This is a genomic window from Microvirga yunnanensis, assembly GCF_025460875.1.
The window spans coordinates 1-52,954 of sequence record NZ_JAMXFI010000054.1; the positions used below are offsets into that span (position 1 = coordinate 1).

51 protein-coding genes and 5 pseudogenes are annotated in these 52,954 nt (G+C 60.9%); 27 read left to right on the forward strand and 29 right to left on the reverse strand.

The features are described 5' to 3' along the window. Nucleotides 1-25: 25 nt before the first annotated feature. The 7 genes and pseudogenes from NF876_RS23650 to NF876_RS43920 all read right to left on the reverse strand — a co-directional run. Nucleotides 26-712, reverse strand: coding sequence for an argininosuccinate synthase domain-containing protein (locus NF876_RS23650; protein WP_262270950.1), 687 nt, complete (start codon nt 710-712; stop codon nt 26-28). 86 nt (nt 713-798) lie between these two features. Next, complete coding sequence (locus NF876_RS23655) at nt 799-918, reverse strand: hypothetical protein (RefSeq protein WP_262270960.1); 120 nt, start codon at nt 916-918, stop codon at nt 799-801. Between the two features lie 60 nt (nt 919-978). Beyond that, nucleotides 979-1,329 carry a DMT family transporter gene (locus NF876_RS23660; RefSeq protein WP_262266510.1) on the reverse strand — a complete coding sequence of 117 codons (351 nt, stop codon included), beginning with the start codon at nt 1,327-1,329 and terminating at the stop codon, nt 979-981. 14 nt (nt 1,330-1,343) lie between these two features. Beyond that, the gene (locus NF876_RS23665) at nt 1,344-1,625 is read right to left on the reverse strand and encodes a hypothetical protein (protein ID WP_247654113.1); all 282 of its coding nucleotides are present in this window, start codon (nt 1,623-1,625) and stop codon (nt 1,344-1,346) included. 179 nt (nt 1,626-1,804) lie between these two features. Then, entirely contained in the window at nt 1,805-3,082 is a 1,278-nt protein-coding gene (locus NF876_RS23670) for an IS3 family transposase (protein ID WP_315975066.1), read from the reverse strand. Between the two features lie 85 nt (nt 3,083-3,167). Beyond that, complete coding sequence (locus tag NF876_RS23675) at nt 3,168-4,286, reverse strand: IS110 family RNA-guided transposase (RefSeq protein ID WP_262270952.1); 1,119 nt, start codon at nt 4,284-4,286, stop codon at nt 3,168-3,170. A 103-nt stretch (nt 4,287-4,389) separates the two neighbouring features. Then, nucleotides 4,390-4,491, reverse strand: a pseudogene (locus tag NF876_RS43920) (transposase); the annotation flags it as partial. 560 nt (nt 4,492-5,051) lie between these two features. Between NF876_RS43920 and NF876_RS23680 the strand changes: the two are divergent. From NF876_RS23680 to NF876_RS23695, 4 genes are all read left to right on the forward strand, one after another. Next, nucleotides 5,052-5,414, forward strand: a complete 363-nt coding sequence (locus NF876_RS23680) for an HU family DNA-binding protein (RefSeq protein WP_114949005.1) — start codon at nt 5,052-5,054, stop codon at nt 5,412-5,414. Then, nucleotides 5,398-5,634: a hypothetical protein gene (locus NF876_RS23685; protein WP_262270953.1), complete on the forward strand. Its 237-nt coding sequence runs from the start codon at nt 5,398-5,400 to the stop codon at nt 5,632-5,634. The genes NF876_RS23680 and NF876_RS23685 overlap by 17 nt, the downstream gene beginning before the upstream one ends. A 9-nt stretch (nt 5,635-5,643) precedes the next feature. After that, nucleotides 5,644-6,177 carry a pantoate--beta-alanine ligase gene (locus NF876_RS23690; protein ID WP_114949004.1) on the forward strand — a complete coding sequence of 178 codons (534 nt, stop codon included), beginning with the start codon at nt 5,644-5,646 and terminating at the stop codon, nt 6,175-6,177. A gap of 905 nt (nt 6,178-7,082) precedes the next feature. Beyond that, nucleotides 7,083-8,411 (forward strand): IS5 family transposase, encoded by a 1,329-nt coding sequence (locus NF876_RS23695; RefSeq protein ID WP_262270954.1) that lies wholly within the window; start codon nt 7,083-7,085, stop codon nt 8,409-8,411. A gap of 410 nt (nt 8,412-8,821) precedes the next feature. On the opposite strand, the gene NF876_RS23700 is transcribed toward NF876_RS23695, so the two are convergent. After that, on the reverse strand, nt 8,822-9,922 hold the full coding sequence (locus tag NF876_RS23700; RefSeq protein WP_262270955.1) for an acyltransferase family protein: 1,101 nt from the start codon (nt 9,920-9,922) through the stop codon (nt 8,822-8,824). Nucleotides 9,923-10,444: 522 nt separating this feature from the next. Here NF876_RS23700 and NF876_RS23705 point away from each other — a divergent pair. Further along, nucleotides 10,445-11,673 (forward strand): annotated as a pseudogene (locus NF876_RS23705) (IS3 family transposase). 208 nt (nt 11,674-11,881) lie between these two features. After that, nucleotides 11,882-12,742 (forward strand): annotated as a pseudogene (locus NF876_RS23715) (IS3 family transposase); the annotation flags it as partial. 120 nt (nt 12,743-12,862) lie between these two features. Here the strand turns inward: NF876_RS23715 and NF876_RS23720 are convergent. The 4 genes from NF876_RS23720 to NF876_RS23735 all read right to left on the reverse strand — a co-directional run bounded on the left by NF876_RS23720 (nt 12,863) and on the right by NF876_RS23735 (nt 16,320). Then, the gene (locus tag NF876_RS23720; protein WP_210806422.1) at nt 12,863-13,045 is read right to left on the reverse strand and encodes a hypothetical protein; all 183 of its coding nucleotides are present in this window, start codon (nt 13,043-13,045) and stop codon (nt 12,863-12,865) included. 898 nt (nt 13,046-13,943) lie between these two features. Continuing rightward, nucleotides 13,944-14,087 carry a hypothetical protein gene (locus tag NF876_RS23725; RefSeq protein WP_210806420.1) on the reverse strand — a complete coding sequence of 48 codons (144 nt, stop codon included), beginning with the start codon at nt 14,085-14,087 and terminating at the stop codon, nt 13,944-13,946. A 511-nt stretch (nt 14,088-14,598) separates the two neighbouring features. Further along, complete coding sequence (locus tag NF876_RS23730) at nt 14,599-14,808, reverse strand: sunset domain-containing protein (RefSeq protein WP_262266473.1); 210 nt, start codon at nt 14,806-14,808, stop codon at nt 14,599-14,601. Nucleotides 14,809-15,282: 474 nt separating this feature from the next. Further along, nucleotides 15,283-16,320 (reverse strand): IS110 family RNA-guided transposase, encoded by a 1,038-nt coding sequence (locus NF876_RS23735; RefSeq protein ID WP_262270956.1) that lies wholly within the window; start codon nt 16,318-16,320, stop codon nt 15,283-15,285. A gap of 270 nt (nt 16,321-16,590) precedes the next feature. Between NF876_RS23735 and tnpA the strand changes: the two genes are divergently transcribed. From tnpA to NF876_RS23775, 8 genes are all read left to right on the forward strand, one after another. Continuing rightward, the gene (tnpA, locus tag NF876_RS23740) at nt 16,591-17,067 is read left to right on the forward strand and encodes an IS66-like element accessory protein TnpA (protein WP_247654251.1); all 477 of its coding nucleotides are present in this window, start codon (nt 16,591-16,593) and stop codon (nt 17,065-17,067) included. Next, nucleotides 17,064-17,417: an IS66 family insertion sequence element accessory protein TnpB gene (gene tnpB / locus NF876_RS23745; protein ID WP_210806412.1), complete on the forward strand. Its 354-nt coding sequence runs from the start codon at nt 17,064-17,066 to the stop codon at nt 17,415-17,417. Before tnpA ends, tnpB begins: the two co-directional genes overlap by 4 nt. A gap of 62 nt (nt 17,418-17,479) precedes the next feature. Beyond that, a complete protein-coding gene (gene tnpC, locus NF876_RS23750; RefSeq protein WP_210806410.1) occupies nt 17,480-19,042 on the forward strand; it encodes an IS66 family transposase in 1,563 nt (520 codons plus the stop codon). 152 nt (nt 19,043-19,194) lie between these two features. After that, on the forward strand, nt 19,195-19,860 hold the full coding sequence (locus NF876_RS23755; RefSeq protein WP_210806407.1) for an FABP family protein: 666 nt from the start codon (nt 19,195-19,197) through the stop codon (nt 19,858-19,860). A 175-nt stretch (nt 19,861-20,035) separates the two neighbouring features. Further along, nucleotides 20,036-20,647, forward strand: a complete 612-nt coding sequence (locus NF876_RS23760) for a hypothetical protein (RefSeq protein ID WP_210806405.1) — start codon at nt 20,036-20,038, stop codon at nt 20,645-20,647. A gap of 233 nt (nt 20,648-20,880) precedes the next feature. Then, nucleotides 20,881-23,571 (forward strand): DEAD/DEAH box helicase, encoded by a 2,691-nt coding sequence (locus NF876_RS23765; RefSeq protein ID WP_262270957.1) that lies wholly within the window; start codon nt 20,881-20,883, stop codon nt 23,569-23,571. Between the two features lie 5 nt (nt 23,572-23,576). Further along, complete coding sequence (locus tag NF876_RS23770; protein ID WP_210806401.1) at nt 23,577-24,671, forward strand: SWIM zinc finger family protein; 1,095 nt, start codon at nt 23,577-23,579, stop codon at nt 24,669-24,671. 104 nt (nt 24,672-24,775) lie between these two features. Next, complete coding sequence (locus NF876_RS23775) at nt 24,776-25,213, forward strand: hypothetical protein (RefSeq protein ID WP_210806399.1); 438 nt, start codon at nt 24,776-24,778, stop codon at nt 25,211-25,213. 722 nt (nt 25,214-25,935) lie between these two features. Here the strand turns inward: NF876_RS23775 and NF876_RS23780 are convergent. Then, on the reverse strand, nt 25,936-26,820 hold the full coding sequence (locus NF876_RS23780) for a LysR family transcriptional regulator ArgP (protein ID WP_210806397.1): 885 nt from the start codon (nt 26,818-26,820) through the stop codon (nt 25,936-25,938). A gap of 155 nt (nt 26,821-26,975) precedes the next feature. Between NF876_RS23780 and NF876_RS23785 the strand changes: the two genes are divergently transcribed. The 4 genes from NF876_RS23785 to NF876_RS23800 all read left to right on the forward strand — a co-directional run bounded on the left by NF876_RS23785 (nt 26,976) and on the right by NF876_RS23800 (nt 30,759). Then, the gene (locus NF876_RS23785) at nt 26,976-27,626 is read left to right on the forward strand and encodes a LysE family translocator (RefSeq protein ID WP_210806395.1); all 651 of its coding nucleotides are present in this window, start codon (nt 26,976-26,978) and stop codon (nt 27,624-27,626) included. Nucleotides 27,627-27,671: 45 nt separating this feature from the next. Next, complete coding sequence (locus tag NF876_RS23790; protein WP_210806393.1) at nt 27,672-28,592, forward strand: dihydrodipicolinate synthase family protein; 921 nt, start codon at nt 27,672-27,674, stop codon at nt 28,590-28,592. A 126-nt stretch (nt 28,593-28,718) separates the two neighbouring features. Beyond that, nucleotides 28,719-29,354, forward strand: coding sequence for a recombinase family protein (locus tag NF876_RS23795; protein ID WP_210806391.1), 636 nt, complete (start codon nt 28,719-28,721; stop codon nt 29,352-29,354). 1,090 nt (nt 29,355-30,444) lie between these two features. Next, nucleotides 30,445-30,759, forward strand: a complete 315-nt coding sequence (locus tag NF876_RS23800; RefSeq protein ID WP_210806389.1) for a helix-turn-helix domain-containing protein — start codon at nt 30,445-30,447, stop codon at nt 30,757-30,759. On the opposite strand, the gene NF876_RS23805 is transcribed toward NF876_RS23800, so the two are convergent. From NF876_RS23805 to NF876_RS23815, 3 genes are all read right to left on the reverse strand, one after another. Continuing rightward, entirely contained in the window at nt 30,756-31,052 is a 297-nt protein-coding gene (locus tag NF876_RS23805; protein ID WP_210806387.1) for a hypothetical protein, read from the reverse strand. The two genes, NF876_RS23800 and NF876_RS23805, sit on opposite strands and share 4 nt — an antisense overlap. Continuing rightward, nucleotides 31,052-31,462 (reverse strand): cyclin family protein, encoded by a 411-nt coding sequence (locus NF876_RS23810; RefSeq protein ID WP_210806385.1) that lies wholly within the window; start codon nt 31,460-31,462, stop codon nt 31,052-31,054. The genes NF876_RS23805 and NF876_RS23810 overlap by 1 nt, the downstream gene beginning before the upstream one ends. A gap of 481 nt (nt 31,463-31,943) precedes the next feature. Next, a complete protein-coding gene (locus NF876_RS23815) occupies nt 31,944-32,222 on the reverse strand; it encodes a LexA family protein (RefSeq protein WP_210804876.1) in 279 nt (92 codons plus the stop codon). 58 nt (nt 32,223-32,280) lie between these two features. On the opposite strand from NF876_RS23815, the gene NF876_RS23820 reads away from it, so the two are divergent. From NF876_RS23820 to NF876_RS23835, 4 genes and pseudogenes are all read left to right on the forward strand, one after another. Beyond that, entirely contained in the window at nt 32,281-33,420 is a 1,140-nt protein-coding gene (locus NF876_RS23820) for an IS630 family transposase (protein WP_262270958.1), read from the forward strand. A 358-nt stretch (nt 33,421-33,778) separates the two neighbouring features. Then, nucleotides 33,779-34,806, forward strand: a pseudogene (locus NF876_RS23825) (IS110 family RNA-guided transposase). 828 nt (nt 34,807-35,634) lie between these two features. Further along, nucleotides 35,635-37,875, forward strand: coding sequence for a T3SS effector XopP-like protein (locus tag NF876_RS23830; protein ID WP_210805189.1), 2,241 nt, complete (start codon nt 35,635-35,637; stop codon nt 37,873-37,875). A gap of 330 nt (nt 37,876-38,205) precedes the next feature. Continuing rightward, nucleotides 38,206-38,661: a hypothetical protein gene (locus NF876_RS23835; protein WP_262270959.1), complete on the forward strand. Its 456-nt coding sequence runs from the start codon at nt 38,206-38,208 to the stop codon at nt 38,659-38,661. A 5-nt stretch (nt 38,662-38,666) separates the two neighbouring features. On the opposite strand, the pseudogene NF876_RS23840 reads toward NF876_RS23835, so the two are convergent. From NF876_RS23840 to NF876_RS23850, 3 genes and pseudogenes are all read right to left on the reverse strand, one after another. After that, nucleotides 38,667-38,941, reverse strand: a pseudogene (locus NF876_RS23840) (IS3 family transposase); the annotation flags it as partial. 2 nt (nt 38,942-38,943) lie between these two features. Further along, nucleotides 38,944-40,320, reverse strand: a complete 1,377-nt coding sequence (locus NF876_RS23845) for an IS110 family RNA-guided transposase (protein ID WP_210805193.1) — start codon at nt 40,318-40,320, stop codon at nt 38,944-38,946. A gap of 236 nt (nt 40,321-40,556) precedes the next feature. Beyond that, nucleotides 40,557-41,603: an IS630 family transposase gene (locus tag NF876_RS23850; protein WP_262266064.1), complete on the reverse strand. Its 1,047-nt coding sequence runs from the start codon at nt 41,601-41,603 to the stop codon at nt 40,557-40,559. Between the two features lie 154 nt (nt 41,604-41,757). Between NF876_RS23850 and NF876_RS23855 the strand changes: the two genes are divergently transcribed. Both NF876_RS23855 and NF876_RS23860 read left to right on the forward strand, forming a co-directional pair. Next, nucleotides 41,758-42,213, forward strand: coding sequence for a hypothetical protein (locus NF876_RS23855; protein ID WP_262266036.1), 456 nt, complete (start codon nt 41,758-41,760; stop codon nt 42,211-42,213). A gap of 160 nt (nt 42,214-42,373) precedes the next feature. Continuing rightward, nucleotides 42,374-42,601 (forward strand): hypothetical protein, encoded by a 228-nt coding sequence (locus NF876_RS23860; RefSeq protein WP_262266037.1) that lies wholly within the window; start codon nt 42,374-42,376, stop codon nt 42,599-42,601. Between the two features lie 60 nt (nt 42,602-42,661). Here the strand turns inward: NF876_RS23860 and NF876_RS23865 are convergent, their stop codons facing one another. The 6 genes from NF876_RS23865 to NF876_RS23890 form a co-directional block, all read right to left on the reverse strand. Beyond that, nucleotides 42,662-43,126: a cupin domain-containing protein gene (locus tag NF876_RS23865; protein WP_262266038.1), complete on the reverse strand. Its 465-nt coding sequence runs from the start codon at nt 43,124-43,126 to the stop codon at nt 42,662-42,664. A 76-nt stretch (nt 43,127-43,202) separates the two neighbouring features. Further along, nucleotides 43,203-43,580 (reverse strand): nuclear transport factor 2 family protein, encoded by a 378-nt coding sequence (locus NF876_RS23870; protein WP_262266039.1) that lies wholly within the window; start codon nt 43,578-43,580, stop codon nt 43,203-43,205. A gap of 33 nt (nt 43,581-43,613) precedes the next feature. After that, on the reverse strand, nt 43,614-43,976 hold the full coding sequence (locus NF876_RS23875) for a DsrE family protein (RefSeq protein ID WP_262266040.1): 363 nt from the start codon (nt 43,974-43,976) through the stop codon (nt 43,614-43,616). Nucleotides 43,977-44,100: 124 nt separating this feature from the next. Further along, nucleotides 44,101-44,808 carry an NAD-dependent deacylase gene (locus NF876_RS23880; RefSeq protein WP_262266041.1) on the reverse strand — a complete coding sequence of 236 codons (708 nt, stop codon included), beginning with the start codon at nt 44,806-44,808 and terminating at the stop codon, nt 44,101-44,103. A 69-nt stretch (nt 44,809-44,877) separates the two neighbouring features. Next, entirely contained in the window at nt 44,878-45,252 is a 375-nt protein-coding gene (locus NF876_RS43200; RefSeq protein WP_315974884.1) for a GlsB/YeaQ/YmgE family stress response membrane protein, read from the reverse strand. A 70-nt stretch (nt 45,253-45,322) separates the two neighbouring features. Next, complete coding sequence (locus NF876_RS23890) at nt 45,323-45,715, reverse strand: hypothetical protein (RefSeq protein ID WP_262266042.1); 393 nt, start codon at nt 45,713-45,715, stop codon at nt 45,323-45,325. Between the two features lie 230 nt (nt 45,716-45,945). On the opposite strand from NF876_RS23890, the gene recD2 reads away from it, so the two are divergent. Further along, nucleotides 45,946-48,144, forward strand: coding sequence for an SF1B family DNA helicase RecD2 (recD2, locus tag NF876_RS23895; protein ID WP_262266043.1), 2,199 nt, complete (start codon nt 45,946-45,948; stop codon nt 48,142-48,144). Nucleotides 48,145-48,215: 71 nt separating this feature from the next. On the opposite strand, the gene NF876_RS23900 is transcribed toward recD2, so the two are convergent. Continuing rightward, nucleotides 48,216-48,689: a GNAT family N-acetyltransferase gene (locus NF876_RS23900; protein ID WP_262266044.1), complete on the reverse strand. Its 474-nt coding sequence runs from the start codon at nt 48,687-48,689 to the stop codon at nt 48,216-48,218. 304 nt (nt 48,690-48,993) lie between these two features. Further along, the gene (locus NF876_RS23905; protein WP_262266046.1) at nt 48,994-49,722 is read right to left on the reverse strand and encodes a Crp/Fnr family transcriptional regulator; all 729 of its coding nucleotides are present in this window, start codon (nt 49,720-49,722) and stop codon (nt 48,994-48,996) included. Between the two features lie 332 nt (nt 49,723-50,054). Here NF876_RS23905 and NF876_RS23910 point away from each other — a divergent pair, with 332 nt between their 5' ends. Both NF876_RS23910 and NF876_RS23915 read left to right on the forward strand, forming a co-directional pair. After that, entirely contained in the window at nt 50,055-50,822 is a 768-nt protein-coding gene (locus tag NF876_RS23910) for a LuxR C-terminal-related transcriptional regulator (RefSeq protein WP_262266047.1), read from the forward strand. A gap of 125 nt (nt 50,823-50,947) precedes the next feature. Then, nucleotides 50,948-51,175, forward strand: coding sequence for a hypothetical protein (locus NF876_RS23915; protein ID WP_262266048.1), 228 nt, complete (start codon nt 50,948-50,950; stop codon nt 51,173-51,175). 512 nt (nt 51,176-51,687) lie between these two features. Here the strand turns inward: NF876_RS23915 and NF876_RS23920 are convergent. Together NF876_RS23920 and NF876_RS23925 are read right to left on the reverse strand one after the other, a co-directional pair. Next, nucleotides 51,688-51,891 (reverse strand): hypothetical protein, encoded by a 204-nt coding sequence (locus NF876_RS23920; protein ID WP_262266049.1) that lies wholly within the window; start codon nt 51,889-51,891, stop codon nt 51,688-51,690. A gap of 956 nt (nt 51,892-52,847) precedes the next feature. Continuing rightward, nucleotides 52,848-52,954, reverse strand: a 107-nt coding sequence (locus tag NF876_RS23925; RefSeq protein WP_262270961.1) for an SWIB/MDM2 domain-containing protein, incomplete at its 5' end; no start/stop codon positions are given.

Here is a 52,954-nt window from a genome sequence, read left to right on the forward strand (position 1 = left end):
CGCGGCTGCGGCTCGATGCGGCTCTCTACGAGCCGGCCCCATGGCGCCGGCCGGGGACGGCGGGCCGGCCGCGCACCAAAGGCGCTCGCATGCCGACCCTGTCTGAGGTGCTGAAGCGGACGAGCACATTGCGATCCGTCAGGAAAGTGAGCCCGATACTGGCAAGGGCCGCAGCCTTTTGTTGCCTCGAGACAACGGACTGAACATAGGGGCTGCCGAAAAGACCGGAAAAGCCGTGTCGCTTGATACTGTTGTTGAGGCGCGGCAGGCTATTTTGCGACAGGTTTGCCGTATGAAGGAGCAGCTCCGATCCAATGGTCGCCGCATGATCGGCAACTATACTCGCGATTACCGGCCTGCTCAACGAACTGCTCAGCGGGTAATTGCCGAGATACTTGGCATGGGCCCGAATGGCCGGCTTGACGCCCCTTTCGATGAAAGCCCCCCGGCCATCAAGGCAGATAAAACGGGCGCCGAACCTTGCGGCGGTCTGCTCCAGCAGTGGCTGGTCGATGGGCTCGCCCGCGCCGACCGCAACGGCATCGATATTCTGAAAGCCGAGTTCCTGAAGTCTGAAAAGCAGGTAAGTGCTATCCAAGCCGCCACTGAACATTGTCACGACCGGTTTAGAGTGATCGCTAAAGGTCACGATATCTTCAAAGCTTTCAATGCGACCAATCAGCCGATTTATGGGTGACGCTGGAGTGTTCATGATCCCATCTTCCTCTCAAAGATAGTACCGGCGGTGGTTACGACGATTATGAGGGCGGCCCCGCAGAGGCTGGGAAGTGTCAGCGGTTAAGACACAATAACGGCAGCGAATAGGAGGCCAAAGAGCGGCTCGGTACCCATCAGCAGGCCAACGCGGGTCGGCGTGCTGCCCCGAATGGCAGCGTTCTGAACATAGAAGGCCGCAATTGTGCAAAGGAGTGAGAGGAAGGCGACGGATGCCCAGAACTGACCACCGCCTTTGACCGCCTATTCGGAAGCGCCACTCTGCAGCAGGAAGAGCGTAACCGTAAGGATGGCGACAGTGGAGGCTTGAAGGGTCGTCAAGGCGGCTGACGATACAGGGCGACCGGCCATCAGCCGCTTCGTCGTGACCACCAAAATAGCCCGCAATACGGCGGCGCTCAGAACAAGAAGATCCCCGAAGGTGAAAGCGGTCGTTCCTCCCATCAAGGTGGCGACACCTAAGCAAGAGCATCCGGCGCCGGCCAGAACGCCAATCGGCGGCAACTTTCTTGAGAGTCCATAGTCAAAGATGGGCGTGAAAACAACGCACAATGAGATGATCAGCGCGGTATTTGAGGCGTTCGTTGAGGACACGCGATAGGTCTCTGCTAAGAGAATCGCAAACAGGATAGCCCCCAGTACAACGCCGCGCGCACAATCCCCACGAAGGTTGCGGCAATTTCCTTGTGTGCGACAAAGGACATGGCGACTGCAGTGATCAGGAACCGGTAAAAGATGAGGACGAGAACAGGTGCAAAAACGAGCGCACCTTTCGCCACTGGATAGCTTGCACCCCAAACCAATGCGATCCCGAGGACGGACAGATCCGCCGAGAAACCACTTATCGGCTGGTGCCACGCCAACGTTCCGCCACTGCTGCCGCTATCCACGTTTTGTGTCCTCTTGCATCTTGAACCTTTAGGACCTGGCGGTATTCAGCAGGCCGAGTCGCTTACTCAACAAGAGAGGCAAATCGCGGGCCAGCGGCGCTCAAGCGCCTTAGAAGACTGAGGTGGCTTGGTTTGTTTGAACAGCGTTTTCGGCTGGATAAGTGGAGCGTCTGCCGGGGTCAGGCCGCCGCAAGCTGCGGCAGCGGGTCGAAGTAAGCCTGATCGGGTGTCTTGCGGTCAAGGGATGAATGAGGCCTCCGGCTGTTGTAAAAAGTCAGATAGCGGCCGATTGAGGCGCGGGCCTCGGACACGCTGTCATAGGCCCTCAGATACACCTCCTCGTATTTGACGCTGCGCCAGAGCCGCTCGACAAAGACGTTGTCGCGCCAGGCGCCCTTACCGTCCATGCTGATTGCGATCTCGTTCTTGAGCAGGACATCCGTGAAGGCCATCGACGTAAACTGGCGCCCCTGATCGGTGTTGAAGATCTCCGGCCGCCCATACCGGGCAAGCGCCTCCTCCACGGCTTCGATGCAGAAGGCGGCCTCCAGAGTGATCGACAGCCGCCAGGCCAGAACCCGCCGGCTGAACCAGTCGACCATTGCCGCGAGATAGACAAACCCGCGAGCCATGGGGATGTAGGTGATGTCCATGGCCCAGACTTGGTTGGCCCCCGTCACCGACAGCTTGCGCAGGAGATAGGGATAGACCGTGTGCCCTGGTGCCGGCTTGGAGGTGTTTGGCTTGCGATAGAGCGCCTCAATGCCCATCCGCTTCATCAACGTGGAAACATGCGGGCGTCCGACTGTGAAGCCCTCCGCCAGCAGCAGGTCGCGCAGCATCCGGCTGACCGCAAAGGGATACTCCAGGTGCAACTCGCCCATCCGCCGCATGAGGGCCAGATCGGCCGCCGAGGCAGGCTGCGGTCGATAATAGAGGCAGCCCCGGCTGATCCCGAGCGCCGCAGCCTGCCGACTAAGCGGCAGGGCATGCGCGCGGTCGATCATCGCTTTGCGCTCGGCCACACTCCGGCTTTGCCGAGCGCGCTTTCCAAAAAATCGTTGGCCAGGGTCAGCTCGCCGATCTTGGCGTGCAAGGTTTTTACATCCAGCGGCGGCGTGCCCGTTCCGGCCTTGGGCTCGGGCCCGAACACGCCGGCGGCTCCCTCGAGCAACTGCGCCTTCCACTGGGTGATCTGGTTGGGATGAACATCGAACTCTGATGTTCGTTGTCAATGAGCTTGGACGTGGGAGTACGATCCCAAGACGGGAGCCGGACGTGGCAGGATGGAGTAATTGCGCAGGGCCGGAGACAGAGCCGTCAAGACGACGGTCGAGCAGACTCTGATGCGCGGGTTGGTCACCGCATTTCCGTGTGTTCGTCCGGGGCTGCCTCGATCTGCTGGCGGGCGTCAATGATGTCCCATCGGCCACACAATTCGTACGAGGATTCCCCACCGAGGCTCTGCCTCCGGTGCTGCGCAATCACAGATGTCAGTCGAACGTGATCCGGTTCTTCGTGAGATCTTGTCCTTGTGCGCCTTCAGGCGGCCGAACGGGGTTGGATCTCGCGGCCGATCGCCCACAGGAACGCCGCCATCTCCCGCGCGATGGCGGTGACTACCACAGTCTGGCGCTTGCCGGCCGCCATCAGCCGGCGATAGCGCGCGCACAGCCGCAGCTGCGCCTTCCAGGCAATCGCCCGCACGATTGCCGGCAAGCCCTCCTGGCGTTCCTGCAGCACGCGGCTCATCCGGGCCGGAAAGCGATAGGTCCAGGCGCCCTCGATCAGAACCCGACGGACCCTTGTATTGCCAGCCTTGGTGATGCTGCCCCGTCGGACCCGCTCGCCGGTCGAGCTTTCGCATGGCACCAGACCCAGAAAGGCCATGAGCTGGCGCGGGCTCTCGAAGCGGCGCACATCGCCGATCTCGGCCACGAAGGTCACTGCGGTGAGCAGCGCCACCCCGCGCAGGGCCTGATAAGCCTCGACCACGGGTGCCATCGACCATGTCGAGACCACCTCAGCGACTTGCTGGGTCAGTCGTTCCAAGCGGGCCTCGGCATCCGCAATCGCCTGCCGGTATTCGCCCAAGACCAAGTACTGAGCCGGATGCTCAAAGATGAGTTCGGCCAGCCAGCGCGCATGCGCCCGGGTCCACGGCTTGCGGCCGGAGAAGATCCGCCCATGGCGCAAGAGGAAGGATTGCAGGTACTGGCGCTTCTCGCGCAGATCCTCCATGGCCGCCTCGCGCGCCCGCACCAGCTCGCGCACCGCCTCATGGCCTGGATCCGGCACCCAGATGGCGGTCAGCTCCCCGGCCCGATGCAGCCGGGCCAGGCTCAGGGCATCGCGGCGATTGGTCTTCACGCGCTCGCCCGGGCGCTTGGGGATCAGTGAGGTGGCGATGACCGCGCAGTCATGGCCGAGCGCGGAGATCTGGCGCTGCAGGCCATAGCCGGTTGGACCGGCCTCATAACAGAACAGTAACTCGCTGTGCCGGCTCGCCAGCTTGTTCACCAGACGCCGCACGGCCTCCGGGGTGTTGTCGATCTCACCGAGAAAACGGATCTCGCCCTGGCGGCCGTCCTCGGCCACGGCGACGGAGATCTTCAGTTTCGAGGTATCCAGACCGACAAACACCTTGCTCTTCTGCTGCATGGCTCGTCCCCTGCGCGGGAGGCTCGACGCCGGCCCATCCGGCGCAACCCTCGCTCATCGCATAGTGTGGACGAGCCACCTCCGCCGGCAACGAACATACGGTCTGCTGGGCCAGCTCGGCCAGGGTCTTCTCACCCTTCACGGCGGCAAGGGCCACCTTCGCTTTGAAAGCCGGAGAGTGGTTCCGGCGGGGTCGCTTGCTCATGGTCTCTCCTGTCTGGCAGCCATTTTGGCTACAGTCAGGCAGAAACTCCACTTATCCCGCTGTTCAAATTTCCCGAGCCAGCTCTTCTTTCCATGAAATCTTCCTATGTCGCCCTTGAACTAATGACACCACGGTCGCTCTACATCGTCTTCTTCAATTTCAGCATTACTAGCTTCCGAGGCGCGATACTGTATATCCGGCGCCGGTTTTCTAGCTGCAACAGCCCACTGAAGCTCAACGTTAGCGAGGTTCGCAACAGTCGCCAAGAATTCCGAGTGGTCAAGAAAGGTACCTCGGGTAACGTGTGGGGGCAAGATGAGAACAATGCGCTTTGTGTGACCTAAACTGTTGCCTTCTGGCACGGATCTTGCGCTTGATAGGTAAAAAGCCGAAATCAGCTACCTTCACATGACGAGTGTTCAAATGCTGACATAAAATGGTAAGAGATTTGCGCGATTCCCGTTTACTCTGTGATTGCGCTCCTCGGAGGATGTCGCTCCTCCTAAAGTTGGGCTCTGGTAACGGACGCCCCCCCTTCCAACCCCAGTAGGAGAGTGCTGATGATAGGCAAGCGCGTAACCCACGCCCATTTAACAGCAGCCATGTACCAGCAGGGCAACGTCACAAAGGACGACGCCGCAGATCTGGTTGAGCAGGTCTTCAAGACAATTTCCGCGGCGCTGGAGGACGGTGAGAGCGTGAAGCTCTCTTCATTCGGCATCGTTACTATGCACGACAAGGCTCAGCGCTTGCAGCACAATCCAAAGACTGCTGTGGAGGTGTCGATCGAGCCTCACTGGGTCATCCAATTTACTGCGTCGCCGGTTCTCACGTCGCGGCACAGTCGAGTGAGGCCCCGACTGTTAGTGTCAGACGCACAGGAGGCCGATCGGACGGCTGCCGCCCATGGTAAAGCCTCTTAGGCCGACGCTGACGTCGAGCATTTCAGCCAGCTTGCGCTATGGCGGGCTGACCGGTTTTGCACTGAGCGTTGTCCATCAGATCTATTCCTCTTTCTCGATGCAGATCCCGGAGAATGTCTACACGCATGTTGTTGGAGCATCACTGTTCGGAGCGATCAGTGGCGCTGTTCTGTTTTCGGCAATCGCATCACTGAGAAATCGGATCATGTTGCGCGGATAGGGACCAACCATGGGTGCAGCAAGACTCTTCAGCGCTAGCTTCCTCGGCCAGAGGGACCTCCAGCAATGCGCCGTGATCCGGCAGATGGTGCGGGATCTCAATCTTCCCATCGAGGTTGTCACGGTTCCGACGGTGCGCGAGTCCGACTGTTTGGCACTCATCAGGTGCAACAGCAACCTCGGCCCGACCGATCGTACGAGAGCGCTCTGCCTCGACCGCAGCCTGCTCGCCGCGGAAACTGCGTACGGGGAGGGCGAGTGCGTCAGCGACAGGCTGATCGCAGTTGCCCGATCGCAGATGACCGAGGTCGACCAGCTGCAGTATCTCGAGCTGCAGGATGCCAGGACCGTGTGCGCTATCCAGGGCTTGGCCGAGAAACCGACCGCTCTTTGCGTGGCCGCCTATGGCGGGCCTACGCGCCTGATCAACAATGTTCTCCTGATTCCGCCGCCGAAAGCTCTGGACGATCGCGAGCTCGAGTTGGACCCGCATGTGATCGGCCACCAGGCGAGGATGAGTGCGGAAGCGCCGCAACCGTCATGACACTCCACCCCATGCCCCATGCCCTGATTCATGACCTCAGCAGCCGGCTGACCGGTGCAGCAGCGGCGGAAACGCTCCAGGCCTGGTGTGAGGAGCATGGTCTGTCACAAGGGCCGATCACCGCAGAGGTTCGTCATCTCTGGTGACTACGGTGGTGTTCTCCTCGTCATGGCTCTATCCTGTCAGGATTTAGAGCCTCCGCAAATCCCGCTACAGTCCATTCACGAAGACTCTCGAGGAGTACTGCGCGATGGCAGCGCCCTTATGCACAATGTACCGGGCATAGAAAATCAATAACTCTCAAACGCTGGCTTTAGGGGAGAGGCCCCATGATGTCTGCTCACCACGTGACTCCTGCCGCACCAGTAACACGGGACTACACCTACAATCTATTCAGAAACCGGCACCTCCCCAAAATCATCTGCGCTGTGCCTGAGCATTGTCCTGTACCTAGCTTCATTAACTCGAACGATTGGGCGTTTGATCAGGTGCTTCGCCCTGCCGACGCGACACCGCTCGGTTTCTTCAGCCGGGCGGCACAGGCAGGGGTGCGATTTACCAGTTACTATCTCTTCCAAACCACGGGCCTTACTCAGCGCGAGTGATTTCAGAAGCTGAGTGATGACGGTGTTGGAAGGGCGGTGTATTGAGACGGGTGACGAGTCTGCTAGAACCTCGTCGAGAGAGCGATGCGCCACGAACGACACTGCCAACGTTTTGCGCCTGTGTCAGCCAGATGCAGTTGACGACCCCTCGCAGGATATTCTCCGAGCCGGTGTTTTATCACTAAGTCGTCGGCCCTGAATAACCCACAACTGATTGAGGCAGAAGGATTCTTCGTTGTCACGAAGCATTGTAGAATGCCAGCATCTGGGGACGGACCCGCTCAAACCTGGTGTTTTGCCATGGGACCCAAGCCGACAATGCCGAGCTCCGGCGATCTCTACCGCAGCCGCCTCGACCAGATCCTCGATCCCCGCCACGCGTTGTTCCGCCTGGCTGCTTTGATCGACTGGGACAGATTTGATGAGGAGTTCGGCCGCTTCTATCGGCCCCTGGGGCGGCCCGCCAAACCCACGCGCCTGATGGTCGGGCTGTCGTATCTCCAGCACACCTTCAACCTGTCCGATGAGGCGGTGGTGCAGCGCTGGATCGAGAACCCGTATTACCAGTGGTTCTGTGGCTGTGAGTACTTCCAGCATCAGCTGCCGTGCGATCCCAGTTCGCTGACGCGCTGGCGCAAGCGGCTCGGCCCCGACGGACTCGAGAGCCTGCTGGCGGCCACCATCCAGGCCGGGCTGGACAGCGGCGCGGTGCGGCCCTCGAGCCTGGAGCGGATCAGCGTCGACACCACCGTGCAGCCCAAAGCCATCACTTATCCCACCGACGCCAAGCTCTATCTCAAGGCGCTGCAGGCTCTGGTGCGGCAGGCCAAGCGGCATGGCCTCGAGCTGCGCCAGGCCCACACCCGTCTGGCCAAACGCGCGGCCGTGCAGGTCGGCCGCTACGCCCATGCCCGTCAGATGCGGCGCATGCGCCGCGAACTGAAGCGGCTGAAGATCTATCTCGGACGCGTGTACCGCGATGTCACCCGCAAAGTCGCCGGTGATGAGGTTCTCTCACGCCGGTTTGCTCCTCTGCTCGGCCTCGTGGAGCGCCTGCTGGTGCAGGAGCGCACGAGCAAGAACAAGCTCTATAGCCTGCATGCGCCCGAGGTGGTGTGCATCGCCAAGGGCAAGGCGCATCGCCCGTACGAGTTTGGCTCCAAGGTCGCACTGGCGGTGACCAACCGGGAAGGCTTCGTGCTCGCCTCCAAGGCGCCGGAGGGCAATCCTTATGACGGCCATACGTTGGACGCCACCATCGGCCAGGTCATCGCGCTGACAGGCGTCGAGCCGGAGCGGGCTTATGTCGACCAGGGCTATCGCGGGCATGACTACGCCAAGACGGATCGGGTGTTCATCACGCGACAGCGGCGGGGACTCACACCGACGATCCGACGGGAACTCAGGCGACGATCGGCGATCGAGCCGATGATTGGGCACATGAAGGCGGACGGGCGACTGGGACGCAATCACCTGCTCGGAGCCGCCGGCGACGCCATCAATGCGCTGCTGGTGGCCGCCGGGCACAATCTGCGGCTGATCCTGAACTGGCTCAGGCTTTTTGTGGCCTGGCTCATGGCAGCTCTGATCATCTCATCCGCGCAACCGGATACTTCTCAAGCCGCCTGAAACCAACGCCAGCTTCGTGCCGACGCATTATTCGGGGCCGACTACTTAGCATTCGCGATCCGAAGTTCCCGGATGGGCATGAGCGCCTGGTCCGGCACGAGCATAGTCCCGAGCGCACCATTCAAACGGATTTTTTACGGTAACTGGTATAGCACACAATGCATCGATCGGAAGGCACTCGTCAGGCGGCAAGACCAAAGTCCTAACCTTTGATGCGCTCTGGCACGTCCTCTGCGATATCTGCGATTTGTCTGAGCCGCAAGAATGTTGGAATTTCTTTGGGGCATCTGGATGTGTGTCCGTTTGAGCGTCCGATGCTCTAACTTCGAGGATGAACCAATCATGGGCCTAACACTACTCCTGTCTCTTAGCGAGGTGGGAGATTGTGTCCGGTCAATTCGGGGGCTACTTTATTCGGTTTGACGTTGTGCCTCTGAGAGCTTCTTGACGAGACGTTTGCCGTACTCCACGGACGGGCGCTCGATCCCGTGATAGCTGACGTGGGCGATGATGGTAGCTAAGCCAAGCACGATTGCTGAGACGGCAGCGAAACGGAGCCATTGAGGACCATCGCTGGCATACACGCGCTGCAGTACTGGGCCACTCAGTACAATCAGCGGGATGTGCCAAAGGTACACAGAATAACTGATCCGCCCATAGTACGACAGAATACGGGATGCCAGAACGCGAGGCTGGCACAAAGCGGCGCTCAGTAAGATCAAGGCGTAGGCGATGGTGTCGACATGGACTCGATGAAAGATGCCCCATCCCAGGCTCCTGGATACTTGCCATAAGAACAGGAGCAGGCCTGCAGCAAGAGCTGCTGAGCCGAAAAGTTTGGCCCGCGGGTTCACCTTGAGTGCGACATAGGCTTCGAAGGCAAGCAAGCCCAACGTGAATGAGGGGAAGAAGCGCACTATCGAGCCAGCATCAAATTGCGCCCACAAACGCGGGTTAGAAACCAACCATGAAAAGTGATTGGCAAAGATGTAGTAGATAACGAGCCCCACAAAGAAGATTATGAGGCGTGCCTTGATGCCCTTGGCGAAGAAGTACAGCAGGGGAAAGATGGCATAGAATATCATCTCCACGCCAACCGCCCACCCTCCTGCAACGGCGCTCCGGCTCCATTTCGGAACGAGATTGAAGAGAAACGAAACGGACCCAGCGATTAGCCCCCAGTCGGGCGCACTCCACCTTGTTATGCAATAGTGTAAAGTGGAGTAGATGATTACTGTATAGAAAAGGGGCGCAATCCGGAAGAAGCGGCTGGTTGCGAAGCTCACCAAAGGCATGCCAGTTGCGATATGACGCGGCATCGTCAGGCTCAAGGAAAATGCGCTGATTACAAAGAACAGCCACACTCCTGAATACCCGAACTCAATCAAGGGCGCGAACGCCGGAGGGGGCGCTAGGTTCGGCGTCGACACCCGATAGACGTGGAAAAGAAGCACGTAGAGAGCCGCAATCCCGCGCAGATTGTCGAGAAATTCGAGCCGGTCATTTTGCATTTGCTGCCCCAAACCAGCATGCTGAATCACACGAATGCTTGCGGAGCCGCGATACTATCTCAAGATGATGCCTCGGGGAAGCTCACGTCTCTGAAGTGTAACCCCTGAGAGTGGCGCGAAGATGGAAGCCTGAAGGCGGTCAAAGCAGCTTGCAGGAGAGGGGCTGCTAATTCTTAGCAATCAGAACAAGGGTTACTTGATCAGCCTACCGAGGCGGGCCTTCAGCTCCAATTTCATCCGGTTGACCATTGTCAGAGATCGCTCAGCGTGGGGTTGTGCGCTGATCGCTTGGCGTATGACCCGAAAGGCCCTGAATTCGTTGCCAATAGTTTGCAGCTCGTTCCGGTGCTCTAAGGCTGTTTGGGCTTCCGTCCTTCGCATCTGTGCCAAACTAGGCGGCTATAGGGCCTCCCGCGCTGCCTTCTCCGCCTCGGCAGACCAATCCGTTACCGGAGCGTCGACTTCCTCCGCCTCACAGTTTCCTGAGACACCCTATAAGCGGACGGGATCCGCAGAAGGGTGATGATGATGACAGAGACGATGAAGGATGCGGCCGGTCCGGGCCGCGGTGGGCGCATGTCGCGCCATCGCAAACGCGAGGCGGTTCTGCGGCTGCTGCGCGGTGAGGATCTGGACACGGTCTCCCGCTCCCTGGGCGTGACGGCCGCCACGCGGAGCGGCTGGCGCGATGCTTTCCTGGCTGCCGGCGAGGCCAGTCTCGCCACCCGGCCGGCCACCGGCGAGGCGCTGGAGACTGAGCGGCTCAAGGCCCGGCTCGGCGAGATGCTGCTGGAGCGTGAGCTGCTGGAGGCCAAGATTGCCCTTCTGGAGGGCGGCCGCCCTTTAGCTCAGAGGAGGTCGAGGCGATGAGCCGGGCCCTCTCGCCGAGCAGCGGCCAGCCCTATGGCTTGGCCCGTGTCTGCCGGATCTGGCGCGTGGCCCGGGCGAGCGTCTACCGCCATCGCAACCCGCAGACGGACCGGCGGCGCCGCGGCCCGGTCGGACCGCTGTCCGATCCAGTGCTCACCACTGAGATCCGTGCCGTCCTGGCCGCCAGTCCGTTCCATGGCGAAGGCCATCGGAAAGTTTGGGCCCGCCTGCGCCTGAAGGGCATCCGCACCTCGCTCCGCCGGGTGTTGCGGCTGATGCGCGAGCACGACCTGCTGGCGCCGTCCCGGATGGGGGCGCCGCGTGGGCCGCGCAACCACGACGGCACGATCATTCCGGAGACCATCGACACCCTGTGGGGCACGGATATGACAACCGGCTGGACGGCCGAAGGGCAAGCTGCCGTGTTCGTGGCGGTGGATCATCACAGTGCCGAGTGCGTGGGCATTCATGCCAGTCGCCAAGCCCCCCGCTTTGAGGCTCTCGAGCCGCTGCGCCAGGGCGTACGCGAGCACTTTGGCGGCTTTAGCAAAGGGATTGCTGCAGGCCTGTCGGTCCGGCGCGACCATGGCAGCCAATACATGTCGCGAGCATTCCAGGACGAGTTGCGGTTCCTTGGGATCGCGAGTTCGCCGGCCTTCGTGCGGGCTCCTGAAGGGAATGGCTGTGCAGAACGGTTCATCCGCACCCTCAAGGAGAACCTGCTGTGGGTGCGTCAATTCGAGACCATCGAGGAGTTGCGCCAGGCGCTGTTGGCTTTCCGGGAGAGCTACAACTCCACCTGGCTGATAGCCCGGCACGGATTTCAGACGCCGAAAGCCGTCCGGCACAACCTGCTTCCATCCGCGGCCCTCGCCGCGTAGGCTTCAATCCGGTGTCTCAAAAACTGCGGGCGGTACAGGGTTATTTAGGGCCGACTAGTTACAATGCGGTCCGCCTGCGCCAACTGGCCCGCCGGAGCCAAGAATGCCCCGCAGACCCGCCGTTTGCTGGCCCTGGCGGTGATCTACGAGGACGGCTCGCGCACCCAAGCGGCTGAGATAGGCGGAGTTAGCTTGAAGATCGTGCGAGCTAAGCCCCGCCCGCCGGCACGCCTGTGTGGATCACGTGACGAGCAAGTTTGGCGTCTCAGAGCGTCTGGCCTGCCGGGTTCTGGGACAGCACCGCTCCACCCAGTGCAAGGGTCCCAATCAGCCCGAGGATGAGGCGGCTTTGAAGGCCGACATCATCGCACTGGCCACCCAGCACGGCCGTTACGGCTGCCGTCGGATCGCGGCTCTGCTGCGGGACGCCGGCTGGCTCGTGAACAAGAAGCGGGTCGAGCGGATCTGGCGGCGGGAGGGGCTCGAAGTGCCGCAAAAGCAACCGAAGAAAGGACGGCTCTGGCTCAACGACGGATCCTGCATCCGCTTGCGGCCCGAGTATCCTAATCATGTCTGGTCGTATGACTTTGTTGAGGATCGCACCCATGACGGGCGCAAGTTCCGCATGCTCAACATCATCGACGAATTCACGCGCGAGTGCCGGACCATCGGGGTGAACCGGAAGCTGAAAGCCGTCGATGTGATCGACGTGCTCTCGGACCTGTTCATCCTGCGCGGTGTTCCAGGCCATATTCGTTCCGACAACGGCAGCGAATTCGTCGCTAAAGCCGTGCGCGAGTGGATCACGGCTGTGGGCGCCAAGACAGCCTACATCGAGCCGGGCAGCCCGTGGGAGAACGGCTATTGCGAGAGCTTCAACTCCAAGCTCCGCGATGAACTGCTGAAAGGAGAGATCTTCTACACCTTGGAGGAGGCAAAGGTGGTGATCGAAAATTGGCGCCGGCATTACAACACGGTGCGCCCGCACTCATCCTCGGGCTACCGGCCGCCCGCACCAGAGATCTTGCTACCGGCTTCCAAGCTGGCGCCCAGACCAACGCTGAATTAACATCACATCCGGATCACCCACATGGGGCAGGCCAGGACCGATACACTCTTATCCTCGCTATAAGGTAAACCTGCGACAAGGGACGAGCCGTGAAAGCGCGACACATGGTGCGGTAGCACGTCATGCGGCTGGCTGGGCGACTGACCGGCGATACTGCACGATCTGCTGGTCCAGTCTGGCAATTGCCGTGCGAGCGAGACCTCTGAAGCGGTTTTGGGTCGCTTCTCCGGCCTCATTCCATGGGAGCGAGAATTCCACCTCGTAGAACGCTCGCGCGACGTGCTCGACTTGCTCTCGGGTCATGCAAGTCTCCTATGTTCACGAGGCAGTATATCCTATTTAGGAATACTCCTCCTTAGCCCCGACGAGCTACTCCGTTCGATAAGAGTTGGATCCATGGTGCCTTGATTATGCATGAACGATGCGGTCGGCCGGCGCTTAGCGAAAAAAAGAATGCGCCCCCCCGAAGGAGAGCGCTGAGTTACCGATACTATGGGGCAAACCTAGATCGGGGTATGGGGAACAGCCAAGCTAGAGGATGGTTCCGATACAAGGTGTCACGCTTTCGGAGGGTCGCATCGGCGACCCTTGCCGCCAAGCTTACCGACTCTATGTCGTGCCCTCCCAGGAGATGCGGCGCATCCCTTGGTTGTCAGATCGCCCTGCTGGCCTCAGGGCTGGCGGGGCTCTTTCATATGAAAAGTCTGATTGTCCTGCGAGCGCCGACGCTTCATAGCGTCCCAGGCGAGCACTAGAAGAGCAACCGCAAGTGTGAGGAGGCTCCCGCCAAACGGAGCTGCGAACAAGGCTAAATCTATCCCATACGGCCAAAGGAGAGCGATGGTAATCGCTCCACCGATGAATGCGCTCGATATAACCAAGATAACCATGTGATACCCCTTAGGGACTAACCCTTATGGGTATAGTTAGGTCACTAAAGCATCGGACCCAAAAGTGGACTTGCACTTTTGGGATCCATCCGATGCATTCTTCTTGAATGAGAGCATCGGTCAGAACGGAAAACCGGATCCACTTTTCCGTCCGATGCTCTAGCGTAGGATAATTAGCCTCAATCTCAATCCGGCATTCCTCGGACCAGGTGCTGACGGGTTGGCCGGTGAGCTCGGAGAGGACCAAGCTATAGGTGAGGGCGTCTTATCCCCGCAGTCCACAGAAACGGAAGCATCGCGGGAGTAGGGCATCAGAAGTTGATGCTGTCGAAAAATGACGAGAGGCTTTCGTAATTGAGGAGCCCCGACTGATGGAGTGCCCGAATAAGGTTTGCTGCACTGTTGATCAGGCGAGCAAGGGCGTTCAGGAAATCAACGTGCTTGGACGGCTTCATTTGTCATCCTGAAATGAAAAAAGCCGCCCCGAGGTGGAGCGGCTTTGCTGAAACGATAGTTTAGGGTCTAGATACTACAAACCCCGCACGTGGCGGGGCGAATCGATGCTCTCAAAACTTCGGCATCTATATATTGCGGTAGCCGATTTCTTAGGTTCCTGTCAAGCTCTACCTTCCTCCTCTGGAAGAGAGGCAGGAGCAGGGGGGCTCAAATCTGACGGGGTATGCCGCGCCGCAGATCGAGCGCCTCAACCGTCTCTTTCCGAATAGCAGTCAGAGTGGCTTCGACGGCCCCCCAGGTGCCCGGCAATATCTCCTCAACGGCTTGGATTGCCGCCGCCTGAGAGTCGACCCGAACCAGAAAGTAGGAAACGGCTGGGTGGCCGAGCTCAGTCGGGATCTCGACCTTGACTGAATAGCAAGGCACTCGGTTGTCTTGCATCGTTCCCCCACTGCTGGCGGGATCAATATCACTCTCGTGCTAGATCAGGAAGAGAAGCGGGGAGGGACGTCAGACCCCTGACTTACGCCACCCCGCCTGACGGGCTGCAATCTCAGAGCAGAACCATCGTTCGCCCTTGAGCCAGTTGATTCTCGTCTGCCAGTAATATTTCTGTCCGGGCACGTGATAGATCTTCTCGCCGGAGTTGAAGCTGATGTTGGCCTTTACGCTGCAACCGACAAGCGGCGGCCCGACCTCAAGGCCGACGAAGCCTGCCACAACGAAACCTCCGACCATCATTGTAACAAAGGAACGCAAACGCTTCCTTCGATTGCGGCGTGGGGGAGCCTTATACTGCGGCTGTTGCTTGTGGGGTGAAACTCTATTGCGGGAGGGTGGAGGCTCTGGCTGACGTCTGCCGAACTGGATTACGGTCACTCTTGAAGCCTCACGGCGGGCACTTCTCTATTCGGCGGTTTGAGGTCAAGCGCTTTTAGGCTGTTTTACCGCTCCGATGTCTGATGTCACTCGCGGGTCTTGCTTCTCTTCGGGATCAGCTCTCGGGCTCTCCCAGTATGGGATCAGAAGAACGAGGCAGCCCAATCTGTTGCGCGTTCTGATCGCGCCAGGCGCGACCGAGACAAGTGCCCACGCGAACTCACCTCATCCATCGTCCCGCGAGGGACGTCTCTCCACCGGCTGGCGGAACTCGTCGATCCTTCTGTTCTCGTGATAGGTTGTTGCGGTGAGTGATCAGGCGGCTGCCAAGACACTCTCCTTCGTCCAGCGGAACTCAGCGCCATCGCTCCAGAGGCGGTGCATGATCACCGCCAAGCGCCGCGCCAGAGCCACGATGGCCTTTTGCAGGCCGCGCCGGCGGGCCACGGTCATGGCCCAGGCCTTCAGCCAGGACCATTTCTGCACCCGGGTCAGCAGCACCTGGGCCGCCTCATAGAGCAGCGCTCGCATCATAGCGTCGCCGCACAGCGAGACACGTCCGATCCGGTTGCTCTCGCCGGACTGGTTGAGAACCGGCGTGAGCCCGAGAGCGGGGCCAACCGCCTTGGAATTCTTGAACCGCGCCGGAATGTCGATCGTGGCGCGAAAGGCGAGCGACACCACGGGACCGACACCGGGAATGGTCATCAAGCGCCGGCAGACGTCATCATCCCGGACGGTCGCCAACACTTTGCGGTGAAGAGTGGCAAAGCGCTCCCGCAAGCTCTGACGGGCTTCGAGCAGGCAGGCCATGATTTCAGCCAGTTCCGGCAGGTCGGCCACGAGCTCGCGGATCCGGTCCTCGAACCTGACCTTGCCAATGACCCCGACCTTGAGCCCAAAGTTGCGCAGCAGACCGCGGATGTCGTTCTCAATGGCAATGGCTTTCTCCTGCAACAACTTGCGTGCGGTCAGCAGGGCGCGCCGGTGCTGGCTCGCCAGCGTCTTCACATGGACGGATCGGAACAGGTTGACGCGCATCATCTGAGCAATGCCGCGAGCATCGTTGCGGTCGGTCTTGTTCACCTGCGCCTTCAGGAACGCCTTGGTGTGGCGTGTCTCGATGCAGATGACCGGCAATCCCGCCGCGGCCAGCCCGCTGTAGAGCCACTGCGACAGCGGACCGGCCTCGAGCCCGACCCGCTCGAGCCGCCAGGCTGGATCCCGGAGCACCTGAACCAAGTCGTCTGGATGGCTGGTCACCTTCAGTTCACGGCAGACCTTGCCCGTCTCGTCCAGAATGCACAAAGAAGTCTCTTTGACCGAGACATCGAGGCCGGCATAATGCTTCATGCTGCGCTTCTCCCACTGATGCTTGTGGCTGGTCCTACCCAGACCACGTTGTACCATCAGCCTGAAGCGCAGCACCTCGTGACAGTCCGGCGGGGTGTGGCGCAAAGCCGAATACCCCATCTGTTGCAGCAACTTGAAAGGGCATAACGAACGCCGTTGGGCGGGTCATTCGTAAGCGTGGCGTCATGGCCGCCTACCGAAGCAGCGATCAGGATGAGATAAGTGTCCACGAAGATTGAAGCGGACACTTAGGCGGCATGTATGTCAGAGATGGAGCCTCGCCGTCGACGCAGTTGGACAACGCAGGAGAAGTGGCGGCTTGTCGAGGAGGCCAGGCTCCCCGGAAACGCTGTCGCGGAGGTGGCTCGTCGACGCGGCGTCAACAACAATCAGCTTTTCGGTTGGATCCGGTCTGCCGAAGCAGGCAAGCTGGGTCCCCGTCCAGCTTCTCTGGTGCTGCTCCCGGAAGCTTCATCGCACAATGAGTTCATCCCGATTGGGGTCTTCGGGACGTGCGACGACGAAGGGCCCGCGATCACAATGCCGGCTCTTCGCCCGCCGGACGCCAATCCGGTGGAGAGTTCGGCACAACCAAAAGCCGAGAGGCCGACCCGAACGCCGATGCTGGAGGCGCGGCCTGGCGTGATTGAGATTGACCTGCCAAACGGTGCGCGTGTTCGGGTTGACGCCTTTGTCAACGAGCGGGCGCTGCGGCGGGTTCTTTCGGCCCTCGGGGCGAAGTCATGATCCAGATCGCTGCGGGAACGAAGGTGTATCTGGCCTGCCAGCCGGTCGACATGCGCCGTGGGTTCGACGGTCTGTCGGCGGAGGTCGTCAACAGGATGAACGCCGATCCCTATTCCGGCCATCTGTTCCTCTTCCGCGGGAAGCGAGGCGACTATTTGAAAGCTCTGTACTGGGATGGAACCGGGCTGTGCCTTTTTGCCAAGAGACTGGAACATGGCAAGTTCGTCTGGCCGTCGCTTGTCGATGGCGTGCTGCAAATGTCGGCGGCACAACTTGCTCTTCTCGTTGAAGGCATGGATTGGCGGCGCACGCTGATGCCCGAGCGTCCGCCAAAACCGACGATGGCCTGATAACATACTGTTTCTGCATCTAAAAACGTAGCTGTACCGGGTCACTTGTGCTAGAGAAACATATGTCTCTTGCTGCTCCCGATGTGCTGGCCGAACTGGAGGCGTTGCGCGCCTTGACCGCGCAGTTGCAGGCGGAGCTTTATGCCAAGAACCTCTATATCGAGAAGCTGAAGGCGCAGCTCGCGAGCCTGAAGCGCGCCCGCTTCGGCCGCTCCTCGGAGAAACTCGACCATCTCATCGAGCAATTGGAACTGGCGATTGCCGATCTAGAAGAGTGCGAGGCTCATGCTGACATCGAGAGGACGGCAGCGCGGCCCATTGCATCCTCACCATCGGCTGGCGCGACGGCAAAGTCGTCTCTGGGCCGCAAGCCCCTACCGGCTCATCTGCCGTGTGAGACAATCGTGCACAAGCCGGATTGCACCTGCCCGAATTGCGGCGGAAGCGTCTTCAGCACGATCGGCACGGATGAACGTGAGGTGCTGGAATATGTGCCGTCGCACTTCAAGCGGGTCGTCCACCTTCGTCCGAAGTTGAGCTGCCGCACCTGCGAGACGATTGTTCAGGCGCCGATGCCATCGCTGCCGATCGAGCGCGGTCGACCTGGTCCCAGCCTTCTCGCCCATGTCCTGGTCTCCAAGTATTGCGATCATCTTCCCCTGCATCGTCAGAGTGACATCTATGCGCGCGAAGGCGTCGATCTCGATCGCTCGACGCTGGCCGGCTGGGTCGGGGCGATGGCAGCGCTGCTTCAGGTCTTGAGTGACAGGATCGGAACCCATGCCCGTGCCGGCGAAACGGTGCATGCTGACGACACTCCTGTTCCGGTCCTCGATCCTGGCCGCGGCAAGACCAAGATCGGCAGGCTTTGGACGGTTGTGCGCGATGAACGTCCATGGGGATCGGCCGTGCCGCCCGCGGCGTTCTATGCCTATTCTGCGGATCGCAAAGGGGAGCGGGCCCAGCACCTGCTGTCGCCTTGCCGTGGCTTCTTGCATGCCGATGCCTATGCCGGCTTCGACAAGCTCTATGCTGGCCATCCACTCACCGGCGAGACGCGCCTGATCCAGGTAGCCTGTTGGTCCCACGCCCGCCGCGATCTGTACAACGAGTTCCTCCGCAATCGCTCGCCTTCGGCAGAACGGGCATTGGACCTGATCTCCGAGCTGTTTGCGGTTGAAGCTGGGATCAACGGCTTGGATCCAGAAACGCGGCTGGCTGTGCGCCTGACCAGGTCTGTTCCTCTTCTGGAGATCCTGAAGCGCCATCTCGACACGACGCTCGCCCGCATCAGCGGCAAAAGCGAGTTGGCCAAGGCGATCCGCTATATGACATCCCGCTGGAAGGCTCTCACGGTTTACACCACGGACGGGCGACTTGAGATGAGCAACAATGCCGCTGAGCGGGCCATCAGACCTTTGGCCCTGGGCCGGAAGAACTATCTCTTCAGCGGGTCCGATGCCGGAGGCGATCGCGCAGCGGTCATCTACACCATCGTCGAAACCTGCAAAATGAACGGCATCAACCCGCAAGCCTATCTCGCCGACGTCATCGAGCGCATCGCTGATCATCCAGTCAACAGGATCGATGAACTGCTTCCATGGAATTGGACGCCACGGTCTTAGTGTCCACTTGGCCATTGACGGACACTATCCTGTCCCAGCCAGCGGCCATCACACCACGCTTACTAATAAGTGCAAGTTCCTCATTCGTTCTACCTTAGCGTGTCAATGGGAACAGTTCTTGCGCTGGCCGCTGTAAACAGAAAGGTTCCGTCATGACGCCTTCACCTATGACTGCCCTCACAGACGTTTTCACCGAACCCAGCGACGTCGACCCGGAAACGCTCAACAATCTGGGTCCTCTGCGGCGGCTGGCTGGGCGCTGGCGCGCACGCAAGGGGGTCGACCTCAACCCGAAGGCGGACGGTCCGGAGCGGCGCGTGTTCATCGAGACCATCGACTTCCAGGCGATCGATCCGCAGACCAACGGGCCGCAGCTGCTCTACGGCCTGCGCTACCACATCCACATCACGACCGAGGAGGAGGACATCACCTTCCATGATCAGGTCGGCTATTGGCTCTGGGAGCCGGCGACCGGCCTCGTCATGCAGACCATCGCCATTCCCCGCGGGCAAGTCGCCATCGCGGCTGGCCAGACGACACCCGATTCCGACGAGATCGTCGTGACGGCGACCCGCGGGCAGACCGGATACGGCATCTGCTCGACAACCTTTCTGGAGCGGGCGTTCCGCACGGACACCTACAAGATCACGATTACCTTCCATCCGGACGGGAGCTGGAGCTATGTGACCGATACCGAACTGCTGGTGCATGGCCGGGACACACCTTTTGCTCATCAGGACCGAAACACGCTCCATCGGGTCGGTGAGGCGAGGCCCAATCCCCTGGCGTTGATTTTAGCCAAGCGGAAAGCAGGTTGAGCGGAATGGCGCGGGCGGGCGTCGCTCCGTAGCGAACCTTCTCTGCACAACGGTTCAAGCTTGCGCCCCAAATCTGCTCCGCTTACCTTGGTGTGTCCAGAGGACTTCGATCTTTGACCTGGCTGGGATTGATCTCCATTCTCCTTTTTGGCGCTCGCTTGGAACGGGTTTGACGATGAGACGACCCACACGCCGGGAGATCGCCGCACAGGACCGCCAGATGCTGATCCGCCAGGCACAGTTTCGCCTGGCCGCTGATGCCGTGACTGCAGCACTCTCCGGGGTTCCAGAGGTCGCGGCGGTGGCGTTGATCGGCTCGATCGCCCGGCCGCTGTGGCGGGAGGTGCCGCGCTTTCAGCCGTTCCGAGACTGGGACGTTCCAGTCTGGCACGAATGCAAGGATGTCGACTTAGCAGTATGGCTCGATCGCCTGGACCGGCTCCAGACGCTCAACCGGGCCCGCAGCATGGCCCTCCACCAGCTGTTCAAGGAAAAGCAGATCGGGGTGGCTCACCATCAGGTCGAGATCTTCATTCTACAAGGAGAGGCGGACGCCTATCAAGGCCGGCTCTGCCCCTTCTCGCGGTGTCCGAAGGGCAAGCGGGAATGCCTGGTCCCGGGCTGCGGGCGGGAACCGTTCCTGCAGCAGCACGCCGGCTTTACGTTCTGGCCGGACGCGCTGGCACCAGCTAGCATCATGCACCTGTATGATCGGCGGCGCGGCATCCTGCGATGTGCCTCCGAGGTATCGGCCCAGGGACAGGACGACCATGTCGCGACAGCATGACGCCTCGTGTGACGAGTATCGGAATCTGTGCAGCATCCCTGTGAGCTATGGTGCTATGCCCCTTTCATTGGTGCCGATCTGGCGGAATGGCAGCGATCCGGGCCGGATCGGCGCCATTCCGCCCGACAAATTCGCGTGCTCCTCGTGACGGCTCTCAGCCGTGTTCAGTGGGTCTTGCGGCTCTGTAAAACGGATAGTGCGGATTGAAACACTTGGAAGCGCCTTCAGCCACAATGCCCCGGGTGCAGTTGCGTCTCACCCCGCGCGGGCACCTCTGGCTGGAGGAGGCAGTCGACGCGCCCACCCTGGATGACAAAGTCGCGGCACGGCTGGCCGAGGCGTTTGGCCGTGGCACCGGATATGGGCTATTGCAACTCGGAGCGGGAGAAATCGGTCAGTCCTTGCCCCCCGCCTTCATCTGGTGGCGCGATTTCGCCGCACGCTATGTTGAGGCAGTCTGTCTTCATGGCGCGGGTGGGGGCGGAGAGACGCCGTCCGCCGTTGCCCCGCTGGCCGAGAACGAACTCGCCACACTCGTGCTGACCGCCCCGATGATGCCGGGGGCGGAATACCTGACCGTCAACATCCTGCGTGGGCTGTGGGACGATCTGTCCACCGCATTCGCCGGGCTGTTCACAGCATCCGGGACTGAACTGCAAGGTTTTCTCAAAACGCTGAACCCGGCCTGGAATCTGATCGGCCGTGTCCACTTCAATCTGGCGGAGAACCGCCGCGACCCGGAATGGCCCTTTGCCTTCCTGGCCACCTACACCACGCGTCTGTCGTCCCAGGCGAGGGCCCAGCATGTGCCGCTCGGCCAGGCGTTGCACGAATACGCCGGCGCCGCCAATCGAGACAGGCTGCTGTCGCTCTTGATGCCGGTGCAGCGGGCGGCGGAGCGCGTCAGTTGGCTCAAGGCCATGATCGATGCCGGAGAAATCTTTCATCCTCTCCGCTGGAGTCCCGCCGAGGCCGCACGGCTCCTGAACAGCGTGCCCGACCTGGAAAGCGCCGGTGTGATCGTGCGCCTGCCGGCTCAGTGGCGCGCGGGCCGCCCGTCACGCCCGCAGGTCACCGCCACAGTTGGCGCCCGTCCGCCCTCCGGGACAGGGCTTGACGCCCTGCTCGACTTCCACATGGACGTGACCCTGGAGGGTGAGCCGCTCACGGCTAAGGAAATGGCCGCCTTGCTCGCCGGGACCGAGACGCTGGCGCTGCTGCGGGGCCAATGGGTGGAAGTCGATCGTCCGCGTCTGGAACGCGCGATGCGCCGCTTCAAGGAGGTGCAGGATCTCGCCGAGCAGGAGGGGCTCACCTTTGCCGAGGCCATGCGCCTGCTGGCCGGCACTGAGGCCACCGGGGACGACGAGCCCGCCGCGGTTGCCGACTGGTCTCACGTCACGGCCGGAACGTGGCTGACCCAGACGCTGAAGGCGCTGCGCAACCCCGACGGTGCCGGGGTTGATCCTGGCCCGGCCCTGAAGGGACGCTTGCGCCCGTACCAGAAGGCCGGTGTCGAATGGCTTCACCTCCTGAGCGGACTTGGCCTGGGTGCCTGTCTGGCCGATGACATGGGTCTGGGCAAGACCATCCAGGTTTTGGCGCTGCTGCTGATCCAGAAGCGGAAGGGAGCCGCGCGCAAGCCGAGCCTGTTGGTGGCGCCGGCATCGCTGCTGGCCAACTGGGCGGCGGAGATCGAGCGCTTCGCCCCTGGGCTGAACGCGAAGATCGTGCATCCCTCGGCGGTATCGGCCGAAGACCTCAATCAGATGACGGGGGAGGTATTGTCGGGCCTGGATCTGGTGATCACGAGCTATGGCTCGCTGCTGCGCCTGCCGGTGCTGGGCGAAACGTCCTGGCGCTTCGTGGTGCTGGACGAGGCGCAGGCGATCAAGAACCCCAATGCCAAGCAGACCCGGGCGGCCAAGGCCCTGCAGGCGGGAGCCCGCATCGCGCTGACCGGAACGCCGGTGGAAAACCACCTCGGCGACCTGTGGTCGATCTTCGACTTCATCAACCCCGGCCTGTTGGGGAGCGCGAAGGAGTTCGGCCGCACCACCAAGGCCCTGGCCGAGCGGCCGCACAACCCGTACGGCCCGCTGCGTGATCTGGTCCGGCCCTACATCCTGCGCCGGATGAAGACTGACAGAACCATCATTGCCGACCTGCCGGACAAGGCGGAGGTCAAGGCGCTGTGCCCGTTAAGCCGCAAGCAAGCTGCGCTCTATGCCGAGACGGTGACGGATCTGACCAACGCCTTGCAGGATGCCGACGGGATCCGGCGCAAGGGCATCGTGCTGGCGACGCTGATGCGGCTGAAGCAGATCTGCAATCATCCCTCGCAGTGGCTGAACGATGGCAAGTGGGCCGAGGCGGACAGCGGCAAGTGGGCCCGCCTGCGCGAGATTGCCGAGGTGGTCGCTGCCCGCCAGGAGAAGATGCTGGTCTTCACCCAGTTCCGCGAGATGACGGCGCCGCTGGCCGCGTACTTGAGTGGGATCTTCGGCCAGAGTGGGTTGGTTCTGCATGGCGACACCCCGGTCAAGAACCGTCGGGCACTGGTTCAGACCTTCCAGGAGGACGAGACCGTGCCGTTCTTCGTTCTGTCCCTAAAGGCAGGAGGCTCAGGGCTGACGCTGACCGCGGCGTCTCACGTGGTCCACTTCGACCGGTGGTGGAACCCGGCGGTGGAGAACCAGGCCACCGACCGCGCCTTCCGGATCGGCCAGAAGAACAACGTCCTGGTCCACAAATTCGTCTGCCAGGGTACAGTGGAGGAAAAGATCGATGCCCTCATCGAGGCGAAGAAGGGGCTGTCGGACGATCTGTTGGCTGGTGGCGACGAGATCAATCTGACCGAGATGAAGGATGAGGATCTGCTGCGGATGGTGGCTCTTGATCTGAGGTCGGTCATGGCGGAGTAGGGCGGATGGCCCCTTGGTTCGATGGAGCATGGCCCTCCTACGTTCCGGTTGCGGAGCGCCGGAAGCAAGCCGCGCGCGAGGTGGAAAAGCTGCGCAAGAAAGGGCACCCGGTCGCTCCTGTCGTCCTGGAGGGACGCACCATCGCCCGGACCTTCTGGGGCAAGGCGTGGTGCGACAACCTGGAGAGTTATCAGGATTTCGACAATCGCCTGCCGCGCGGCCGCAGCTATGTTCGTAACGGTGCGGTGATCGACCTTCAGATCTCTGCGCTGGAGATCAAGGCGCTGGTCAGTGGATCGTCAATCTACAGGGTTACGGTTAGCATCACGGCGTTGGCGCCGACGCTGTGGCGGTCGATCTGCACGGATTGTGCCGGCGGCATCGACTCCCTGGTCGAGCTGCTGCAAGGCCGGTTCTCCACGGGCGTGATGGAGCGGCTCTGCCGCCAGGACCGAGGCCTGTTCCCCAGGCCGTCGGACATCCGGTTCTCGTGCACCTGCCCGGACGGAGCCTTGATGTGCAAGCACGTCGCCGCGGTGCTGTATGGCGTCGGGGCCCGGCTCGATGAGGCTCCTGAGCTTCTGTTCCAATTGCGTGCAGTCGACGAGAAGGATCTGGTGGCCAACCTTGAGACGGCGCTGCCACTCTCCAATCGGCCGCCCGATCCTGGGAAGATCCTGGAGACGGACGATATCTCGGCCTTGTTTGGCTTAGACCTGGCGGAGGCCGGAGACGCAATCCCAAGTCTTGGTGCTACGCCAGCCGCACCCGAGCCGGGGGCCCGAACTGGCCAGAAGCGGACCGGCACAAAGGCAGTGGGACACATGGCAGTTGTTCGACCCCATCCGGCACCCGCTGCTCCAACAGCCAACACGCATGCCGCACCGCCGTCAGGGCAGAGCCGTAAAACCAGCAAGGCCCGAAAGGCGCCCCATTCTGCTGAGCCGATCGCGCAAACTCGGCCTCTCGACGATTCCCCGATCCGAAAGGCGTCCGGACGAACCCGAGATCCCAAGGCCGGGAAAGGCAAGGGGCCGCGGACAGTCCCGAAGCCCGAGATAGAACTGACCCCGGACGGGTTCGTGAAGTGGTGGAAATGACCTTCCAACCCACGGGAAGCAGGGGGGCTTGGATGCCTCTGAGCACGGTGTGACGAACTCCCTCCAAGCTTGGATCAGAGCGGCGGAATGCCCATATAAAGTCCATGTCGCACAAGGGATCTTCGCCTCGCACCCTCGATCTGTTCGAGGTCACACTCACCGTACCAACACCTCGGTCCGAACCGGCTGCTGCTCCGGCCAAGCCGCTGGCGCTGGCCAGCTTGTCGGATGCTCAGCTGGCCCAGCAACTCGTCCAGCTTCTGGAGGAGGTGCAGCGCCGGATGGAGAAGGGCAGGGGGAGCCGGCCGGAATTGGAGGTGGCGGTCAGAAATGCCAGCGTATTCCTTGAGCGCTACAATTCGCACCCATCAAAACAACGGCGCAAGTCCACGCGCCCTGGCAAGACCTCATCCACATTACAGGAGGGGCAACGCAAGGCAGTGCGGGCTGCCCTTCTGGCAGGGGTGGCGCCGGCACAAGTTGCGAAGCACTTTGGCCTGCCGCGGGCTGCGGTCCGAAAGGTGCTTGAAGAGACTCCGTAGGCTCCTGGGTCGCATTTGAGCATCCGTCCCCCAGCCTCAGCGAGACCCTCGGACTTTTAATCAGAGGGTCCTGGGTTCGGGTCCCAGCGCGCTCACCATATATCCCAGAGGCTTAGATCCCATGTGGCCCGCCGGCAGGTCGCACGCACAGCTTTCAGTAATCACATGGTAAGCACGAACAACAGTTTCGGCGCGCGACGTTCCGACTATAGCTCTCTCGGGCCCTGCTATAGGGAGCTGCGGAGTAACGCTCAGGCTGGTTTTGCGAGCTCCAGATCAATAATTCAGCCTTCCCATAGCGGGAGTAGGTAATCTGGGCAGGCGACTCATAGCTGTGTCAGCCATGGATTCCGCCCCTGGGCACCACTTCTTCTCAATAAATTCGACACTTCAAATAGATAGCAGGTTCGATCCCCACGAAAATCGGAGATCGAGAGTTTATCGTGGGGACTAGCCACTCGCGCTTGTTCAGCTTGGAGATGGGATCGTCCTGTTCAGGGGGCGGGGAGAAAAAGCGTCAATCTCGACATCCTGAGAACGTGAGTTATCGTCTGTGTCGACTGCCCGCTCTGCTCTCCCCTTAGGGGAAAATATCGGCTGGCGCGGCTCGCGGCGGAATATGGGGCTGACATCAGGTTATGTGACCTGATCGACAGGATCGCTGCGGAGGGGTAGGTACGCTGCGCTTTAGATGATCGACGAAGCCTCCCGTCGCGCCTGGATCAGCCCGGCACCAGCATTCTCTTGGCCTCGTGCACGACAGCCTGGGTCACATGGCAGAGCACGGTGCTCACGATGCGGCTCTGCTGCCAGAACAACGGGACATCCAACGGCTGGTCAGGCTGGAGCGCAACCAGCCTACCGGCGCGAAGGTGGTCGATCACAAGCGGCTCCGGGTTCATGCCCCAGCCGATCCCAGCCAAGGCCGCATCCACAAAGGCTTGGGACGAGGGGAGCCAGTGCAGTGGGGGATGAACATCGACTCCAAGCACCTGACGTAACCATTCGGCTTGAAGCCGATCCTTTTGATTGAAGATCAGGCACGGAGCGCGGGCAGCCGCAAGTTCGCTGAAGCCGTCGGCAAACCACCGGGCGCAATACTCTGGGTTTGCAGTCGCAACATAGCGCAGGGCTCCCAGAGGATGGCAGTCGCAGCCCTGGATCGGGGTGCTGTGCCCCGTCACGCCAGCCACGACCTCGCCGCGCCGCAGCCAGTCCGCACTGTGGTCCTCATCATCCAGTACCAAGTCGAACAGGTATCCGTCCGTCTTCGCCATGGCTGAGATGAACCAAGTCGCGAGACTATCGGCATTAACGGCAATCCGCAGGGTCACAGGTCGGCTCTCGGCCTGAAGGCCCGGAAGGCTCCCGCGCAAAGAGCCTTCGAGCAGCGCAACCTGCTCCACGTGCTGGCACAGGCGCTGGCCGACCTCTGTTGCCGTGCAGGGCTGGCCTCGGACCACAAGCACAACCCCAAGCCGCTCCTCCAGCAGCTTGATCCTTTGGGAGATGGCCGAGGGCGTGACGTTGAGGTGCTGCGCCGCCCGCTCAAAGCTGCCGGTTCGGATGACAGCAGCGAGAGTGGCGAGTTGGGCATAATCAAGCATGGATTAGAGAGTCTAATGCTGGCTGACAAAATTTAAGTGTTCTAATCCTGGCGCTTGGACTAGCTCATGTCCACCCTCTATCGGGATTCGGCATGTCCTCCCTGCCGTTACGGGCTTCATGCCGAGCCTGAGCCTCTGACACGCCAGGAAGCCCTATGCCAGACATCACCCAACTCGCCTTGTTCTCCGCCGCAGCCTTTGTACTCGCCATCACGCCCGGTCCAGGCATCTTCTACGTCGCTGCCCGCACTCTCTCCGGTGGTCGTGCGGAAGGGGTGGCCTCCAGCTTCGGCACCGGATTGGGCGGCATGGTCCACGTACTCGCGGGCAGCTTAGGTATATCCGCCATCGTACTAACGAGCGCAGAGTTGTTTACTGCCCTGAAGTTGCTGGGCGCTGCTTACCTAGTTTGGATTGGTCTGCGAACCTTTCACGCCGCCCGCCGGGATGCGTTGGTGGCCTTGGCGGGCGGGACTGCGGCACCGCCCGTTGGCGCACGCCGGGCGTTTCGTGAAGGGGTGCTGGTCGAGGCGTTGAACCCGAAGACAGCGGCCTTCTTCCTGGCCTTCGTGCCACAGTTCGTGGACCCTGCCGCTGGCAGCGTGGCCCTGCAATTTGCTGTCCTCGGCTCTGTCTCCGTTACTCTCAATACCCTCGCTGATGTCGTGGTGGCCTTCGCGGCGAGTGGCATCCGTACAGGTGCGGCGGCACGTCCCGGTTTGATCCGCCGCCTGCGGGAAGGTTCGGGAGCCGCTATGATCGCGCTTGGCGTCGGCCTCGCTCTGGCAGGACGCCCTTCAACCTGATTACTGAATTTTGCAGGACCGCGCCTGCATTTGGGATCGCACGTGATGACCAAACACAAAGCATCGAAGCTGTTCAGCGGCCTGTCGGCTTTTCCTTTGACCCCGACTGATGCAGCGGGGCATCTGCAAGCTGACGTGCTGTGCCGCTTCCTTGAAAACATCCAGGCGGCAGGGGCAGACTCTATAGGCTTGCTCGGCAGCACCGGTGGATATGCCTACCTGAGACGCGAGGAACGCCAGCGTGTCGTGCGAGTGGCGGTGGAATGCGTCGGCGGCAAGACGCCGATTATCGTGGGCGTGGGCGCGCTTCGAACCGACGAGGCCCAAACGCTTGCCCACGATGCCAAAACAGCAGGGGCCGATGGCTTGTTGCTGGCCCCTATGTCCTACACTCCTCTTACCGAGGAGGAGGTCTTTCAACTCTTTGCGGCGGTGGCCGAGGCAGGTGGACTGCCTTTGTGCATCTACAACAATCCGAGCACTACAAAATTCACCTTCAGCGATGACCTGATTGCCCGTTTGGCGAAGCTCCCGAACGTGACAGCGGTGAAAATGCCGCTTCCTGCGAATGGAGATTTTACTGGTGAGATGGAGCGGCTGCGGGCGATGACCCCAGAAAGCTTCGCCATTGGTTATAGCGGCGATTGGGGCGCAGCCGACGCCCTGCTGGCTGGCTGTGATGCGTGGTACAGCGTGGTTGCGGGCCTTCTGCCTTCTCCGGCATTGGCCCTCACACGCGCGGCACAAGCGGGTGATCATTCGGAGGCGATGCGTATCAACGATGCATTTCAGCCGCTTTGGCAGTTGTTCAGGACGTTTGGCAGCATCCGCGTGATGTATGTGATGGCAGACCTTCTTGGTCTGGCCAGGATTGAGCCGCCGCGCCCAATCCTGCCATTATCCCAGGAGGCCCACAGTAGCGTGGAGAAGGCTTTGCAAAAAGCAAAGGGCAGCTTCATTCCATAAATAGGGCCTCCGCGAAATCTGGTTCAAAATGAGCATGCCCTTTCAAAACCATCTCTGAACTGGTTCGCAAAATACCGATTGACTATTTTAAGTGAACCATCCTAAGTGAACTGACGGTGATCCGAGATGTTCGTCCGAGCCTACCTTCGCGCTTCCACCAACGAGCAGGACGCCACTCGCGCCAGGCAACAGCTTGAGGCGTTCGCCGCGGAGCACGACCTGCACATTGCGTCCTACTACGTCGAGAACGAGAGCGGCGCGAAGCTGGCCCGCCCTGAGCTCTTCCGGCTCCTCTCGGATGCACGCCCAGGCGATATCCTGCTGATCGAGCAGGTCGATCGGCTGTCGCGCCTCACTGCGGCCGATTGGGAGAAGCTGAAGGCCGAACTCGCCGCCCATCGTGTCCGGGTCGTGGCATTGGACCTCCCCACCTCGTGGATGATGGCCAACGCCAAGGCCGATGACTTCACCGTCCGTATGTTCGACGCCATCAACGGCATGATGCTCGACATGCTGGCCGCTGTCGCCCGTAAGGACTACGAAGATCGCCGGCGGCGACAAGAGCAAGGCCAGGCACGAGCCAAGGCGGAAGGCCTCTACAAGGGCCGGAAAGAGGATAAGGCCCGCAACGATGGTATTGCCGCGATGCTCAAGGCAGGCTCGTCATGGTCGCAGATCCAGGCGGCCACCGGATGCAGCCGCGCCACCATCCTCAAGATCGTGAACCGTGCCAAGGCTGGCGCGACTGGGATCGCAGGCTAGGAGATACACCGATGCTCTGGCTTATCTCGATCGGCATTGTCGTTGTGCTGTTTGCAATCATCCCTCTGATCGTCGGCCGGTCTGCCGAATGGCTGTATAAGAAGCTGTCTGGGCAGTAGCTCCCTTTCGCAGGAGGACAGTGACGATGGTCGAGAACTTCTCTCCTGTGATCTTTCTCTATGGCATGGCGATCGTGTTGGCCGTGGGCAAGGTCTTCACCATGACGATCTGGAGAATACTCCCGAAGCCACGGCCGCCCCTAAGAGAAGAGGTGCTCGAAGCGTGGACGCGTCGTAGAGCGCAGACTGCGGCTCACGAACAGGTGCACTCAAGCGCAGGCGGATCCTTGAGCGACTCTCACGACGCCGAGGAAGCACCGCACCAGGCCGCATCAGGCCCTGAGCAGACGCCAGTAGCACAACCAGCGTCCAACTCGCCTACTGGCAGATAAAGGGCGCCAGAACGGCGCCCATATGGCCGATCGTCAGGCAGCCCCTCTTTGTCCAGCAGGTAAGGCGGCAGTCTCAGCAAGCCGCGCCGCGGCGACGGTGCGGAGTCGCCCCCACCGAGAGTGCATGGCAATCGCCTGTGCCTCGTCGCGAAACTCTTGCAATTCCTGTTGCGATAAGTCGCCCTGGCGGCGGAGCATATTGAGACGCGAAGACTCCGCCCAAAACAGGCTGAGCTCGCTGCGCATCATGCGCGAGCGTTCTGTGGTCATTGCTGTAGCTTTCATTGCGCCGTGTTTCAGACGGCGGTTTCTGGTCCGGGGCTGAAACACCGGCTACAGCGTCGGCCTTTGCATCTTTAGGCTTTCAGCTTGCGCCTACTGCCTTGGACATGCATGCAAAGACCCCGGACCCGAAGAAAGTCGCAGACGACAGATGCAGCGGAAAGTGTTTCCGTCCCGTTAATAAGAAGTACTCACAAATCACATTTGCCGTCAACGAGCCTGACTTAATCTTTTTTACGCCGCGCTCTGTATGTCTTTACTTACGACAACATCATACATAGCCATACAAATATCAACTTCAGGCCCTTTTGGACCATATCTATTGTTTATTGAACGTGTGCCTGCTTAATGTCAGCCATGAATGGCGCGCCTAAGCTCCTGACTGAACCAGAAGTCGCAGAGATCCTACGCTGCTCGACCCGCACCGTCGCGCGCATGCGCGAGGCTGGAAAGCTGCCCTACATCCCTGGACGGCCGGTCCTGATCGATGAGGCCGATTTGCTGGCCTACATCGCGAGCAGAAAGCGGACGATCAATCCGCAGGGGCCGAAGCCCGAGCCAGGCGCACCTGAGTATGAAGAATGGATCAACCAGAGAGGCAACGAGCTCGCGCGTAAGATGTGGATGAAGAGCAAGCTGAAAGCTGTGGTGAAGAGCCTTAGGTCGGGTTAGTCGAACAGGTCATCTTTGCCGCTGGCGCTGCCCTGAGATCCTCGCAGCAGCTTCGCCACTCTTGCCTCAAGCTCCTGGCCGGAGAGCTCGTGAAGCTCCTTTTCGTCTGCCGTCTCCTGCTTCTCGAAGAACCCGCCTGCCCGGAGCAGCGAGTTCACTGCCGAGGCCTTGGCCGCTGATGTCGCGTGGGGATCGTCACAGATCTTCATCGCGGTTTGGTAGGCCTTGAGGCCGCCTGTAGTCTGAAGCTCTCGGATAAGCTCCTCTCGGATTTGACGCTCGCTCTTTGCCATTAGCCGAATATCCCGTCGGTTAGGTTGGTGGTCGCTGTGTCTTGTGCAGCCTTGAGTTGCTGCGCCTGATGCCGAAGGGTTTCGATGACTGCAGCCAGGGCTTGCGCCTCCGCGGTCTGGGGCGCCGGCCGGTCCATTTCTGCAAGCCGCTCCCGCGCCTCTCTGGCCTGCGCCCGCTTGGCGCGCTCTGTGGCTCGCGGGCCGGGTCTGTGCGTCTTCCGCCAATCCTCGTAGCGCTTGCGCTCGTCGAGCGTCATTGCATCGAGGCGCTTGGCCCGCTTCTTTGCGGCCCGCTCGATGTCCTTCAGCTTCCGCTGGGTCTTCGTCGCTGTGGCCCCGGGCTGCGGCTTATGCCAGTCCTTACCCTTCGGCGTGCGACCGCCGTGAAGATAGCAGCGACCGTTGCCCATCGCGATTTGCTGACAGAGCCCGCCATCGGTTCTCCGGACCGCCTCGCACTTCGGCAACGTATGACGCGTGGCGTTATAAGCACGGATGGCCACGCGGGCCACAGAACGGAACTGCGCGGACTGCGACCAGCCTGCGTGTGGTGTCGGCCGGCGTGCGCTCATTGTGGTCCACGCCTCGGTAAGCGCGCGTGAGGTATCGTCAGTTGGCCGCGGCCAAGTGTGATCTCACGACCCCAAAACCCCAGGGGGAATAGGCCGGGCCCACAGGCGGCGGCACGCCAGGCCTTCCCCCGTAGGGGTGGGACTTTGCGGGTAGGACTTTGCGGACGCTGAAAGCCTTGGAAACCCTGGACTTTGCGGGACTTTGCGGACGAAAATCCCTGCGAGACCTTGCGGATAATGATTTCAATGACTTAGCAGGGGACCTTGCGGATCCTTGCGGGGACTTTGCGGGTTTTACATGTGCCATACGTTGCCGCTCCTAGATCCTCGGCGCAGAGGATTTGACGGGTTGGGGGTGGCGCAGGAGGGGCAGGCCTTCAGGGGCGACCAACACCTCGATGCTTCGCGCCACTCCGGGCTGACGGCGGATCAAGCCGGCCCGCTCCAGGGTGAGCACCATCTGGTGCACGGAAGGCGGCGTGACCTGGAAATGACGCTGCATGTCGGTCTCGGCCGGAGGGCGGCCGTGAACGCGCGTGTAGGCGTCGATGAAGGCCAGGTACTGGCCCTGCCGGTCAGTGAAGCTTTTCTCAGACATCCGCCACACGCTCGATTCATCGGCTGATTCAGCTCGGCCTCTCACACGGGAGGCCGAGATGAACATATGCTACCGGGTTGAGCTGAGCGAGGCCGAGCGCGCCACACTCCAGGCGATGCTCAGCGGCGGCAAGCAGGCCGCCCGCACGCTCAAGCGCGCGCAGATCCTGCTGGCAGCCGATGCTGGGGTGCCAGACGAGACGATTGCCCAGAGTGTCGCGGTGGGTAGCTCGACCGTGTACCGGACCAAGCGTCGCTTCGTGGAGGGCAATCTGGAGCGGGCTCTCAGCGAGGAGCCTCGTCCCGGCGCCGCCCGCAAGCTCTCAGGCCCGGAGGAGGCGCTGCTGGTGGCGACCGCCTGCGCAAAGCCGCCTGCGGGCCGGGCCCGCTGGACGCTGGAACTCCTGGCCGGCGAGATCGTGCGGCTCACCCAACACGAGAGCTTGTCGCGCGAGATGGTGCGCCGGCGCCTCTGCGAGAACGCGCTCAAGCCCTGGCAGCAGAAGATGTGGTGCGTCCCGAAGATCGATGGCGAGTATGTGGCGCGCATGGAGGACGTGCTCGACCTCTATGCTGAGGGCCCTGATCCGATGCGGCCAGTGGTGTGCTTCGATGAGAGCCCGGTCCAGCTCATCGGCGAGAGGCGCCCGCCGCTCCCGGCCGCGCCGGGACAGATTGAGCGGGTTGATTACGAGTACCGCCGCTGTGGCACGGTGAACCTGTTCGTGATGGTGGATGCGCACCAGCCCTGGCGCAAAGTGAGCGTCACGGATCGTCGGACGGCCAAGGACTTTGCCGTGTGTATGCGCGAACTGGTGGATGTGGACTTTCCGCAGGCCGAGCGGATCCGGGTGGTGATGGACAACCTGTCGACGCACACGCCCGGCTCCCTCTACGAGGCTTTCCCACCTGACGAGGCGCATCGCCTCCTGGGGCGGCTGGAGTTCCACTATACCCCCAAGCACGCGAGTTGGTTGAATATGGTCGAGATCGAGATCGGGGTGCTCAAGGGCCAGTGCCTGGACCGGCGGATCGACACGCGCGAGGGGCTCGAGCGGGAAATCGCGGTGTGGGGGCGCGAGCGCAACGCCGCCGGTACACGCATGACCTGGATGTTCACGACAGAGAAGGCCCGCACCAAGATGGGCCGTGCCTATCCCAAAACAGCTCCTCTCGAGCCACTCGCCAAACGGTCATAATCACTGCGCCGAGGATCTAGGAAGCGGCGGTCGTTGCGGCCCTTGCGCCGGGAGCATGAGGCGGTAAACACCCGCAGCACCGTTGCCCAGTCGTCCTCCGTCACTCCCGTCAGCATGGTCGCGCCTCCTGAAGCTGGCCCGCCATGAATCATCACCGGACTGATTTGGGAACCCACTCACCCATAACTCGTCCCAATCCGTCCATGCCAAAGGCGGTTGGGGCCGTCCACATGGGGTAATCGCGGGAGCGGGTCGCCCGAACAAGTCACGTGCATGGAAGCCGGTGGCTGTTCCCCGACAAGACGGAGACCGGGTTCACGACGGGAAGCCGGGCCCAGGCATCGAATGGAGAACAGCCATGGACGATTATATCGGACTCGACGTGTCGATGAAAGTGACGGCGGTGTCGATCCGCAGAGGCGGCAAGCGCGTCTGGCGCGGCAAGTGCCCGTCCGATCCCAAGCTGATTGCTGACTTGATCCGCAAACGTGCCCCGTCTGCGAAGCGGGTGATCTTCGAGACCGGCCCCTTGTCGGTGTGGTTCTATCATGCGCTGCGCGACGAGGGGCTCCCGGCGATCTGCATCGATGCGCGTCATGCCAAGGCCGCCCTCGACATGGCAGCGAACAAAACTGACGCGGATGATGCCGACGGTCTGGCCCATCTGGCGGAGGTGGGCTTCTATCGTGAGGTGCGGGTGAAAGGCTTCGACAGCATGCTGACCCGCACGCTGGTGGCGGCCCGCACCCGGCTGGTCCGGATCTGCACCGAGCTCTCCAACCAGATCCGCGGCCTCATGAAGACCTTCGGCTTGGTCGTACCCGCCGGCAAAGGCAGCACATTCGAGAAGAATGTCCGTAGCCTTCTGGTCCACCATGACGGGCTTTCTGCCATCGTGCTGCCAATGCTGGAGGCGTGGCGCGGCCTGCGCATCCGGGCCGCGGAACTCGGCCGCCAACTCGTGGCCGGCGCGCGCCAGAACCAAGCCTGTCGCATTCTCATGTCGATCCCCGGGGTCGGAGCGATCACCGCGACATCGTTTGCGACCGCTGTCGAGGATCCGAATAACTTCAAGAACTCCCGCTCGGTCGGCGCCTGGCTCGGTCTGACGACGCGGCGCTACCAGTCGGGCGAGGTCGACTACGATGGCCATATCTCTCGCCGGGGGTGACCGCCATGTGCGGGGGGCTCCTCTTCAAGGCCGCAACGGTCATCCTCGCCCGCAGTTCAGCCGAGAGCGGCCTGCGGAGATGGGGCCTCAAGCTCCGAGAGCGGGTCGGCTTTAAGCGTGCGGCGGTTGCGGTCGCCCGAAAGTTGGTGGTCATCATGCACGCGCTGCTCAAGGCCGGCACCTTCTTCGACCGGAGCATCGGCGCAGCAGCTTGACCAGTTGAGGATTACATTCAGGCTCTGAGCGCGCTGAGACGTCCTTGCTGAGACGTGAGCCGAACCATTCCGCGCGATGGAATGCACCGCTGATGCAGCCGAGTGCGTCGTCCACATAGGAAGGCTCCGCCCGCGAAGCGCCATCATGCGGCGACACCTGTCGACCGCGAAACGACCCTGCACCCTGGGCCGGGGACGGGCGGCAGCTTCGGCAAGCTTGTACATTGGAATGGAGCTGCGCGACATCGGATTTGCTTGAATTCGGCCGTGGGGCGAGAAAACGTGGTTTGACCGACGTTCGATCTCTGGTCAGGACTGCTGCATCACCGCCGGATCCGTAAGCTTTTCGGATGCCCATCTCCTTCCCGGAGAACAGGACGTGCGGCTGCCGAAGGTCTGCCAATCGATATTTGGCGGGTGTTTTTGCCTCACCACAATCAACCAGTCCGTTTCAGGAAGCGAGCTCTCGTGGCGGCGCTCCGCAACTCGGGATGGTCTTTGCCAGGTCCCTACAGACAAAGCAGCCGGCATACGGCGGACTCTTCCGGATCGCCGTCACGGCCGCTTCTGTCGCAGCCTGACAGTGCGGATCCTGATGGCGGTTGGGGCGAGGCAGCAGAAGGCCGCAGTCATTCACTGCAGCTGGCTATCCTACATCACGCGGTCATCCCCGATGTCTCCAACAGCACACCGTAACCCATGGAATTGCAATCCACAGTGATCTGAGTTTTCTTGTGCATCCGGAAAAAGCGCCTTCCGTCAGCTACTCGTCAGCCAGCCAGCCTATCCAGGCATGCTGAGCATTCTCGATCTGACTGGAGGTGGAACATGACGGGGATTGGCCGAGCTGGGAAATCGCACGTTGGGAGTGCTGGAGCCGACAGCACGTGGGGATCGAGCAGCTCGCGCTCGGAGACACGTCTTGCCCCTAGTGAAGGCAGCCAATCGTTCGACTCCGTCGTGGAGCGGATGCGCTCTCGGCCCCAAGATAGAACTGCCCCGCTCGTGAGCCAGTCACTAACTTCGGGTGTGGCAGCGCCAAGAGGCGACGAGATCAAGGCAGCGAAACGAAAAATGCGTAGCCTGCTTGACGACCTTGATCTCTGTCGTAGAGCGGCCACGCAAGCCCGGAACCCCTCGGAGGCGCAAGAGCTGATCGATCAAATCGTCAAGGCAGGCTCGGAAGCTCTGGACTACTACGCGAGCCTGCCCCCACATGTGGCGCGTAGCATTCTGTCCGACGATCAGGCTCGTCAACTCCGCGACGAGGTGCTTGATGCAGCAGACGAATGCAACAATCTGGCTACTGCGACTATCTACGAGTTGGAGCCACGGAGGAAGAAAGCAGCAGGTGTACTCGACAAGATGCGAGCTGACAACGCTCCGCCCGACCAGCTGAGCCGGGCGGTGCCCAGTGTGGCGAAGCACTACGTGGCCTGCATGGAGTGGTGGGGAAAGAAGGTGTTGCGCTCGGAACGGATGCAGTCCGTTTGCGCCGCCACCGCCAACTTGCCAAGCGCCACGCCTGAAATGCGGAAGGCCGAAGAGGCGGCGCTACGCCTGCATACGGGCTGGGCACTTAATACGAAGTGCATGTATCTGCACTCGCGGATCGCTCTCGCGCAACTAATGATTGAGCCTCAGGCGAGCACGGTCGAACCAGCCGTGAGGGAAATCCTCATGGCTGGGAACGGCCGGGTGCGTCTGCTGGGAACCTTCATCGAGGACGCTTTTCCGGCATTCCTCTCGACGTCTGACGCTGTTCTGTACAGCAAAGGACGCGCACTCAACGCAGAGCACTGCGCCGTTCTGGAAGGAGTCATGGAGCGGCTTTCGGAATTCGGGTCAGGGGTGCACGGCATTGTTGCCAGCTTAAGGGAGGCGGGAAAGGGTGCCGACCTTCAATTGGAACTGTTGGACCAGATCGTCGAAGGTGCATGGGGGACGGCGCACGAAGTCATGCAACTTCTGGCAGTGCAGCCAAAGACGCCAGCCATGATTGAACCACTGGCCGTGGCTGCGAAACTGGAAAATACTGCTGTAGTGGCTGAGGGCCACGCGGCGCGCAGGAAGGGGAAGGGCAAGCGCACACCGGCCGCAGGGGAGGGGAGTTCGACGGCAGGGGTGCCGGAACCGCAGCTCGCCAGGCGCGACGCTGACACGGTCCCGACAGCCAAGCTTATCGTACTCTCGGATTTGGGTACGAAGAAGCTCGCGAGCCAAGAGGAGGCACTTGCGAGGGAGTCATCGTCGGCAACCGTACATCTGGAGATGTGGCAGGCTCCGCCCTCAAGGAAAGCACTGGCCGGATTACTCGAGCGATTGGACGAGCTGCTGCAGTTCGATCTGCCGGCTCAGCAAAGAGCTGTCTCGCAAGCGCGCCAGATGAAGCCCGAGGACGCCGACCACGTCGTGGATCTCGTCGTCAAGCGCCTGCAGACGCACGCCGCCGAGACTGAGGCCTGTGTAGCCGCGCTCGACGAGCCTCGCCGACGCGGCCTTTTCACGCCTGCGCAAGTGCGCGAAGTGCACGACAAAACAGTCCGGCTTAAGGCGATGTTGTCCGAGGTGCAGGGACAGGCAAACTCATTGAACGCGCGAAAGACAGCGATCATGATCGATTGCATGAAGACCTACGCCTTCCCGTCGCAGAAGTACCTCGAACAGCTCAGGGCGGCCGAGGAACTGGCGCCTGTGGACCGACCGCGCGCCTTGAAGGGCGAGCCAGGGACGCTGTTCGAGATCAGGCTGCAGCCCAAAGCGCTGCGCAATGGTGCGATGCCAAGCCCGATGTGGGTGCACATCCATACGAAGCTGCCGGTACATGAAAGGCAGTTGGCGACGCTGGATGTGGCCGACTTCGCCGCTTGCCACGTGAAGTCCAATGAACAGCGCGGCCACAATCGGCAGTGGCAGACCGCCCGGGCTGCGATGGGCCACGAGGACGTCGTGATTCACCGTGGCAAGCTCACGCCTGCGTTCTGTAAGTCGTTGTTGAGCATCGCCCCATGCTACCCCCTTCCCGAGGCGGAGCACGCGTCGATGCAGTTCGCGCGCCTTGGGATGTAGTAACCTTTGTTTCTCGCGCCAGAGTGACGCTGTGGTGACACCCTCAAGCCGACCGTTATCACCGAGAGGAAATCCTCGAGCAGCTTTAATGTCGCCCAGAAGTTTCGGGAAGAACTCGCGGTCGACGATCCTACCTTTTGCCGATGGCATTCTGATCGTCGTGCCGAACGAGATATGGCTGGCCGCCTACGCCGACCGCGCGTTGGTGATGTCCGCCGAGAACGTCGAGTCACATTCGAACTGGGCAACAGGCAAGGGTCGTGTCAAGGAGGACACGCGGCTCGACTGCTTGGGCATCCTACATGCCACCGGGGTGTTTATCCCAGCTCTTTGGTTGCCATCCCAACCGGCGGACAGGAAAAGCTTGATAGTGACTTCGACTGCGACACCGTCGCCATCGGCGACGGACCGCAGCTCTATGAGCATGTGCTTGAGTTTGATGAAAGGAAGCAAGCTCTCGGGCTTCCCTCGCTGAAGCCGCCAACGTCGCATACCCCGGCCCTTGACAGTAACAACTACCAGTTTGGTCGCGCTAATCAGATCCTGGCTTCGGCGCCAAATCTCCTGGAGACCCATAGCGGCCTGCAGCAAAACTTTCTGGCTCAATCACATGAAGCACGATGCTGGTTTGCCGAGCGTGCCATCTTTGGCACATACGAGGGCTTTTCCCTCGAGCTTCTGGGCGATATCGGTCAGCAGTTGGGCCGGGAAGAGGTGAGTGGACAGGATTTCCGGAACATATTTGCGAGATCAAGGTCGCACAACATCCGGGTGCTAGCGAAATAGTGCCCCCGCTCGACCCGGCCGCGGCTGATCCGGTGCCCTTCGGCCCGCAAGGCTGCGTGCATGCGTGGGCTGCCATAGCGACCCTTATGCCGAGCATGAAGCTGATGCACCTCCTGCAGCAGGCGCCGGTTTGCTATCGCCCGATGGCTCTCCGGCCGGGACCGCCGCCGCTGGCGGACACCCCGAGCACGCGGCACATGAGCCGCACCGGCCAGGTGCGGGCATGTTGCTCGATGAAGCCGAACCTCATTTCGGCACCTCCGCGAAGATGCCGATGGCTTCCTAAGAAACAGCTCCCGCGGGTGCGACGACACCGACCTCCTGGAGCACAAAGCCAAACGCCTTGGCGCGTCGGTGCAGGTTATCGATCACCCGCTTCCGGTACCGCTCCTCATAGTACGACGCTCCCGGATCAACGTAATCCATGCCATGGCGCAGGGCGTTGTAGAACAGCACCGCAATCTTGCGAGCGGTTGCCGTGACGGCCTTAGCCTTGCCAATCCGCGTCGACAGGCGCCGGTAAAAGGCACCCAGTGCCGTCTCCGTCTTGCCGATCGTCACGGCCGCCAGCCGCAGAAGGGCCGCCGCCCGACTGCCTGACCGGCGCGTTCGGGAGGATAGCACCTTGCCACCGGAGATCTTGTTGCCAGGCGCGAGGCAGAGCCACGATGTGAAGTGCTTGCTGCTGGGCCAAGCCGTCAGATCCGTGCCGCACTCCGCGATCAGTTTGAGCGCCAAGGACGGCCCTAGGCCGTGGATCCGGGTCAGGTCCTGGCCCAGAACCGCATAGAGGGCGCCACGAAGATCGAAGCTCGGCTCATTGGGCTGGCGGCTCATGCGTCGGCGCGGAGGCGGCAAGGAAGCGGAATCGGGCTTATGGGGGCTCAGCCCCTTCAGGACAGCCTCGATCCTCCGGTCGCACGCCGCCACTTTGTGCTGATAGGTGTCGTACAGCGCCAGCGCCTGTTCGAGCGCGAACAGATGCTCGGCGCGATAATGACCCGTCAATCCCTTCTCGATCGTCTCGGAGCTGGAGTGACACCGGACGTCTCTTAAGTTCGCCAGGACTGCCGGATCACGTTCGCCGGCCAGAATGGCACGGATGATGCGCAGGCCCGTGGCGCCAGTGATGTCGCTGACCACGTGATGCAGCTGCAGGTTCATCTCGGTCAGCGCCTTCTGCATGTGCTGGATGTGCGAGGCGGCATACTCAAGCAGGCGCTCACGCTGGCGCAGATACGCGCGCAGTTCCGCGATCTCGGCTTTGGGTTGGAAGCTGGCGCGCAACAGGCCATAGGCATGCAGCCGCTGGAGCCATTGCGCATCCTTCACATCCGTCTTGCGTCCGGGCACCCGCTTCGCGTCGCGCGCATTGACCAGAAACACCTCGAAGCCGCGGTCCTGCAGGATCTCGAAGACCGGGATCCAGTAAACGCCGGTCGATTCCATGACGACGGAGGTGACGCCACAAACCTCGAACCAGTCGGCCAACTGGTGCAGGTCGGCGGTAAAGGTCCCGAAGCTGCGCACGGGTTCATCTGTCCGGTCCGGTCCCACGGCGGCCATGTGCATCGTGGCCCCGACATCGATGGCTGCGGCATGGGGGTGAACCACCGGCAGGCTCAGGCGATCTTTGCCGGCTTCTCGTTTGCGTCTCATCGGCTCCTCCTTGGGGTGGGAGGGGCTGGACTGCGCCAAAGGTCAAATTCCTAACCGGGATCACCCTGGGGCGTCACCACTCTCAAGCGCGCAACAGTCCATGGACCACGTTTTTAACGGGGTAATGCGCCACCAATAAGGTAACGGCCGCTCCCCTCCGGGATCAGACTACCAGCAAGCTGTTTCTGACCCCACAGGCGGACCCAGTCCGCGACGGTTTTTTATTGATCCGGTCCTCATTGTCTTGAGCATGCGGCGTAGCGGACGGGTTTGTGGCTGAAGTAGCTTCGCACGCACCCGGGCGATTTCGACAGGCGACGCATATGGCTGACCGTTGCCCGCTTGAGTTGCTGTTTGCTGCGCGCCGGCGCCTGGCGGGTGACAACCTGCTTCAGGTTGGCGTTCAGGCCCTCCTCCGGGTTCAGCTCCGGACTGTAGGCCGGCAGGTAGAAAACCTCGATCTTCGCCCGATGCGCGCTGAGCCAGTCGCGGACCCGGGCGGCTCGATGCACCCGCAGCCGGTCCAGGATCAGGAGCACCTTGCGTTTTGCGTCGCGGATCAGGCGTTGCAGGAAGCGGATCAAGGTTGCGGCGGTCACCGCCCCGTCGACAATCATCCAGCGCAAGGCGCCGCGATTACTCACCGCCGCGATCAGGCTCAGCCCGGCGTGCCGGTAGCAGACCCGGATCACCGGCGTCCGGCCCCGGGGCGCATAGCCGCGGCCGCGCACATCGTCGGAGCGCAGGCCGGTCTCGTCACCCCAGAAGATCGTGCCCCTCTCCTTTCTGGCTTGCGCCACAAGGGCCGGGTAGTCCTGCCGCAGCCAGCGCCGCACGGCCTTCGGTGACTGCTCATAGGCTCGTCGGAGCGGCTTCTGGGCCGTGAAGCCCCAGCGCGCCAGATACGTACCGATGGTGCGCACCGCTAGCCGGACCCCACAGGACTGCTCGATCAGCTCCCGCACTGCTGCCCGGCTCCACAGGGCAAAGGGCAGCCCGAGTTCGTCGGGCGTGTGCTGGCCCATCAGAGCGCGGACCTGCGCTTCCTCCTCGGGCGCGAGAAACCGTCCCCTACCGGCGGCAGGGCCGCGCGGCTGGCTCGCCAATCCCGCCCGACCCTGTTCGGCGACGCGGCGGCAGATGTTGAACACGCCGGTCCGGGTCAGGCCGACCTGCGCGGCAATGGCCTCGTAAGTCAGGCCGCTCTCGCGCAGTCCAATCACCTGCCGCCGACGCTCTTCTTGCGCTGCTGCGGGCAGCTTGCGCATGTCCACGTGCTTCATCCCGCCGACCTGGGTCGACTGGCTGCGAATTTCAAGATCACCCAAGCCGGATCAATAATGTATGGGTGGAACATGCCGATCTGATCACCGCTGCGGGCAGCTTGCGTGCGAGAAATGCGCCCGCCGATATTCGGGGCATGTCGCTCGACGGGTGATGGGAGGGGAAGCCCGCAATCTCTTTGTCGTCGAGATCAAGCTTGCATTGTCGTCGTTCGCCGACTTTTGGTCTTGGCGTGTAGAGGCACGCAACATCGTTGATTATCGCCGCCGTACAGATCGGTGGTGGCGCGATCTTGCCTTGAACGTCTGGCTGAACCAGGACGCCATGATGCGTGGGATCGTTGCCCTGGGACCGGTCACGCCCGATGAATTTCTGGCGGCCTTCACGCGATGGTCAACTGCATTGCGGCCAATCACACCATCTACATTGCGCGACGAAGTCTACGCGATTGTCCAGCTTTCGCGGCTTACTTTTCCAGCATTGCCGCCCAGGCGGTATCAGAATCTGAAACTCACAATCGCAGCCCGACGCAACGCTCCGATAACAGCCACTCCATTGAGAGAGAAGGCCGTTAGCGGCTACTTCGAACCAATGCCCATTCTCCTATGAATAGGGAACGGATACTGAATAGGGAACGGATATTGAATTCATTAAATATCATACCCCGAAACTGGTTATTTACGGACAGACCTTCCATCAAGCCCTCGACATCATTTGTCGCCGCAAGCTCCTCAATTGCGAACCCGGGAGCCGACCTGTCCAGGGGCTCTTGCTTCACGATCAAAACGACCTGATCGCCTGTGCGCTCGTCTTCAACGATGACATCGAAATTGAAGGTAAGCTTGTCATCGTGCCTTCCGCTCTGCGAGGTATGGTCGATGATCTCATTGAGCAGATGAGCATGGAGGACCCCGTTGAGTGGATCGAACTGCTTGGGATGCGGTTCTGGGATAGCGATGATGAGCGTGCATTCAATGAGGAACTGGATACCGTCTGAATACGGTCCTTGACGGCTGTACTATTGAGACTAGAGCCGTAGGCCGAGCCTCATTGCATCTTACGATAAAGGCGGACCGACGAGTTCGATGCCAAACTGACGGCAGGTGCGGGCGAGGGCCTCGGCTTGCTCGGGTGTGGGCGGACCAGACGGATCGGGCAGCCCGTGCCGTTCGGCAGGACGGCCAAAAGAACGGATGAAAGTCTCGAACTCGCCTCGCGTGATGGTGAGCGTCCGGGCCTCAGCCGATTCCACCCTGTAGGTGTGGGGAATCCCCTTCGGCGTCAGCAGCGTCTCCCCGGCACGGGCACGGCGCTCCTGATCTCCAACCCGGTAGCGCACCTCGCCCTCAAGGACGTGGAAGATTTCGTCCTCATCATGATGGATGTGCAGGGGCGGCGAGTCCCCTTGTCGGGCATGGTGCTCAAGAACCGAGATGCCATCCGATCCATCCCGTGCAGAGACCCGAATGGTGACATGGGTGTTGAGGAACCAGAGGCTTCGAAGATCAGCGGCGTCGTCCATGCCTGTGCTCTCCCTAGCAGCACAATCGCCAACAAACGTATCGGTGCTGCGATGCTGGACAAGGGAAATTCCGGGATCAGCCGGTGCGCTGTTTCCGGTACGAGTTCTTCACTGCGATCTTCCCGTCTTGGAACGTGAAGACATCGCAGCCCTGGACTTCTACGCGAGCGCCATCCGGCCCAGTTCCCGTGAAGACCCACTCTGAGATGCCGCGATCCCCAGCAATGAAATGCCTGGGACCATTCCATCGGGCGTCCGGAAAGGTAGCAAAGACCTCCTCAATCCCGTGTCGAACTGCGTCTCGGCCTCTGTAGACCGTTCCGTTCACATCAGGTCCCCGGCTGGCTTCGAAGATGCAGTCCTCGGTCATCATCGAGAGGATCGCATCCGTGTCATGCCGATTCCACGCCGACGCAAAGTCGTCGAGGAATGCTATGGAAACGGCGTATGGCATTGGGGCCTCCATTTGGCTCGTGTGCTCACCGGGTCAGTAGACGATGTTCCGGTCGCACTCCATCACCAGCCGAACCAAGGTCGGCGGGGCTCCCTTCTCATAAGGAACACCTTGGAGGTCCTCATCGGTCACACCCCGTGCAGCGCAGGACCCGCCTGAGAGGTAGAGACGACCGCCTCCCGCGATGATCTTCAAATAGTGTTCATTCAGCGCACCTGTGCCGAGCCCCACCAGGGCGTTCCGCACGGGCTCGCGCAGGAGTTGGACCGCATCCCCTGCCAGGAAGACATGGACTTCATGCCCTGCCTCGACTGCCGCTGCCGCGACGAAAAAGGCGAGGGTTGCCTTAGTCGGGTTTTCAGGCCCGCACGTGACATGGACAAGAAGGCTGGACATGATCACCTCCGCCGAACGTAGAACGAGAGAGCAGGACTATGCCCCTCGTCAGGCCGTGCGCCAACGTGACGGTTCTACTATTTGGGATGAGGTGGGCGAGGAGCGGTAAACCCGGCTTAGTCGCTCAAATTTTTTGCGAGAGTACCTGCTCGACCCAGACCGGGACAACCTCGCTTGCTTCACCATACCGCCGCTCGTCGAACTGTCTGGCGTTGTCTGAGGGTTCCAAGTTGATCTCGCATGTCCGGATGCCGTGCCCTCGCGCCTCGGACACGAAGCCTGCTGCTGGGTAGACCGACCCCGATGTGCCGATGGCGACGAACAGGTTGGCCCCGAGCAGAGCGTCATAGATCGCATCCATTTCCAACGGCATCTCGCCAAACCAGACCACATGAGGTCTCAAGCCTCCAGAATGGCGGCAGGACGGGAAGGGGGCGGCGACACTCAAGTCCTCATGCCATAGCATCGTGTCGCCACAGGCTGTGCAACGGGCTTTGAGCAATTCTCCGTGCATATGGAGCACTCGTTTCGCTCCAGCCCGCTCGTGGAGATCGTCGATGTTCTGCGTACACAGAAACAGGCTGCCACCGCGCTCTGCCAAACCGGCTTCCAGGCGGGCAAGCGCCCGGTGCGCAGCGTTAGGCTCCGCCGATAGAAGGTTCTGGCGGCGCATGTTGTAGAAGGCATGGACCTGATCAGGATCGTGGGCGAATGCCTCTGGAGTGGCGAGCTTCATCGGATCAAAGCGGGACCACAGACCATCCTTGTCCCGAAAGGTGCCCAGGCCGCTCTCGGCGGATACGCCCGCCCCGGTGAGTACAAAGATGTTCATCTGGTTGCTGCCCCCAAGCTCATCATGGCATGAAGTTATGTGGATGAACGTCGTGAGAGTCGATATCCGTCAGCCGATGATGCGGGCGAGGAGGACGACGATCAGCGCCCCTATGGTTGCGGTGACAATCCGGCTGGCGGTCTGGTTGCGAATGCCGAGATCAATTCCAAGACGTTCCAGAACAAATCCGCCAACGAGCGATCCAGCCAGCCCGGTAATCACGTACTGAAGAAGACCGGAGCCGCCCACAAGCCAGCTTGCCAGCCAGCCTGCGACGATCCCGATCCCGGCCTGGGCGGCGATGGCTCGTTTGTCGAGGGCGTGCAGGGCCTCTCGGTCCACGCTGATGCGGATCGGCAGCCGAGTGCTGGTTGGCTCAGGTGCTTTGCGCCTGCCTCGCGATTTGCCTGGATTAGGCTTTGATGCTTTCACCATGCCTTCCATATGGACGCTCGCGGGGCAACGATCCAGGAGCGATGCCGGGAGTACCGTAGACGAGCTTGCCTCTCGATCATCAGAATAGCAAAGGCTTTGGTGATCCCCGGAGGTCTGTCTGGGTGCCCACTCTGCTCGACGACTGGACCTTCGCTTTAGCCTTCAGGCCCGCGTTCTCAGCCCGGAACGCCTCGATTTTCTCCACATGCTCCCAATTGGCGCGGGTCAGTTCCCTGATCTCACCCTTCAGGTCCGCGATCTCAGCTTTGAGTTCCTCACGCTCGGCGGCAAGGCCATCCTCGTGTTTGGCCTGGGCCTGGAACTCACGAATCTGCTGCTTCTGATCGGCGATCTTCTCTTGTAGCTTTCTGATCTGCTGCTCAGCTTTCGCGAGCAGTCGCTTCATGTCCTTTGCCTGTTGCTCGGCCTCGCCGGGTTCGGTGAGCTTTCGGTCTGAGCCGGTGCGAATCATGATCTGGTGGGCCTCTCTTGATCTATGCCTCGAAAAGAACAAACATAGAACATACATCAGGGTCAAGTCACGCTTTGACCTCCTGCATCTTCCTTCGAGTTTGCTGCGAGCCGTCCGAGAGGTCGGTTCTGACAGGCTTGGTGGGGATGGGGGCGGAGAAGCTCCACCTCGTCAGCAGCACCATCCAGCGTTAAAGTCGAAGAGGCTGGGAATCCCTCCCAGCAGGCACCATGAATCAGATGTTCAGACCCGCACAGGGCGATCAAAGACCTGTCTTGGAGACCCTCGCGGGCTCGGTCGAGCGCGTCACCTTCCACAATGCGGACAATGGCTTTGCCGTCCTGAAGGTGCATACGCGCGGTAAGCGTGACTTTGTAACAGTCGTGGGCCATACACCCACTGTATCCGCAGGCGAATGGATCACCGCCAGCGGCCTGTGGATCAGCGACCGAGACCATGGCCTTCAGTTCAAGGCCGAGGTGCTCAAAACCACGCCGCCGACCGGAGCAGAGGGCATTGAGAAGTATCTCGCCTCGGGTCAGATGCGCGGCATCGGACCGGCCATGGCCAAGCGCATCGTCGCGGCCTTTGGGGTGGACACCTTCGAGATCATCGAAGCGAGTCCGGAGCGACTGACTGAGGTGCAGGGTATTGGCCCCTGGCGCGCCTCGAAGATCGTGGCGGGCTGGGCCGAGCAGAAGGCGGTGCGGGAGATTATGATCTTCCTCCACGCCCATGGGGTCGGCACGGCACGGGCGGTGCGCATCTTCAAGACTTACGGCTATGAGTCCGTTCAAGTCATGACCGAGGACCCATACCGATTGGCTAAGGACGTACGCGGGATCGGCTTCCGGACAGCGGATGCCATTGCGGCCAAGCTCGGCATGGAAAAGACCGCGCCTCAGCGCATCCGGGCAGGCGTTTCGTTCGCCCTCCAGACGGCCACCGACGAGGGCCATTGCGCGCTGCCGGTCGAGGCGCTTACGCGGCTGGCGGAACAACTGCTTGAGGTAGAGGCAGTCCTGATCCGCTCGGCAATATCCGAAGAGCTTGCGAAAGGGGAGGTGGTCTCGGACACAATCGGCGACGAGACCTGCCTGTTCCTCAAGGGGCTGCATCTCGCCGAGCAGGCTATCGCCTCCCGTCTCATCGAGCGGTCGTCTGGTCCGCTGCCCTGGCCTGAGATTGACATCGACAAGGCAATTCCTTGGGTGGAGACCCGCACCGGCAAGACCCTAGCGACTTCACAACGCGAGGCTCTGAAGCTGGTGATCGGCTCGAAGGTAGCTGTGGTGACCGGTGGCCCTGGTGTCGGCAAGACGACCCTGCTCGACACGATTTTGCGCCTGCTCGTCGCCAAAGGCGTCCGGGTTGCCTTGGCCGCTCCGACAGGACGCGCGGCGAAGCGCATGGCCGAGCAGACTGGTCTGGAGGCGAAGACCATCCACCGCCTGCTGGAGATCGACCCGAAACACGGCGGCTTCTTGCGCAACGAGGAGAACCCGCTCGACTGCGATCTGCTGGTGGTAGACGAGACCTCCATGGTGGACGTGCCGCTGATGAACGCGCTCACAAAGGCTATTCCGGCACATGCGGGCTTTCTGCTGGTGGGTGACGTAGATCAGTTACCCTCTGTTGGCTCGGGGCAGGTGCTGGCCGATATCATCGCCTCGGAGCGCATTCCGGTGGCGCGTCTGACCGAGGTTTTCCGGCAGGCAGCGGAAAGCCGGATTGTCGTGAATGCTCACCGGATCAACAAAGGTCAGATGCCCGAACCGCCGAAGACTGGCGAGGACAGTGATTTCTACTTCGTGGAGATCACCGAACCCGACGAAGGTGTGCCGAAGATCATCCAAATGATCAAGGAGCGCATGCCGCGCCGGTTCGGGCTTGATCCGATGAAGGACATCCAGGTGCTCTGCCCGATGAACCGGGGTGTGCTCGGAGCCCGCAACCTTAATATCCAGCTTCAGGAGGTGCTCAACCCCAACCCTCCCGCGAAGGTGGAACGGTTTGGCTGGCGTTTCTCACCCGGTGATCGTGTAATGGAGACACAGAACGATTACGACCGGGAGGTGTTCAATGGCGACCTTGGCATGGTGGTCCGGATCGACGACGAGGAGGGGGCTCTGATCGCCTCCTTCGACGGGCGGGAAGTATCCTATCCGTTCGGTGAACTCGATACGCTGGTGCCTGCGTACGCGACGACCATCCACAAGTCGCAGGGCTCGGAGTATCCCGCCGTGATCATTCCAGTCGTGACGCAGCACTTCACGATGCTGGCCCGCAACCTACTCTATACCGGTGTGACCCGAGGCAAGCGTCTGGTCGTGTTGGTGGGACAGAAGAAAGCTGTCGCCATGGCAGTCAGAGGCGGGCAGATGAAGAAGCGTTGGACGAAGTTGCGGGAGTGGTTGTCGGCAGCTTAAGAGAGGGCCGGGGTAACAGCGAACTCGTGCAAGACGACTCTCCGCTGCCCTACCGAACTGAACCAGCGATGCTATAATCGCAGTGTGAGAAAGGTGCTGCCTCGGTCCTTGAACCCAAGGCGTCGATAAAAGACCTCAGCGCGATTCCCTGCCATGACCTCAAGATGAACGGCGGCGAACCCCGCCTCCCGCGCGAAGCCAACCAGCGCATCCATGACGGAGTGCCCGAGACCGTGGCCCCGTTCAGAGGGAATGATGTAAAAGTCGTCCAAGAATACGTCACGCCAGCCGAGTTCAACTGAGTAGCCAAAGCATAGAACGGCATAGCCGATGACACTGGAAGTACCCTCAATCTTGAACACGAGGCCGTGACTCTGGTCAGTCAAAAGGTGCTTGAGAGCACGCTCACCTTGATCGCTTAAGGGATGGCCATCTTCTGCGTGAAAAGTACGTGCCAAGCTGAGGATGGCAGTCTCGTCCGCTCGATCAGCAATGGAGAGGCGACGGCCGGAGGCATCCAGCACTGGTGGAGGTGATGTGCTCATGACGACATCATCTCACTAACGCACTTGCATTGGAATGCTCAGGTTGAACTTGGGATAGAGGACTCAGTATGGGTCTGTCGGTGCAGTTTAGTGGAGTAGGTGTGGGAGTAGCTATACCTCGAGGCCAAACTCCCTCATTCGTTCGACAGCCCGAGGAATGAGTTTCTCGTTCCCGGCTGAGAGGCGAAAACCGCCCACGACAGCGTGGAGTGGCACACCGGAAAAGCAGCCTTGAGCATGCTTGGGGACAGTGACCACTGCGACATGATATGAAGATACGTGATCTTCAGGGATTTCATCTAACCTATCTTGTCGATCTGCTTCCTTCGAACTCCAGGTGCAGATAGTTCGGGTTGAACATGGACAGGTCTGTGAGGCGGTCGAAGTCGAGGATGGTCAGGTGCTTCCCTTTCCAGGCGATCAGCCCCTCGGCGCGAAGCTCCTGGAGCATGCGATTGGTATGAACAAGGGTCAGCCCCACCGTGTCGGCTAAGTCGGTCTGGGTGACCGGGAACTCAAAGCTCAATGCCTCCGCAAGCCCGACAGCCCGCAGCCGCACGAACATCTCACAGAGCAGATGCGCGACCCGCTCGAAGGCTTTGCGCTGGCCGACGTTGACCACCCATTCGCGCGTGATCGCCTCGTCCACCAAAGTGCTCCACCACAGCGCCCGCGCTATGCAAGGATGATGGCTGGTAAGGTCGATCATTGTCTCTGCCGAGATCACCACCACGGTAGCGGGCGTGAGAGTGCTGATGGAATGATCCATTCGCTTCAGGACAAAGATGCGCTGGTCGCACAAATCACCAGGGATGAAGTAGGCCATGATCTGCCGCTTGCCATCGGGCAGCGCCTTGTAGCGGCAGGCCCAGCCACTCAGAATCAGGTAGACCCCGTCTGGGGATGCGTCCTCTCGGATGAGATCAGTGTGCGCCGCAATATGCGTCGGCGTTTGTGACAGTCCTTCCAAGATTCGCTCATCAGCCTCTGATAGCTTGATGTAGTTGCTGAGCTTGCGGATCAGCGGGTTCATCAAGACAGGGCTCGGATCAGGACCTTGCTGAGTGGGCTTCGCGGGCGCATGGCTTTCCTCCCTGGCCGCGAGGAACAAGATCATCATAGCATAAGTGGCAACTGCGCTCACCAAAGTGATGCCGAGAGATGGAGGAAAGACACAGATTTCGTCCGCGGGGCAGTCCTATAGCTAAGACAAAGCCACCTACTGCTAAGACAATTTACCCGTAAATGCTGGAACTTGCAGTTTGAGAGGCTTTATTCTTGAGTTTTGTCGCTTATCCGACAGACAGACGTTCCACTCTCTTTTGATTTTTGTTAAATTTCCATAGAGAAAGAGGGAGGGCGAACATGGCCGCGCAAGTGATCGCATATGTCGCTGCTCAGGTGCCTGGGGCGGCCCATCAGCCAGATCATTCGGAGCCAACCGTCACGACGGTGTTGGTCTGCGACAACGCCCTTCTGCGGATTGGGCTTCAAGACATCCTGCGGGGAACGCCGTTTGCCCCTGCTGAGACAACTTCGTCCGCCATTCCGGCTGTGGTCCATGATATTGTCTCGGAGCTTGCCCTGGTCCTTATCGAAGCTGGTCAGAACACCAGTCACATGCTTGAGGTGATTAGGCAAGTAAGGGGGCTGGCTCCTCAAGCTCGCATTATAGCCTTGGCGGATCAGTTCGACCTCGGCTTCGTGCGGCTGGGACATGAGGCAGGGGTGAACGGCTTCTGTCTGACAGCCACTGCTCCAGAGACACTGATCAAGTCTTTGGAACTGGTCATGGTGGGCGAGAGCATTCTACCCTTTGCGGTTCTCCGCGCAATCATGGATGAGGCTCCCCAGAAGCAAGACCAGCCATTCCAGGACAACAGCGTGGCAGGGGGATGCTTGTCTGACCTGAAGGCTTGCAAGCTCTCAGCGCGGGAGATGCAAATCCTGAGTTGCCTGCGCGAAGGAGCACCCAACAAGCTCATCGCTCGCAAGCTGGAGATCACCGAAGCCACCATCAAAGTCCACGTCAAAGCCATCCTGCGCAAGATCGGGGCAGCCAATCGCACGCAGGCTGCCATGTGGGCCTCGCAGCATCTAACGCAGCGAGGTGGAGCGTCTGTGAATGTCTGAGACATTGCCGATGAAGATTGCGGTTGGGATCAGGTCCGTGTCCATGTCCCATCCACCCGGTCTGATGAGTAATTTGCCGAATTACCTTGCTGTGAACGCGCTGTGTCGATCCGACAGGAGCCCCCATGAAGAAGGCACGAAAGCTCTATGAAAGCTCTAGCGGTGATCGCTGGTATCTGATCCGGGACGCGTCAGGGGCTCTGTTCATCCATCACGAGGCCAACGCTGCGTCTGGTGGACACGTGGAGCATGAGGACATCGCCTCCTTCCTGAAGCGCGGGGAGGGTCCCGAGCAACAGGAATTGCTGCGCCTGATAGGAACCCTGGTCGAGGAACATCCTGCTCATGCGTGACCCGTTTGATGGTCGGGATCAAGTTGGTAATCGTGGGAAGCCCCCGAGAGGCAGGTCCGTCAACAGAAGGGCGTCCACTTAGGTCTCGTCATCTTCAGGTAGTGATTCACTGCGTCCGATGTCCCAAGCACGATGGCCAGCACGTCGCTCCAGGGCCTCGACCTGCCGCAGAAGCTGTGTCGCGAGGGTCACTTCGCGCCGGAAGCCCTCATCACCAGGGTCACCTCCCAAGTGCGTGTGCATGTCCCGCACTCGCGCTTCGAGGGGGCGCCTGAGAACGCCCAATTGCTCTCGATCCAGATCAAGCAGCATAAACGTTTGGCCCCGTGCTCCGTTTGGCGATCAGCCTAGAGCAATACGGCGGCAGCCCACCAGCACAAGCCGATGGCGACCATGACGGCTGTCCAATTCAGAATACGAGCGAACAGTTCACGTGCCGAAGCGATTTCATGACCGCTCGGCGTCGGACACATGTCTACAGGCATGGCACATCCCTCACCAGAGCCGCAACTTCATGAAAGGCTCGGCTCTGTTTTCAGCGCCCTGATCTGCGTCTCGCCGACGATGCACTCAGTTGCGCTGGATAGCGCCCTGATCCGGTATTGGCGCTCGTGCGAGGTCTCGGGTAGCACTTGCATGATCACGTAGGTGCTGGGATTGGCTCCCCTGGGGTGGGCTGGGAGAACCGTCTGGCCAACCTGGAACTTGTGCGCCATGGAACACCTCACCTCGAAAACCGCACCGGTACTCGCGCTTGGACTGCACCTATGATGACAACTGAGGATGATCGGAGCGCTCTGTTGGGCTTAGAGCCGCAGAGATGCTCTAAATGACCAGCACCTAGTTGGCGGCCACGTTCCCACTTTTCTTAACCTATGTAAACTGTTTCGCGGAAACTAGACCTGCTGCGGCGAGTTGTTTCCAACAACCAGATGAACAGTTCCAAGGGTTTGGGGCAGCCGGATGATTGTGATGGCTGCGGACACACCAGACGATGGCGAGCGTGATGCTGAGCAGTCCCGGAGCCTTTTAGGAACGAACAACCCTTTCCGAGACGCGCTGACGCCAGCCGAGCTTGCTGCCGAGGTTGGACGATGGTTGCAAGTTCAGCACCCAGTGGCACTCGAAGAGGCGCTTCCGGACGAGCTTGCCTCCCTCATCCGTCAATTAGGGAAGCGAAAGGATGGAAAAGCTGAGTGAGACATCATTACTCCACGATGCCAGACGCCTTTGCACCACTGCCGATCATTGCGAGTAATCATCGTTCGGTGCAGGGCTGCTCTCGCTGCATCTGCTTTCAGGAGGATAGGAGTCCCATCAGCCCCTGTTCAGATATAACCGCATATAAGTTGTCTCTGCTTGGAATGCACATGATTGGTGCGCAGATGATCGAGGTCTGCCATCCCCTAGAACTCCTCCAGCACGCGCATGCCCTTGAGCACTGGGCTGCCTGTCGGGAGCGTGCTGTGGCGAGGCTTGAGCTTAAGACCAGAAAACTGGAAGATCAGCATCGAATGGCTGAGGCAAACCGCCTGCGGTCAGCGGCTCGCTACCTGCGCCAAGCAGCGGTTCGCGACCGCCTTCACGCCGCTCAATTGAGACGAATGGTTTAGCTACAGGCCCACGGATTCGCTGCCCGCAGAGTCGTGCAGAACTCGCCGCGTACTGCATTTCAGTTGAGATGCTGCGCGAGGTACTTGTTCATCTCAAACATGCTGACCTTGTTCTTGCCTCCAAACACCGCCTGAAGCTTCTCGTCGGCCATAATCTCCCGCTTGT

What these genes read in the sequence shown, in the direction of transcription:
- NF876_RS23650 (WP_262270950.1), bottom strand. Translation starts at nt 712, where the DNA reads ATGAACACTCCAGCGTCACCCATAAATCGGCTGATTGGTCGCATTGAA.
- NF876_RS23675 (WP_262270952.1), bottom strand. Translation starts at nt 4,286, where the DNA reads ATGCAGCAGAAGAGCAAGGTGTTTGTCGGTCTGGATACCTCGAAACTG.
- NF876_RS23680 (WP_114949005.1), top strand. Translation starts at nt 5,052, where the DNA reads ATGATAGGCAAGCGCGTAACCCACGCCCATTTAACAGCAGCCATGTAC.
- NF876_RS23685 (WP_262270953.1), top strand. Translation starts at nt 5,398, where the DNA reads ATGGTAAAGCCTCTTAGGCCGACGCTGACGTCGAGCATTTCAGCCAGC.
- NF876_RS23690 (WP_114949004.1), top strand. Translation starts at nt 5,644, where the DNA reads ATGGGTGCAGCAAGACTCTTCAGCGCTAGCTTCCTCGGCCAGAGGGAC.
- NF876_RS23695 (WP_262270954.1), top strand. Translation starts at nt 7,083, where the DNA reads ATGGGACCCAAGCCGACAATGCCGAGCTCCGGCGATCTCTACCGCAGC.
- NF876_RS23700 (WP_262270955.1), bottom strand. Translation starts at nt 9,922, where the DNA reads ATGCAAAATGACCGGCTCGAATTTCTCGACAATCTGCGCGGGATTGCG.
- NF876_RS23720 (WP_210806422.1), bottom strand. Translation starts at nt 13,045, where the DNA reads ATGACCCGAGAGCAAGTCGAGCACGTCGCGCGAGCGTTCTACGAGGTG.
- NF876_RS23725 (WP_210806420.1), bottom strand. Translation starts at nt 14,087, where the DNA reads ATGAAGCCGTCCAAGCACGTTGATTTCCTGAACGCCCTTGCTCGCCTG.
- NF876_RS23735 (WP_262270956.1), bottom strand. Translation starts at nt 16,320, where the DNA reads ATGAAGCATTATGCCGGCCTCGATGTCTCGGTCAAAGAGACTTCTTTG.
- tnpA (WP_247654251.1), top strand. Translation starts at nt 16,591, where the DNA reads ATGGAGCCTCGCCGTCGACGCAGTTGGACAACGCAGGAGAAGTGGCGG.
- tnpB (WP_210806412.1), top strand. Translation starts at nt 17,064, where the DNA reads ATGATCCAGATCGCTGCGGGAACGAAGGTGTATCTGGCCTGCCAGCCG.
- tnpC (WP_210806410.1), top strand. Translation starts at nt 17,480, where the DNA reads ATGTCTCTTGCTGCTCCCGATGTGCTGGCCGAACTGGAGGCGTTGCGC.
- NF876_RS23755 (WP_210806407.1), top strand. Translation starts at nt 19,195, where the DNA reads ATGACGCCTTCACCTATGACTGCCCTCACAGACGTTTTCACCGAACCC.
- NF876_RS23760 (WP_210806405.1), top strand. Translation starts at nt 20,036, where the DNA reads ATGAGACGACCCACACGCCGGGAGATCGCCGCACAGGACCGCCAGATG.
- NF876_RS23765 (WP_262270957.1), top strand. Translation starts at nt 20,881, where the DNA reads ATGCCCCGGGTGCAGTTGCGTCTCACCCCGCGCGGGCACCTCTGGCTG.
- NF876_RS23770 (WP_210806401.1), top strand. Translation starts at nt 23,577, where the DNA reads ATGGCCCCTTGGTTCGATGGAGCATGGCCCTCCTACGTTCCGGTTGCG.
- NF876_RS23775 (WP_210806399.1), top strand. Translation starts at nt 24,776, where the DNA reads ATGTCGCACAAGGGATCTTCGCCTCGCACCCTCGATCTGTTCGAGGTC.
- NF876_RS23780 (WP_210806397.1), bottom strand. Translation starts at nt 26,820, where the DNA reads ATGCTTGATTATGCCCAACTCGCCACTCTCGCTGCTGTCATCCGAACC.
- NF876_RS23785 (WP_210806395.1), top strand. Translation starts at nt 26,976, where the DNA reads ATGCCAGACATCACCCAACTCGCCTTGTTCTCCGCCGCAGCCTTTGTA.
- NF876_RS23790 (WP_210806393.1), top strand. Translation starts at nt 27,672, where the DNA reads ATGACCAAACACAAAGCATCGAAGCTGTTCAGCGGCCTGTCGGCTTTT.
- NF876_RS23795 (WP_210806391.1), top strand. Translation starts at nt 28,719, where the DNA reads ATGTTCGTCCGAGCCTACCTTCGCGCTTCCACCAACGAGCAGGACGCC.
- NF876_RS23800 (WP_210806389.1), top strand. Translation starts at nt 30,445, where the DNA reads ATGAATGGCGCGCCTAAGCTCCTGACTGAACCAGAAGTCGCAGAGATC.
- NF876_RS23805 (WP_210806387.1), bottom strand. Translation starts at nt 31,052, where the DNA reads ATGGCAAAGAGCGAGCGTCAAATCCGAGAGGAGCTTATCCGAGAGCTT.
- NF876_RS23810 (WP_210806385.1), bottom strand. Translation starts at nt 31,462, where the DNA reads ATGGGCAACGGTCGCTGCTATCTTCACGGCGGTCGCACGCCGAAGGGT.
- NF876_RS23815 (WP_210804876.1), bottom strand. Translation starts at nt 32,222, where the DNA reads ATGTCTGAGAAAAGCTTCACTGACCGGCAGGGCCAGTACCTGGCCTTC.
- NF876_RS23820 (WP_262270958.1), top strand. Translation starts at nt 32,281, where the DNA reads ATGAACATATGCTACCGGGTTGAGCTGAGCGAGGCCGAGCGCGCCACA.
- NF876_RS23830 (WP_210805189.1), top strand. Translation starts at nt 35,635, where the DNA reads ATGACGGGGATTGGCCGAGCTGGGAAATCGCACGTTGGGAGTGCTGGA.
- NF876_RS23845 (WP_210805193.1), bottom strand. Translation starts at nt 40,320, where the DNA reads ATGAGACGCAAACGAGAAGCCGGCAAAGATCGCCTGAGCCTGCCGGTG.
- NF876_RS23850 (WP_262266064.1), bottom strand. Translation starts at nt 41,603, where the DNA reads ATGAAGCACGTGGACATGCGCAAGCTGCCCGCAGCAGCGCAAGAAGAG.
- NF876_RS23855 (WP_262266036.1), top strand. Translation starts at nt 41,758, where the DNA reads ATGGGAGGGGAAGCCCGCAATCTCTTTGTCGTCGAGATCAAGCTTGCA.
- NF876_RS23865 (WP_262266038.1), bottom strand. Translation starts at nt 43,126, where the DNA reads ATGGACGACGCCGCTGATCTTCGAAGCCTCTGGTTCCTCAACACCCAT.
- NF876_RS23870 (WP_262266039.1), bottom strand. Translation starts at nt 43,580, where the DNA reads ATGCCATACGCCGTTTCCATAGCATTCCTCGACGACTTTGCGTCGGCG.
- NF876_RS23875 (WP_262266040.1), bottom strand. Translation starts at nt 43,976, where the DNA reads ATGTCCAGCCTTCTTGTCCATGTCACGTGCGGGCCTGAAAACCCGACT.
- NF876_RS23880 (WP_262266041.1), bottom strand. Translation starts at nt 44,808, where the DNA reads ATGAACATCTTTGTACTCACCGGGGCGGGCGTATCCGCCGAGAGCGGC.
- NF876_RS43200 (WP_315974884.1), bottom strand. Translation starts at nt 45,252, where the DNA reads ATGGAAGGCATGGTGAAAGCATCAAAGCCTAATCCAGGCAAATCGCGA.
- NF876_RS23890 (WP_262266042.1), bottom strand. Translation starts at nt 45,715, where the DNA reads ATGATTCGCACCGGCTCAGACCGAAAGCTCACCGAACCCGGCGAGGCC.
- recD2 (WP_262266043.1), top strand. Translation starts at nt 45,946, where the DNA reads ATGAATCAGATGTTCAGACCCGCACAGGGCGATCAAAGACCTGTCTTG.
- NF876_RS23900 (WP_262266044.1), bottom strand. Translation starts at nt 48,689, where the DNA reads ATGAGCACATCACCTCCACCAGTGCTGGATGCCTCCGGCCGTCGCCTC.
- NF876_RS23905 (WP_262266046.1), bottom strand. Translation starts at nt 49,722, where the DNA reads ATGAACCCGCTGATCCGCAAGCTCAGCAACTACATCAAGCTATCAGAG.
- NF876_RS23910 (WP_262266047.1), top strand. Translation starts at nt 50,055, where the DNA reads ATGGCCGCGCAAGTGATCGCATATGTCGCTGCTCAGGTGCCTGGGGCG.
- NF876_RS23915 (WP_262266048.1), top strand. Translation starts at nt 50,948, where the DNA reads ATGAAGAAGGCACGAAAGCTCTATGAAAGCTCTAGCGGTGATCGCTGG.
- NF876_RS23920 (WP_262266049.1), bottom strand. Translation starts at nt 51,891, where the DNA reads ATGGCGCACAAGTTCCAGGTTGGCCAGACGGTTCTCCCAGCCCACCCC.